The 55693-nt window shown below is 65.6% G+C and carries 56 protein-coding genes, 1 tRNA gene and 2 pseudogenes (1 of these 59 cut by a window edge); 34 read left to right on the plus strand and 25 right to left on the minus strand.

Annotated features, from left to right (window positions below):
• Positions 1-8: 8 nt before the first annotated feature.
• The gene (locus tag QRN25_RS25060; RefSeq protein WP_350224269.1) at positions 9-446 is read left to right on the plus strand and encodes a DoxX family protein; all 438 of its coding nucleotides are present in this window, start codon (positions 9-11) and stop codon (positions 444-446) included.
• Positions 447-464: 18 nt separating this feature from the next.
• Here the strand turns inward: QRN25_RS25060 and msrB are convergent, their stop codons facing one another.
• The 5 genes from msrB to msrA all read right to left on the minus strand — a co-directional run bounded on the left by msrB (position 465) and on the right by msrA (position 3719).
• Positions 465-956, minus strand: coding sequence for a peptide-methionine (R)-S-oxide reductase MsrB (gene msrB / locus QRN25_RS25065; RefSeq protein WP_285022131.1), 492 nt, complete (start codon positions 954-956; stop codon positions 465-467).
• 93 nt (positions 957-1049) lie between these two features.
• The gene (locus QRN25_RS25070) at positions 1050-1610 is read right to left on the minus strand and encodes a fasciclin domain-containing protein (RefSeq protein ID WP_285022133.1); all 561 of its coding nucleotides are present in this window, start codon (positions 1608-1610) and stop codon (positions 1050-1052) included.
• A gap of 82 nt (positions 1611-1692) precedes the next feature.
• Complete coding sequence (locus QRN25_RS25075; RefSeq protein ID WP_285022135.1) at positions 1693-2379, minus strand: anti-sigma factor; 687 nt, start codon at positions 2377-2379, stop codon at positions 1693-1695.
• Entirely contained in the window at positions 2372-2947 is a 576-nt protein-coding gene (locus tag QRN25_RS25080; RefSeq protein ID WP_285022137.1) for a sigma-70 family RNA polymerase sigma factor, read from the minus strand. The genes QRN25_RS25075 and QRN25_RS25080 overlap by 8 nt, the downstream gene beginning before the upstream one ends.
• A gap of 31 nt (positions 2948-2978) precedes the next feature.
• Positions 2979-3719 (minus strand): peptide-methionine (S)-S-oxide reductase MsrA, encoded by a 741-nt coding sequence (msrA, locus tag QRN25_RS25085; RefSeq protein ID WP_285022139.1) that lies wholly within the window; start codon positions 3717-3719, stop codon positions 2979-2981.
• A 182-nt stretch (positions 3720-3901) separates the two neighbouring features.
• Here msrA and QRN25_RS25090 point away from each other — a divergent pair, with 182 nt between their 5' ends.
• Together QRN25_RS25090 and QRN25_RS25095 are read left to right on the plus strand one after the other, a co-directional pair.
• On the plus strand, positions 3902-5638 hold the full coding sequence (locus QRN25_RS25090) for a cytochrome c biogenesis protein DipZ (RefSeq protein ID WP_285022141.1): 1737 nt from the start codon (positions 3902-3904) through the stop codon (positions 5636-5638).
• Positions 5639-5773: 135 nt separating this feature from the next.
• The gene (locus QRN25_RS25095) at positions 5774-6610 is read left to right on the plus strand and encodes an outer membrane protein (protein ID WP_285022143.1); all 837 of its coding nucleotides are present in this window, start codon (positions 5774-5776) and stop codon (positions 6608-6610) included.
• Between the two features lie 372 nt (positions 6611-6982).
• On the opposite strand, the gene QRN25_RS25100 is transcribed toward QRN25_RS25095, so the two are convergent.
• The gene (locus QRN25_RS25100; protein ID WP_271184325.1) at positions 6983-7714 is read right to left on the minus strand and encodes an SDR family oxidoreductase; all 732 of its coding nucleotides are present in this window, start codon (positions 7712-7714) and stop codon (positions 6983-6985) included.
• 189 nt (positions 7715-7903) lie between these two features.
• Between QRN25_RS25100 and QRN25_RS25105 the strand changes: the two genes are divergently transcribed.
• The gene (locus tag QRN25_RS25105) at positions 7904-8800 is read left to right on the plus strand and encodes an AraC family transcriptional regulator (RefSeq protein ID WP_285022145.1); all 897 of its coding nucleotides are present in this window, start codon (positions 7904-7906) and stop codon (positions 8798-8800) included.
• Between the two features lie 520 nt (positions 8801-9320).
• Here the strand turns inward: QRN25_RS25105 and QRN25_RS25110 are convergent.
• The gene (locus tag QRN25_RS25110) at positions 9321-10229 is read right to left on the minus strand and encodes a LysR family transcriptional regulator (protein WP_271184327.1); all 909 of its coding nucleotides are present in this window, start codon (positions 10227-10229) and stop codon (positions 9321-9323) included.
• A 115-nt stretch (positions 10230-10344) separates the two neighbouring features.
• On the opposite strand from QRN25_RS25110, the gene QRN25_RS25115 reads away from it, so the two are divergent.
• The 5 genes and pseudogenes from QRN25_RS25115 to QRN25_RS26415 all read left to right on the plus strand — a co-directional run.
• Positions 10345-11145: a type 1 glutamine amidotransferase domain-containing protein gene (locus QRN25_RS25115; RefSeq protein ID WP_285022148.1), complete on the plus strand. Its 801-nt coding sequence runs from the start codon at positions 10345-10347 to the stop codon at positions 11143-11145.
• Positions 11146-11216: 71 nt separating this feature from the next.
• Positions 11217-11510 carry a putative quinol monooxygenase gene (locus QRN25_RS25120; RefSeq protein ID WP_285022151.1) on the plus strand — a complete coding sequence of 98 codons (294 nt, stop codon included), beginning with the start codon at positions 11217-11219 and terminating at the stop codon, positions 11508-11510.
• A 10-nt stretch (positions 11511-11520) separates the two neighbouring features.
• A complete protein-coding gene (locus QRN25_RS25125; protein ID WP_271184330.1) occupies positions 11521-11655 on the plus strand; it encodes a hypothetical protein in 135 nt (44 codons plus the stop codon).
• Positions 11656-11893: 238 nt separating this feature from the next.
• The gene (locus QRN25_RS26470; protein WP_502910498.1) at positions 11894-12106 is read left to right on the plus strand and encodes a hypothetical protein; all 213 of its coding nucleotides are present in this window, start codon (positions 11894-11896) and stop codon (positions 12104-12106) included.
• Between the two features lie 179 nt (positions 12107-12285).
• Positions 12286-12432: pseudogene (locus QRN25_RS26415) on the plus strand (aldehyde dehydrogenase family protein); the annotation flags it as partial.
• A gap of 255 nt (positions 12433-12687) precedes the next feature.
• Here QRN25_RS26415 and QRN25_RS25135 read toward each other — a convergent pair.
• Complete coding sequence (locus tag QRN25_RS25135) at positions 12688-14136, minus strand: aminotransferase-like domain-containing protein (protein WP_285022154.1); 1449 nt, start codon at positions 14134-14136, stop codon at positions 12688-12690.
• 80 nt (positions 14137-14216) lie between these two features.
• Here QRN25_RS25135 and QRN25_RS25140 point away from each other — a divergent pair, with 80 nt between their 5' ends.
• Both QRN25_RS25140 and QRN25_RS25145 read left to right on the plus strand, forming a co-directional pair.
• A complete protein-coding gene (locus QRN25_RS25140; RefSeq protein WP_285022155.1) occupies positions 14217-15077 on the plus strand; it encodes a DMT family transporter in 861 nt (286 codons plus the stop codon).
• A gap of 35 nt (positions 15078-15112) precedes the next feature.
• Positions 15113-16296: pseudogene (locus QRN25_RS25145) on the plus strand (LL-diaminopimelate aminotransferase); the annotation flags it as partial.
• A 170-nt stretch (positions 16297-16466) separates the two neighbouring features.
• On the opposite strand, the gene QRN25_RS25150 reads toward QRN25_RS25145, so the two are convergent.
• From QRN25_RS25150 to QRN25_RS25160, 3 genes are all read right to left on the minus strand, one after another.
• Positions 16467-17117: a tyrosine-type recombinase/integrase gene (locus QRN25_RS25150; protein WP_285022156.1), complete on the minus strand. Its 651-nt coding sequence runs from the start codon at positions 17115-17117 to the stop codon at positions 16467-16469.
• 74 nt (positions 17118-17191) lie between these two features.
• Positions 17192-17611 (minus strand): Arm DNA-binding domain-containing protein, encoded by a 420-nt coding sequence (locus QRN25_RS25155; RefSeq protein WP_285022158.1) that lies wholly within the window; start codon positions 17609-17611, stop codon positions 17192-17194.
• A 143-nt stretch (positions 17612-17754) separates the two neighbouring features.
• A tRNA-Ser gene (locus QRN25_RS25160) sits at positions 17755-17846 on the minus strand.
• A gap of 279 nt (positions 17847-18125) precedes the next feature.
• Here QRN25_RS25160 and QRN25_RS25165 point away from each other — a divergent pair.
• The 4 genes from QRN25_RS25165 to QRN25_RS25180 all read left to right on the plus strand — a co-directional run bounded on the left by QRN25_RS25165 (position 18126) and on the right by QRN25_RS25180 (position 21837).
• The gene (locus QRN25_RS25165; protein WP_502910499.1) at positions 18126-18929 is read left to right on the plus strand and encodes a DUF1134 domain-containing protein; all 804 of its coding nucleotides are present in this window, start codon (positions 18126-18128) and stop codon (positions 18927-18929) included.
• Between the two features lie 80 nt (positions 18930-19009).
• Positions 19010-20185: an amino acid aminotransferase gene (locus QRN25_RS25170; protein ID WP_285022161.1), complete on the plus strand. Its 1176-nt coding sequence runs from the start codon at positions 19010-19012 to the stop codon at positions 20183-20185.
• Between the two features lie 2 nt (positions 20186-20187).
• A complete protein-coding gene (locus tag QRN25_RS25175) occupies positions 20188-20730 on the plus strand; it encodes a GNAT family N-acetyltransferase (protein ID WP_271184339.1) in 543 nt (180 codons plus the stop codon).
• Positions 20731-20835: 105 nt separating this feature from the next.
• Complete coding sequence (locus QRN25_RS25180; RefSeq protein WP_285022165.1) at positions 20836-21837, plus strand: Gfo/Idh/MocA family protein; 1002 nt, start codon at positions 20836-20838, stop codon at positions 21835-21837.
• A 128-nt stretch (positions 21838-21965) separates the two neighbouring features.
• On the opposite strand, the gene QRN25_RS25185 is transcribed toward QRN25_RS25180, so the two are convergent.
• The 7 genes from QRN25_RS25185 to QRN25_RS25215 all read right to left on the minus strand — a co-directional run bounded on the left by QRN25_RS25185 (position 21966) and on the right by QRN25_RS25215 (position 27413).
• Complete coding sequence (locus QRN25_RS25185) at positions 21966-23318, minus strand: MFS transporter (protein ID WP_285022167.1); 1353 nt, start codon at positions 23316-23318, stop codon at positions 21966-21968.
• Between the two features lie 115 nt (positions 23319-23433).
• On the minus strand, positions 23434-24051 hold the full coding sequence (locus tag QRN25_RS25190; RefSeq protein ID WP_285022168.1) for a riboflavin synthase: 618 nt from the start codon (positions 24049-24051) through the stop codon (positions 23434-23436).
• Between the two features lie 3 nt (positions 24052-24054).
• Positions 24055-25044, minus strand: coding sequence for a bifunctional diaminohydroxyphosphoribosylaminopyrimidine deaminase/5-amino-6-(5-phosphoribosylamino)uracil reductase RibD (gene ribD, locus QRN25_RS25195; protein ID WP_285022170.1), 990 nt, complete (start codon positions 25042-25044; stop codon positions 24055-24057).
• Positions 25041-25535, minus strand: coding sequence for a hypothetical protein (locus QRN25_RS25200; protein WP_285022172.1), 495 nt, complete (start codon positions 25533-25535; stop codon positions 25041-25043). The genes ribD and QRN25_RS25200 overlap by 4 nt, the downstream gene beginning before the upstream one ends.
• 23 nt (positions 25536-25558) lie before the next feature.
• Positions 25559-26284, minus strand: a complete 726-nt coding sequence (locus QRN25_RS25205; protein WP_285022232.1) for a M48 family metallopeptidase — start codon at positions 26282-26284, stop codon at positions 25559-25561.
• Positions 26285-26289: 5 nt separating this feature from the next.
• On the minus strand, positions 26290-26808 hold the full coding sequence (locus tag QRN25_RS25210; RefSeq protein ID WP_036527947.1) for a YcgN family cysteine cluster protein: 519 nt from the start codon (positions 26806-26808) through the stop codon (positions 26290-26292).
• Positions 26796-27413 carry an SCO family protein gene (locus tag QRN25_RS25215; protein ID WP_285022175.1) on the minus strand — a complete coding sequence of 206 codons (618 nt, stop codon included), beginning with the start codon at positions 27411-27413 and terminating at the stop codon, positions 26796-26798. Before QRN25_RS25215 ends, QRN25_RS25210 begins: the two co-directional genes overlap by 13 nt.
• A gap of 75 nt (positions 27414-27488) precedes the next feature.
• Here QRN25_RS25215 and QRN25_RS25220 point away from each other — a divergent pair, with 75 nt between their 5' ends.
• The 9 genes from QRN25_RS25220 to QRN25_RS25260 all read left to right on the plus strand — a co-directional run bounded on the left by QRN25_RS25220 (position 27489) and on the right by QRN25_RS25260 (position 36285).
• Entirely contained in the window at positions 27489-28130 is a 642-nt protein-coding gene (locus QRN25_RS25220; protein WP_285022177.1) for an ankyrin repeat domain-containing protein, read from the plus strand.
• A 12-nt stretch (positions 28131-28142) separates the two neighbouring features.
• A complete protein-coding gene (locus tag QRN25_RS25225) occupies positions 28143-28799 on the plus strand; it encodes a COQ9 family protein (RefSeq protein ID WP_036527940.1) in 657 nt (218 codons plus the stop codon).
• Between the two features lie 243 nt (positions 28800-29042).
• Entirely contained in the window at positions 29043-29282 is a 240-nt protein-coding gene (locus tag QRN25_RS25230; protein WP_008829840.1) for a FeoA family protein, read from the plus strand.
• Positions 29279-31138: a ferrous iron transporter B gene (gene feoB, locus QRN25_RS25235; RefSeq protein WP_285022181.1), complete on the plus strand. Its 1860-nt coding sequence runs from the start codon at positions 29279-29281 to the stop codon at positions 31136-31138. The genes QRN25_RS25230 and feoB overlap by 4 nt, the downstream gene beginning before the upstream one ends.
• Positions 31139-31367: 229 nt before the next feature.
• Positions 31368-31970 (plus strand): single-stranded DNA-binding protein, encoded by a 603-nt coding sequence (ssb, locus tag QRN25_RS25240; RefSeq protein WP_285022183.1) that lies wholly within the window; start codon positions 31368-31370, stop codon positions 31968-31970.
• A gap of 209 nt (positions 31971-32179) precedes the next feature.
• A complete protein-coding gene (locus QRN25_RS25245; RefSeq protein WP_285022184.1) occupies positions 32180-34171 on the plus strand; it encodes a TonB-dependent receptor plug domain-containing protein in 1992 nt (663 codons plus the stop codon).
• Between the two features lie 16 nt (positions 34172-34187).
• On the plus strand, positions 34188-34994 hold the full coding sequence (locus QRN25_RS25250; protein ID WP_285022185.1) for a TonB family protein: 807 nt from the start codon (positions 34188-34190) through the stop codon (positions 34992-34994).
• A gap of 17 nt (positions 34995-35011) precedes the next feature.
• Positions 35012-35803: a DUF4198 domain-containing protein gene (locus tag QRN25_RS25255; RefSeq protein WP_271184352.1), complete on the plus strand. Its 792-nt coding sequence runs from the start codon at positions 35012-35014 to the stop codon at positions 35801-35803.
• 29 nt (positions 35804-35832) lie between these two features.
• Positions 35833-36285, plus strand: a complete 453-nt coding sequence (locus QRN25_RS25260; RefSeq protein ID WP_008829846.1) for an EF-hand domain-containing protein — start codon at positions 35833-35835, stop codon at positions 36283-36285.
• A gap of 69 nt (positions 36286-36354) precedes the next feature.
• Here QRN25_RS25260 and QRN25_RS25265 read toward each other — a convergent pair whose 3' ends face one another.
• Positions 36355-37017, minus strand: coding sequence for a 5'-methylthioadenosine/S-adenosylhomocysteine nucleosidase (locus QRN25_RS25265; RefSeq protein WP_285022187.1), 663 nt, complete (start codon positions 37015-37017; stop codon positions 36355-36357).
• Between the two features lie 118 nt (positions 37018-37135).
• Between QRN25_RS25265 and QRN25_RS25270 the strand changes: the two genes are divergently transcribed.
• A complete protein-coding gene (locus QRN25_RS25270) occupies positions 37136-37534 on the plus strand; it encodes a hypothetical protein (RefSeq protein WP_285022190.1) in 399 nt (132 codons plus the stop codon).
• On the opposite strand, the gene QRN25_RS25275 is transcribed toward QRN25_RS25270, so the two are convergent.
• The 5 genes from QRN25_RS25275 to QRN25_RS25295 all read right to left on the minus strand — a co-directional run bounded on the left by QRN25_RS25275 (position 37531) and on the right by QRN25_RS25295 (position 41926).
• Positions 37531-37767: a hypothetical protein gene (locus QRN25_RS25275; protein ID WP_036527928.1), complete on the minus strand. Its 237-nt coding sequence runs from the start codon at positions 37765-37767 to the stop codon at positions 37531-37533. The genes QRN25_RS25270 and QRN25_RS25275 overlap by 4 nt on opposite strands.
• Positions 37768-37817: 50 nt before the next feature.
• Positions 37818-38888, minus strand: a complete 1071-nt coding sequence (locus QRN25_RS25280; protein ID WP_285022194.1) for an LLM class flavin-dependent oxidoreductase — start codon at positions 38886-38888, stop codon at positions 37818-37820.
• 13 nt (positions 38889-38901) lie between these two features.
• Positions 38902-39906, minus strand: coding sequence for an alpha/beta fold hydrolase (locus tag QRN25_RS25285; RefSeq protein ID WP_285022197.1), 1005 nt, complete (start codon positions 39904-39906; stop codon positions 38902-38904).
• Entirely contained in the window at positions 39903-40934 is a 1032-nt protein-coding gene (locus tag QRN25_RS25290) for an alpha/beta fold hydrolase (RefSeq protein ID WP_285022198.1), read from the minus strand. The genes QRN25_RS25285 and QRN25_RS25290 overlap by 4 nt, the downstream gene beginning before the upstream one ends.
• A gap of 107 nt (positions 40935-41041) precedes the next feature.
• Complete coding sequence (locus tag QRN25_RS25295; RefSeq protein WP_285022200.1) at positions 41042-41926, minus strand: LysR family transcriptional regulator; 885 nt, start codon at positions 41924-41926, stop codon at positions 41042-41044.
• Between the two features lie 131 nt (positions 41927-42057).
• Between QRN25_RS25295 and QRN25_RS25300 the strand changes: the two genes are divergently transcribed.
• The gene (locus QRN25_RS25300) at positions 42058-43449 is read left to right on the plus strand and encodes an MFS transporter (protein ID WP_285022201.1); all 1392 of its coding nucleotides are present in this window, start codon (positions 42058-42060) and stop codon (positions 43447-43449) included.
• Between the two features lie 6 nt (positions 43450-43455).
• The gene (locus tag QRN25_RS25305; RefSeq protein ID WP_285022203.1) at positions 43456-44520 is read left to right on the plus strand and encodes an LLM class flavin-dependent oxidoreductase; all 1065 of its coding nucleotides are present in this window, start codon (positions 43456-43458) and stop codon (positions 44518-44520) included.
• 16 nt (positions 44521-44536) lie between these two features.
• Here QRN25_RS25305 and QRN25_RS25310 read toward each other — a convergent pair whose 3' ends face one another.
• On the minus strand, positions 44537-45430 hold the full coding sequence (locus tag QRN25_RS25310; RefSeq protein WP_285022205.1) for a LysR family transcriptional regulator: 894 nt from the start codon (positions 45428-45430) through the stop codon (positions 44537-44539).
• 182 nt (positions 45431-45612) lie between these two features.
• Here QRN25_RS25310 and QRN25_RS25315 point away from each other — a divergent pair, with 182 nt between their 5' ends.
• From QRN25_RS25315 to QRN25_RS25345, 7 genes are all read left to right on the plus strand, one after another.
• Positions 45613-48015, plus strand: a complete 2403-nt coding sequence (locus QRN25_RS25315) for a TonB-dependent receptor (RefSeq protein WP_285022206.1) — start codon at positions 45613-45615, stop codon at positions 48013-48015.
• A gap of 309 nt (positions 48016-48324) precedes the next feature.
• Positions 48325-48414, plus strand: coding sequence for a potassium-transporting ATPase subunit F (locus tag QRN25_RS25320; protein ID WP_008829858.1), 90 nt, complete (start codon positions 48325-48327; stop codon positions 48412-48414).
• Between the two features lie 12 nt (positions 48415-48426).
• Positions 48427-50130: a potassium-transporting ATPase subunit KdpA gene (gene kdpA, locus QRN25_RS25325; RefSeq protein WP_285022209.1), complete on the plus strand. Its 1704-nt coding sequence runs from the start codon at positions 48427-48429 to the stop codon at positions 50128-50130.
• 10 nt (positions 50131-50140) lie between these two features.
• On the plus strand, positions 50141-52177 hold the full coding sequence (kdpB, locus tag QRN25_RS25330) for a potassium-transporting ATPase subunit KdpB (RefSeq protein WP_271184365.1): 2037 nt from the start codon (positions 50141-50143) through the stop codon (positions 52175-52177).
• Between the two features lie 205 nt (positions 52178-52382).
• Positions 52383-52985 carry a potassium-transporting ATPase subunit KdpC gene (gene kdpC / locus QRN25_RS25335; RefSeq protein ID WP_271184366.1) on the plus strand — a complete coding sequence of 201 codons (603 nt, stop codon included), beginning with the start codon at positions 52383-52385 and terminating at the stop codon, positions 52983-52985.
• Positions 52982-55672: a DUF4118 domain-containing protein gene (locus QRN25_RS25340; RefSeq protein WP_285022212.1), complete on the plus strand. Its 2691-nt coding sequence runs from the start codon at positions 52982-52984 to the stop codon at positions 55670-55672. Before kdpC ends, QRN25_RS25340 begins: the two co-directional genes overlap by 4 nt.
• Positions 55669-55693, plus strand: partial view of a response regulator gene (locus QRN25_RS25345; protein WP_285022214.1) — the beginning only. Its footprint extends 671 nt past the window's final position; only the first 25 of its 696 coding nucleotides appear in the window; the start codon lies at positions 55669-55671; the stop codon falls past the right edge of the window. Before QRN25_RS25340 ends, QRN25_RS25345 begins: the two co-directional genes overlap by 4 nt.

The raw sequence follows: 55693 nt of genomic DNA on the forward strand, positions 1-55693 counted from the left end.
CGGACGCAATCTACCCGTCGCCGAAACGAACATCGCATTGTTCACGGCCGACTAGATATTCCTGTGTAGTGCTGGCGATACTCTATGCCGTAGCTGGCACGCTACATTTGGCGATCTCGGCACCATTCGTCGCCATCGTCCCGGATTGGGTTCCTGCGCCTGCCTTAGTCGTCATGCTGACCGGTCTTGCCGAGATCGCCGGTGCCGCGGGAATCGGGCAGCCTTGGAAGCCTCGGCTTCGCGCTGCTGCGGCGTGGGGGCTCGCCGCTTACACCCTGTGCGTCTGGCCGGCGAATGTCCAGCACATGCTACTCGACCTTGCGAAGCCGGGCTACGGACTGGGACTGGCCTACCACTTACCACGCCTTGCCTTACAGCCGGTGCTTATCTGGTGGCCGTTATGGGCGACGAGCGTCACGACCTGGCCTTTCCGGCCACGCACCTGACCATCCCGGTGGCGCGCGTCAGGCGGACCGGAATGCCAGCGCAGCGCCATTCATGCAGTAACGCAGTCCGGTAGGGGGTGGCCCGTCGTCGAAGACGTGGCCGAGGTGCCCGTCGCAGCGGGCGCAACGCACCTCCCTGCGAACCATGCCCATGGAGCGATCGGTAACGATCTTCAGGGCGCTCGGGAAATGGTTCCAGAAACTGGGCCACCCCGTTCCGCTATCGAACTTGGTAGTGGACGAAAACAAGGGCAGGTCGCAGCCCGCGCACAGGAAGCGACCCTTGTGGTGTTCCTTGAGGAGCGGGCTCGAATAGGGACGCTCGGTACTCCCCTGTCGCAGCACCGCATAGGCCTGAGGGGATAGGCGTCGGCGCCATTCCGCGTCCGGCAGGCGGAGACTTGCCGCCGGAGCGCCGACAGATGGTCCAACTGTCAGTGCAATCGCGCCTGCAACGAACCCCGCCGACGTGAAGGCGCGGCGGTCCAAGGAAAAAAAGCTCGAAGTCATGGCCGCGAAAATCCTGTCGCTTGAAAGTATGCAGGAGATACATGGGGCGGCGGGCCAACGGCCCACAAGCCCCATGTGTCGTTGAAATCGTGGTCAGGGCATCAGCACGGTATCGACCACGTGGATGACACCGTTTGATTGCATGACGTTGGCGATGGTGATCTTCGCCTTGCCGCTCTTGGCATCGGTTAGCCACCAGGCTCCGGCCTTGTCCTTCCAGGCGGTCAGCTTCTCGCCCTCTACCGTCGTCAGCATGGCCTTGCCGCCATGGGCCTTGGCGTTGGCGGCGATGTCGGCGGCGGTCATGCGGCCCGCGACGACGTGGTAGGTCAGCACTTTCGTCAGCATCGCCTTGTTTTCAGGCTTGAGCAGCGAATCCACGGTGCCCTTGGGCAGCTTGGCGAAAGCGGCGTTGGTGGGCGCGAAGACGGTGAACGGACCGGGGCCCTTCAGCGTATCGACGAGCCCAGCAGCCTTAACCGCGGCGACGAGGGTGGTGTGGTCCCTGGAGTTGACGGCGTTGTCGACGATGTCCTTGGTCGAATACATCGCGGCGCCGCCCACCATCGGGTTCTTGGCCGCAATGGCTACGCCGCCGCTGAGCAACAGGGCGGCGGCCAGGCCGGAGGCGAACTTGCGGGATAATGCTTGCATGTCAGGGATCCTCTTTCGCGCACTCCTTTGGATGGAATGCCCCGAAGATACGGAGCGCATGCCGGTCCGGATGCAGGAGAAATCAGATCATCGAGATTTTTCCCGTCATCACCGGCAGGCTACTCGGCGCGGCATGGGGCGCGGTGGCGGGATCTTCCATAGTAACGGCCAGCGTCGCTCCCGCAGCAATAAGCGGGCGCATTGCGGGATCGACGGGAATGGCGCCTCCCTGGTGCGCCATCATTCCCAGCGAGCGCGGGACGCTGTCCTGCGGGATGACCCATAGCTCGGCGCGCTTGCCGTCGCCGGGCTCCGCCTGCGAGCCGACCTGCAGGATGCCTTTCCGAGGGTCGTAGCTGATGGCGAGAACTTGCGCCTCATCGGTCCCCTTTAGCTGCGAGACGGCCATTGGCATGCGTGCAGTCGGCTCGACCGGGCGCAGTACGATGAATAGGGCGAGCGCTGCCGCGACGGCTCCAGACATCAGCGCACCCGCTCGCCAGGCATGCAGTCGGTTCAGGCTTGGCGCCTCCGGGGCGGCTCCGATGCGCGCCGCTACCGTATGCCAGACCCGGGACGAAGGCAGGACGGGCGGGAGCGTATCGAGCAAAGGAGATAGCCTTGTGGTCCATCCTTCCACCTCGCGTGCAAAGACCGGATCGGATAGGCACAAGCGCAAGGCCTGCGCTCGCTCGGCTCCTTCCAGCAGCCCCAGCGCGAGTTCAGCGGCGAGAGCACCGCGATCCTGTTCCTCGGCTGCGTCAACCATGGCCCAGGCAATCCTTAAGCCTGAGCATGCCGCGCCGGATCCAGCTCTTGACCGTGCCGAGCGGCGTATCGCTGCGTTCCGCCAACTGCTGGTAGGTAAAGCCCTGAAGGAACGCGCTGCGGATGGCGCTGGACTGCTCGCTGGGAAGGCCTTCGATGCAGACAAGCAGCCTACGTCTTTCCTCATCGCCTTCCATCAGCGCATCGGCGAGCGGCGCATCGTCCGCGATTGCGGCCATCGCTTTATAGGGCATGGCGTCATGGCGATGTTCGGCCCGACGCCAGTCGACGGCGGCGTTGCGCGCGATCGTGGCGAGCCAACTTACGGGACTGGCCCGAGAGGCGTCGAACGACGCCGCCCGTCTCCAGACCTTCACGTAGACATCCTGTAGCACATCCTCCGCCGCTTCCCGGTCCGCGCAGATGCGAAGGCAAATACCGAATAGCTTGGCGGAGGTGAGGTCATAGACATTGCGCAATCCGGCCGCATCGCCGCTGGCGGCAAGATGGATCGCCGAGACCAAAAGTGCCCGGTTTTCCAACCGTGAGGCAGAACTCGCTTCAAGCATTTGCCGGTCTCGTCCCTGCTACGCCGAAGGATCAACGATCCTTTGCAGAACTTGTGCCCGGCCCGGACACGAGAACGGGATTGCTGCGATAGAGCGCCGGGAACGTCGCTTTAAGCGCAGTGACCTTCGGCAGGTCATTGCGGCGGATATAGGCCGAATCCGGGTGCAGGGTCAGGTAGTCCTGATGGTAGGCTTCCGCTGGGTAGAAGCTCTTAAACGGCTCCACGCGCGTGACGATGGGGCGCTTCCAGGCACCTGCCTTGCCGAGTTGGGCAATATATCGCTCCGCGGTCTCGCGCTGTCCCGGCGACTGGGGGAACAGCGCGCTGCGATACTGGGTGCCGCGATCCGGTCCCTGCGCATTGAGCATCGTGGGGTCCGCGATCACCGAGAAGAATACGTGCAGTAATTGTCCGTAGCTGACCTGCCGGGGGTCGTACGTCACCTTCACTGCCTCGGCATGGCCCGTGCTCCCGCGTGAAACTACGGCGTATTTCGCGTTTTCCCGATCGCCTCCCGCATAGCCCGATACCGCGCTGCTCACGCCCCGGACATGCTGATATACGCCCTGAACGCCCCAGAAGCATCCGCCCGCGAAGACGGCGGTTTCGCGCTTGCCTACCTCCGAGGCCTGGAATGCCGGTGCCTGGATGCGGAATACGGCCTGCGTCGGGGCGGCTTGAGCGCTGTTCTTGCGCATGAGCGCCGTCGCTCCCGCCATACCTGCAGTGACGGTAACAACGAGCATGGCGATGCTGGCGATACGCTTCATGAACAAGGCTTTCCGGCTTCGTGGTTCCTGCGTGAATATACGATGCAAGCTGGCGGAAGGATGCATGCCGCCGTCATTCATGGATCATTATGGTGCGCAAGCGTCTATGGACCGCAATACCGAATCCGCCGACGCATCAGAGCGCCGCGCGCTTCGGGACCTGCGGCAAGGCGGCGATACCAATGATCCTTTTTCTGCTGGCTTACCTGGGCGGTGTGCTGACGATCATCAGCCCATGCATCCTGCCTGTGCTGCCTTTCGTCTTCGCGCGCGCCGACAGGCCGTTCCTGCGTAGCGGCCTGCCGTTGCTGCTGGGCATGGCGATGACCTTTGCCGCCGTAGCGACGCTGGCGGCGGTCGGGGGAGGATGGGCGGTCCAGGCGAATGCCTATGGCCGGATCGCGGCGCTTGTCGTGCTTGCCGCCTTCGGGCTGCTGCTGCTGTATCCCGCGCTTGCCGACCGGGCGACGCGTCCGCTGGTGGCGTTGGGCGGAAGGCTATCCCAATCCGCTGACCGGGCGGATCACGGCGCATCGAGTTTCTTTGCCTCGCTCCTGCTGGGCGTCGCCACCGGCCTGCTGTGGGCGCCTTGCGCGGGGCCCGTGCTGGGGCTCGTCCTCACCGGAGCCGCGCTGCAGGGCGCAAGCGCGCATACGAGCCTGCTGCTGCTGGCTTACGCGGCGGGCGCCGCGACTTCGCTGGCGCTGGCCTTGCTAGTGGGCGGCAAGATCTTTGCCGCAATGAAGCGCTCGATCGGCGTGGGCGAGCGGATCCGCAAGGTTCTGGGCATCGCCGTTCTGATCGGCGTTGCCGCGATCGCGCTGGGGCTGGATACCGGACTGCTGACGCGGCTCTCGCTGTCAGGCACCGCGCATTTCGAGCAGGGTTTGCTAGACCGGTTCCATCCGGATGATGCCATGTCCTCTGCGGCGATGGGCAACAGCGGACGGCTGGCCGACGAAGGCCCCTTCCCCTCGCTCGCGGGGGCCGGTGAGTGGATCAACTCGCCGCCTCTGACCCCGCAGTCGCTGCGCGGGAAGGTCGTGCTGGTCGATTTCTGGACGTACAGTTGCATCAACTGCCTGCGCTCGCTGCCCTACGTGCGGGCCTGGGCGGAGAAGTACCGGGACCAGGGGCTGGTCGTCATCGGCGTCCACACGCCCGAGTTCGCGTTTGAGAAGGACCCCGCCAATGTCCGCACGGCGGTGCACGACCTCGACATCGCCTATCCGGTCGCGATCGATAACGACCATGCCGTCTGGCGCGCGTTCCGCAACCGCTACTGGCCCGCCCACTACTTCATCGATGGTAAGGGCCGCATCCGTTACCACCATTTCGGCGAAGGCGATTATGCGCAGTCGGAGAGGGTGATCCAGCGCTTGCTGGCAGAGAATGGAAACGCGGTGGGTAATTCCGGGACCGTCACCGTGTCGGCGACCGGAACCGGAGCCGCTGCGGGGCAGGGCAAGGCGCGATCGCCGGAAACCTATCTCGGCTATGGAAAGGCGCAACGGTTCGTCTCGCCGGGCGGTCTCGTGCGCGATACTCGTCACGACTACGCGGTCCCTGCATCACCGCGCAGGGACGACTGGGCACTCGGCGGCACATGGACGGTCGGGCGCGAACAGGCTTCGCTCGAGGCCGCCGGAGGCCGCATCGTCTATCGCTTTTATGCGCGCGACCTGCACCTTGTGCTCGGCCCGACCCGGTCGGGGCAGCGGGTACGGTTCCGCGTGACCATCGACGGCAAGGCCCCCGGAGCCGACCATGGCGCCGACGTCGATGCTAGCGGTAACGGAGTGGTCGAGAGCCAGCGGCTCTACCAGCTGGTCAGGATGCAAGGCGGCATGGCGGAGCGGACTTTCGCGATCGAGTTCCTCGACCCGGGCGTTCAGGCCTACGCATTCACGTTCGGCTGAGGCGTGCCATCGGCTGTGCACACAATGGCACATGGGCAACAAAACGTCATGGTAAGCCGGCGCAACCAAACTTTGGCCCTCGCAGTTTGCCCTTCCGACAGCGGCTGAGTTGGCCGTCTGATAAGGAGGATTTCGATGAGGGCACTGTACTTTGCGCCTTTGGGCGCGATGGCGCTCGCTCTTACCGCGCCAGCTTTTGCGCAGGACGGGGACGCGGTGGACTGGAGCGGCCCGTATGTCGGCGGCTCGATCGGCTACACGTTCCAGAAGAGCGACAACAACGAGCATCTTCGCTTCGACACCAATGCCGACGGCACCTTCAACGACACGGTCACGACGACCACCGGCGCAAACGCGTTCTCGCCAGGCACGTGCGGCGGCGCAGCGCGTGGTTCGACACCGGCCAGCGGCTGCCGGGGCGACAAGGATGCGCTGAGCTGGATGGGCCATGTCGGCTACGACCGGCAGTTCGGCAGCATCGTCGCGGGCGTGGTCGCCGAAGCGGGCAAGACGTACATCGACGATGCCGTGAGCGAATATTCGACGACGCCTGCCTACTACACCATGCACCGTCAGATCGACTGGAACGGCAATCTGCGTGCCCGGCTCGGCGTGACAACGCGCAGCGGCATCATGCCCTATGTGACGGGCGGCCTGTCATACGCCAAGGTGAGCAACAGCTTCACCACCAGCAACGGGGCGAACAGCTTTACGGAAGTGAACCGCAAGGAAGATGCCTGGGGCTGGAACGTCGGTGGCGGCGTTGAAGCCAAGGTCGCGCAGAACTTCTCGATCGGTGCGCGCTATCTCTATACCCGCTACAATGCCGGCGATTACCGTGTCGATGTCGGTGCCGGCACGGCGCCTGCGACCAATCCCTTCCGCATTACCCCTTCGGGCGGAGCCAGCATCAATCGTGGCGACAAGTTCGACACCCAGAGCGTCATGGTGACCAGCAGCTTCCGCTTCTGATCGCGCTGACCTGAGGGCAGTTGCGAACATCTTGCTCCACCTCGCAATTGCCCTCATTGGTCACACCGCCAAACGTCCGGGCTTTAAACTCGAAGGTCCTTACGGGCAGTCTTGGGCCTTCAGAAAAGGGGAAGCTGCACGTCCGCAACTGGATAACGAAAAGTGACCGCTGAGAGTCCGAGAAGGGGCGGTTCGGACAAGGGCGAGCGCCAGATCGAGCGCCATTTTGGGCAGTCAGCTTTGTATTAATAATTCGATAGGTTGCACCGTTTGGCCGCCTTTATCCTCTATAGGCTTCAAGAAATTCAGGAGCGCATAGGACCTTGGCTGCTGCCAGGTTATGGGGGCAATATGCGAATGCCCCCATCATCGTCAGATTGTTGAGCGAACCGGCCGGACGATCAACGTATTAACATCCACATCCGCCGGCTGCTCCACCGCATAGGCGATGGCGCGCGCGATCGCGTCCGGGGTGAGCGCGATGGAGCGGAAATCGACCATGGCCTGCGCCGCGACCGGATCGGTGATCGTGTGGGCCAGTTCCGATTCCACGACGCCCGGCGCGATGATGGTAACGCGAATGTCGTCATGCTCCATGCGCAGCGCCTCCGAGATGGCGCGCACTGCATATTTTGTCGCGCTGTAGACGCCGCAGGTCGGCCACACGGCATAGCCACCGATCGAAGAAATGTTGACGAACTGGCCGCTGCCCTGGCTTTTGAAGCGGGGGAGGGCGGCGGCTATGCCGTGCAGGACACCGCGGATGTTGACGTCGATCATACGGTCCCATTCGTCAACCTTCAGGCTGTCGAAGCGCGACAGCGGCATCAGCCCCGCATTGTTGACCAGCACATCAACGCGGCCATATTCGGCTTCGGTCGCGGCGATGAACGCCTCGAAATCGCCGCGGTCGGTGACATCGAGTGACCGGAAGGCGACTGTGCCTCCCGCTGCGTTCAACTCCTCCGCCAGCGCTGCGAGCCGGTCGGTGCGGCGTGCGCCCAGCATCAGCTTCGCGCCGCGCGCCGCCAGGAGCCGCGCCGTGCCTTCGCCGATGCCGCTGCTGGCGCCGGTAATCGCGATGACCTTGTCCTCTATGGCCATGATAGTCACTCCTGTTCAGACAGACCGAACCATCGATCCGATGCCCCTTAGATGGCGCTATCTGGTCGTGAGGAGGTAGAACGGTCATCCGGGATGATTGCACGATATTCCAGATTTATAGCGCCGCGCTGGATCGGTCTCTATTAGCCGTGTAGGCTGATCGTACCGACTGCTTTAGGCGAGGCACTGATGGCGCATCAAGAACTGGCTCAGCAGATTGCCCGATACGCCGAGCGAGACGGTATCATCGAGACGCCCATCGCTCGGCTCACGCTGGTCCGCTCGGGCCGGGGTGGCGAGCCGGTGCATATGGTGCAGCGTCCGGCGCTGTGCATCATCGCGCAGGGCAGCAAGCGCGTGCTGCTGGGCGATGCGGTGATCAACTATGGCCCTGCCAGCTATCTCGTCGCCTCACTCGACCTGCCCATCACAGGCGCTGTGACGCAGGCGAGCGCGGACGCGCCTTATCTCTGCTTCTGCCTCTATCTCGACCCCGCCCTGTTGTCGGAGATCGCGTTAACCCTGCCGCCTCTGCCGGCAGGCACGGAGGAGAGGGGCGGGATGACGCTGCACCCGATGACACCTGAACTGATTGATGCGGCGACGCGGTTGACGGCGCTGCTCGGCGATCCGGCGAACGCGCCGCTGCTCGCGCCGCTCATCGAGCGGGAATTGCTGGTGCGACTGATGACCGGGCCGGGCGCGGGCATCCTGCGCGCGATAGCGAGCGGCGAAAGCCGCACCAGCCAGCTGGCCAAAGCGATCGCCTGGCTCAAGGCCCATTTCCGCGAACCATTCAGCGGACCACATCTTGCCGCCCTTGCCGGCATGAGCCTGTCGAGCTTCCATGATCATTTTCGCCGGGCCACCGCCATGACTCCGCTGCAATATCAAAAGCAGTTGCGGTTGCAGGAAGCGCGGGCGCTGATGTTGGCCGACCGCCTTGATGCGGCAGAGGCGGGCTTCCGCGTCGGCTATGACAGCCCCTCCCAGTTCAGCCGCGAATATCGTCGCCTCTTCGGCGCCCCGCCTGTCCGCGACGTGGGGCGGTTAAGGGCAATGCCGCAGATGGCTATGGCGATTTGAGGGCGAGGCGTAGTTCGGTTCGATGCGGGGCGACGATACTTGCCCAGCTGTGATCCGCATCGTTACAGGGGCAATGACGCGCTTGGAGAGCGCCAAAGACTGGATCGACAGCACTCGCTGCTCGTCGTCGCTTGCAACATAGGTTCCGCTCTCCGAGCATTGCGAACCGTCCGCATCTTATGTCCCCCTTGGCGAGACATCGGGTGCGACATCGGGACAGAGAGAATGTTCGGGATCATACGCCAGAGAACAAAGCTCCGCTGCCCTCACAGCGAGCGGCTCCTGCCGATGGCGCCATTGCACAATTCCGAGCGACAGCCGCGAGATATAGCTGACGGTTGGCACTTTGGAGTTTCGAAATGAAAGCCTAGTATCTGCGTTGGGTCGATTGCGTAGGCGGCATCGTGGGGCAGTGCCGTCATTTTCGCCTTGGTCGGCGAGTGTCGGCTTCGGCGAAGAGCCGACACTCGCACGATCGGCGGTCCCTTTAAAAAGGTTGGAAGTGGCACGCTCGGCGCAATCAATCCGAAGCCGACAGTTCCCGCACGATCTCCGCGACCAGCCCCCGCAGCCAGCGGTGCGCCGGATCCTGTCGGTATCGCACATGCCAGGCCATTTCGACGGGAAACGTACCTAGATCCACCGGCGCGGTAAGAATTTTCAAGCGGGAATCCTGTCGTAGTCGCCGGCAAATCAGTGACGGCAGTGTCGCGCAATAGTCGGTGACGGCCACCATCTCAGCGACCGCGAAGAAGTTGGTCACCGAAATCGCCACCTCGCGCTTGAGCTGCTGCTGCGCGAGCGCCTGGAACAGGCCCGCGCGCATTCGCCCCGGCGGTATGATGTTGACGTGCTTGAGCGCCTCGAACTGCTCGCGCGTCATCGCGTCGCCCACGGTGGGATGGTCCGCCCGCACGGCACAGGCAAGGCTCTCGTCCATCAGATGCTGGACGACGAGATTGTCGGGAGGATCGACGATGCGGCCGAGCACCAGCGCAGTGGTGCCTGATACGACACCGGTCTCGACCAGATCGTTGCCATAGGGTGTCAGCCGCAGCTTGATGCAGGGCGCCACCTGCTGGAGCCGGGCGACGATGGCGGGGACAAGCACGAACTCGACATAACCATTGGGCGCTATCGTGAAAACCCGCTCGGCCTTGGCGGGATCGAAGCCCTGCTGGCCCAGTACAGCATCATCGAGCTTCGCCAGCGCATCGGCGATCGCGGGCGCGAGTTCCAGCGCGACGGCGGTGGGCTGGATCCCGTAACGCTCGCGGATGAAAAGCTGATCCTGCAGCATCAGGCGCAGCCGCGAGAGCGCGTTGGACAGCGCCGGCTGCGTCATCCCGACGCGCTCGGCCGCGCGCGTCACGCTCCGCTCTTCCATCAGGGCAACAAAGATCGGGAGCAGGTTGAGGTCGTATCGCATACAGACATGCTCTAGAGCGTATAACTGAAATCAGGACAATAAACTTCTGGAATATGTCGAATAGGGCCACCTTTCACTCGTCCGCAGCAAATGCGGTGAGACAATGGAGACTCAGATGACTAATGCGAAAGTGCTCTTCCTCGGATCCAACGCCACGCAGATCGAGCTGCGCGGCGGCGGCTCTGCCACGATTGGCCAGTACCTGAACGAGACAGTGGTGCCCGCGATGGCGCTGATCGAGGCCGGCTACGATGTCGTGCTCGCCACGCCCGACGGCACCAAGCCGCACATCGACGAAGCATCGGATACGGTGCAGCATTTCGGAGGCGACCAAGCCGCGTATGAGCGCGCACGGCACTTCTTTGCCGAGGACCCCGCCATGAACGAGGTCCACACCCTCGCCTCGGTCATCGGACAGGGTCTGGACGAATTTGCAGGCGTCTTTGTCCCGGGCGGCCATGCTCCGGCGGTCGATCTGATGCAGGACCGCGAGGCGGGCGCCATTCTGCGCCACTTCCATGCGGCGGCCAAGCCGACCGGGCTGCTCTGCCATGGTCCCGTCGCGGTGGTCGCCGCCCTGGCCGACCCGGCAGCGTACAGGGCCGCCCTGATCGAGGGCGATGACGCTAGGGCGACCGACCTCGCTAAGGGTTGGATCTATGCGGGTTATCGCATGACGGTTTTCTCGGCGAGCGAGGAGAAGATCGCCGAAGAGCACCTGCTGAAGGGCGAACTGTACTTCGACATGCCGAAGGCCCTGCGGCTGGCCAGCGGCGAGGTTTCGGCCGCTCCTGAAGATTTCGTTGCCAACGTGGTCGTGGATCGCGAACTGATCACCGGCCAGAACCCGGCCTCCGACCACGCAGTCGCGAAGGCCATGATCGAGGCGCTCGGCGGCCCGCAGACGGCCGCATGAGCACGCGCATGACAGGTGGCGCGCTGCGGATGCGCGCCACCACGCCCACCCATTCATCAAGGATTACCCATATGACCAACCCTGTGAAGATCGTCGCCGTCCTGACCGCTCGTCCCGGCGCTGCCGACCAGCTCCGTACCCTGCTCGAGGGCATGCTCGCGCCGAGCCGGGCCGAAGCCGGCAACTTGCGCTATGATCTCTGGCAGGATCAGAGCGAGCCCACGCGCTTCGTTCTGGACGAGCTCTACACCGGCTCGGACGCGGTTGCCGCGCATCGCGCGACCCCGCACTTCCAGGCCTATCTGGCCGCGATCGGCGATCTTGCCGAGCGGACCGCCTTCGTCCTCGATCCCGTTTCGGCCTGAGGAGGCCCCGATGCGCAACCTGAAGCACTGGATCGGCGCCGCGCTGCTCGCGCAGCCCTTCTACGCAGAGGAAATTCAGATGATCGGACTTCTGGCGCAGACATGGCGCTTCGGGTTGCCGCACCGCCTGCAACCAGGGCGCTAAACCCGCCACCATCCCACACGAGACGGCAGCAGACCGCCACCTTCGTTTCGCGCCGCCGGACCGGAAGGAGCCATGCCGCGCGCCTGCCAAAAGGCGCCGGCTGATCCACGCACTCCGAGGAGATCATGATGACCCGCCACCCCGCCCTGTTCACCCCCGTCCCGCTCGGCCAGCACACCTTGCGCAACCGCATCGTGCTGCCGCCCCAGACAGCCAGCGCGCCGCCCAGCCCGGAGACGTGCCGACCGCGTTGATGGCCCGCTACTATGCCCAGCGCGCCGGCGCGGGCTTCATGGTCAGCGAAGGCACGCAGATCGAGCCGCGCGGCCAGGGCTACCGGCAGGCGATCCCGGCCAGTTCGGTCGCGCGTGCCATTGCCTATGCGATCGAGCAACCCGCCGATGTCGACATCAACGCCATCGTCATCCGCCCCACTCGCCAGAATTTCTGACAGCCGTCGCAGCCCCGCTTCCGTTCTTAGGAGCCCACGATGTTAGACACACTGACCAACCCCGCCCAGATCTTTGCATCCGAAGCCGTATCGCGCGACCCCGCCACCGATGCGCTGATCGCGCTCTGCCCCTACCAGAACCCTGAAGAGGTCGAGGCTGGAGGCGGCGATCCCGCTTCCAGAACACGGGTCAGGTCTGTCTCGCGGCCAAGCGCTTCATCCTCGAGCGGCTCATAGCGGAAGCCTTCACGGCGAAGTTCGTGGGCGCCGCGCGCGACCTGAAAATCGCGATCCGCAAGATCCCGCCACGAAGATCGGCCCCATGACGCCGGCCATCCTGAGGCGCCTGCGTCGAGGTCGATTGACGTGGCGGAAAGTACGGGAAGCGACAAAACCCTTTCAGGATGACCTTTATTGGTCGCGAGCTGCCAGAAGAGCGGAAGGTCTGCACCTGGGGAGCCGAACTCTGGCTCTGAGCGTCTCCTAAGGGGCAGCAGCGATGGGCTGGGCTTGGGATGAACCTGCCGTTCGCGATAAGAATGCGAATGGCAGGTTCCAACGACCGAGCCGCTCACGCGGTTTCATTCCCGTCGGACTGATTGATCTAATGCTTGAATGAGAGCGTGCTCGACCCGGTGGTCGTCCGATTGCGCTACGTTGAAGCGCATGAACGGCGCCGCAGACTGAGACACGCTGAACACGTTGCCAGGTGCTAGCACAACGCCAGCCTCCAGACAGTGTCTGGCGATGTCCGCGGAATCGAGACCATCTGGTAGGCGGCACCATAGATAGAAACCACCTCGCGGCATGATCCATGGCATGATTCCCAACTTCGCCAAACGTGCGGCAGTATGGTCCCGCGCCTGCGCCAAACGTTGGCGCAGTTCGGCCATATGCTTTCGATAGCTACCCCCCGCCAGCACATCGGCGATCAATTCTGTTGCCACTGGGCTAGGTCCACCGAAGCTCGTCGCAACCTGAAGATCAATCAATCCCTCGATCCAGTCGCGACGCGCCGCGATATAACCACAGCGCACGGCCGCGGAGAGGGTCTTGGAGAAGCTCCCTATGCGGATCACCCGGTCGAGTCCGTCGAGGACCGCGAGACGCGGCGACGGCGATGGTTCGAAATCGGCGAAGATATCGTCTTCCACGATCGTGAGGTCATGGGCTCCGGCAGCGCTCAGCAGGCGGTGCGCCGTTTGATACGAAATGCTTGCCCCCGTTGGATTGTGGAGCGCGGAGTTGGTAATGTAGAGCCTTGGCTTATGCGCAATCAGCGCCGCTTCGAATGCCGCGGTGTCCGGACCGGTGGACGTGAATGGAATACCGACCAGCTTCACACGGTGCGCGCGCAGCAGCGCCTGGAAATTGAAATAGCCGGGGTCGTCGACCAGCACGGTGTCGCCGGGATGCAGCAGAAAGCGGCAGATCAGATCGATGGCCTGCGTGCCGGATCCGGTCAGCAGAACCTGGTCAGCGCTCACGTCGATGCCCTCTTCGGCGAAACGACCGAGAAGCAGGCGGCGCAGCGCCAGCGAACCATGTGTGCTGCCATATTCGGTCAGCAGTGCATCCTCACCGCGTGCCAGTGATCGTAATGCCTTGCGGAGTGCGGCATGGGGCATCCAGTCCGTTGGCAGCCAGCCACAGCCTGGCTTGGCCATGGAAGCATCGGCGTCGAGAGATTGGCGGGAAATCCAGAACGGATCGACGGCCCGCTCGCGGCGTGGCCCCATTTCGCTAACCGACATCGGCGAGATGCTGCTTCCCGTCACATAGAAGCCCGAACCTCGGCGTGCACTGATCACCCCTTCGGCCGCCAGTCGATCATAGGCCTCGACCACGGTGGATGGAGACACGGACATGGTCTCAGCAAATCCTCGGACGGAGGGCAGCCGATCCCCCGGACCGATTGCACGGCTTGCGATCTTCGCACGGATTGCGTCCATGAGTTCTTCGGTTCTGGTTCCGCTGCGCAACCGACCCATCGCTATGCCCTTTTTGATTGTATGGTATAAAATATCCATACAGTTACCAATTTTTGTATTGTATTGTCTCTGTCTTGGCCAGACCTCTCCGAATAGTCGGATCGCGAAAGCGAGGAGTTATGGAACGGAATACAGCCGGTTGGGGCAGCGGCCTCCTGGGCGTCATCATCTTTAGCGGGTCTCTGCCGGCGACACGTCTCGCAGTCGCGGACTTCACGCCGCTGTTCGTAACGTCGGGGCGTGCTGTCATCGCAGCGATGCTTGGCGCGGTCTTCCTCATGGCACTCCGGCAAGCACGGCCCGCGCGCTCCGACCTGCTGCCGCTCGGCATCGTCTCGATCGGCGTAGTGCTCGGCTTCCCGCTTCTGACCGGTTTTGCTCTCCAGCACATCACAGCGGCACACTCGGTTGTCTTCGTGGGATTGCTTCCGCTGTCCACCGCCATCTTCGGCGTATTGCGCGGTGGCGAACGCCCCAAACCTGCCTTCTGGTTTTTCTCGACAATCGGGGCTGCTGCGGTGGCCGGTTTCGCCTTGTACAACAGTGGAGCCGGTTCGTTGACCGGCGACCTGCTGATGGTGGCGTCCATTGTGCTGTGCGGACTGGGCTATGCTGAAGGTGCGGCGCTGTCCCGCCGGCTTGGCGGATGGCAGGTTATCAGTTGGGCTCTGCTCCTCTCGCTACCGGTCATGATCGTCTTCGCCATGACGACAGTGCCGGCGAACTGGGCCGACATCGGGTGGCGCGCCTGGTCCGGCTTCGCTTATGTTTCGGTCTTCTCGATGATGCTGGGTTTCGTGTTCTGGTATCGCGGCCTTGCCGTTGGCGGCATCGCCGGCGTCGGACAACTCCAGCTCCTTCAGCCCTTCCTTGGTCTGCTCCTCGCAGGCGTGGTTCTCGGAGAGCCTGTCGCATGGACGATGATCGCATCGACCGTGATCGTCATCCTCTGCGTGGCCGGTGCGAAGCGCTTCTCCTGATCCATACCTGATCTGTCCATTCACGAGACATAGCCATGACCGAAGAGTTCTATCGCATGAAGCGCCTGCCTCCCTACGTAATCGCGGAAACCAACGCGATGCGGGCAGCCGCGCGCGCTGCCGGGCAAGATGTCATCGATCTCGGCATGGGCAATCCAGACCTGCCTCCGCCCGATCATGTCATTGAGAAGCTGATCGAGGCGACGCGCAAGCCCGATGCCCATGGCTATTCCCAGTCAAAGGGCATTCTTGGCCTGCGTCGGGCACAAGCCGATTATTACGGCCTGCGCTTCGGCGTCGAACTTGATCCTGAGACGGAGGTGATCGTCACGATGGGATCGAAAGAGGGGGTGGCCAGCCTGGCCACTGCGATCACCGAGCCGGGCGATGTGGTGCTTGCTCCCAACCCCTCCTATCCGATCCACACCTTCGGCTTCATCATCGCCGGCGCGACGATCAGGAGCGTGCCGACCACGCCGGACGAGCGCTATTTCGAGAGCCTCGAGCGCGCGATGCGTTTCACCGTGCCCCGCCCGAAGCTGCTGGTGACGAACTATCCCGCCAACCCGACGGCGGAGACTGTTGACCTCGCTTTCTACGAACGCCTGGTGGCATTCGCGAAGGAGAACGACTGTGGGTTCTAAGCGACCTTGCCTATTCGGAGCTGTACTATGACGGCAAGCCAACGGTATCGATCCTGCAGGCGAAGGGCGCGAAGGATGTCGCCGTCGAGTTCACCAGTCTGTCCAAGACCTACAGCATGGCAGGATGGCGGATCGGCTTCGCTGTCGGGAACCCAAGGCTGATTGCGGCTATGGCGCGGGTGAAGTCCTATCTCGACTATGGCGCGTTCACACCGATCCAGGCTGCCGCCGTCGCGGCGCTCAATGGACCGCAAGACATCGTCGAGAAGAACCGCCGGCTCTATCACCGGCGGCGCGACGTGCTCGTCGACAGCTTCGCCCGCTGCGGATGGGAGATACCAAGCCCAAGCGCATCGATGTTCGCATGGGCGCCGCTACCGCCCGCCCTTCGGCACATGGGCAGCCTCGAATTCTCGAAGGAGTTGTTGACCCAGGCGAAAGTGGCTGTCGCAGCGGGGGTCGGCTATGGCGAACAGGGTGAAGGATATGTCCGCATCGCACTTGTCGAGAACGAGCAGCGAATTCGACAGGCCGCGCGCAGCATCAAGCGCTATCTTCTGTCCAAAGGCGTGAATGTGCTTCTGACAAGGCAGACTGAAATGGCGCTCTTCAGAGGCATCGGCGGACGGACCGCACTGGGGAGCGTGGATTTGGCTGCTGGAGAACGGGGAAAGTTCGCTGCCGGCGAGGTCAGGCCGCTCGCTGCAAGCGACGGTTCGCTACATCGACTTCGCGGCAAGGTGCGTCAGCGCGGCTCGCAAAAGGCTGACCAGCCATTCATCAGCAATCGGCGCTTTTCGAGCAAGTTTCCGCGTCGATACGCAGCTTCAGTTTTGTCTTTTACAACGTGAGCAAGTGCTGCCTCGGCCACTTCGCCGTGATGCTCAGTCTCTTCGCTCACCCAATCGCGAAATGCCGACCTGAAACCATGTGCCGTGTAGGGTTCCTTCATTTCACGCAGAAGCTTCGCCAACGTCATGTCGGACAGCGGCATGTTCCGTTTCGCTCCAGGGAAGACGAGGGGGCAATCACCCAGTTTGAGGGCGGCTGCTCTTTCTATGATCCGAATTGCGCTCGGCGTGAGGGGAATGACATGCTCGCGGTTGGCCTTCATTCGCTTCTTCGGCACCGTCCAGAGGCAGTTCTCCAGATCAAATTCCTCCCACCGCGCGCCGCCAACCTCCCCCGATCGTGAAGCGCACAGGATTGCAAACTCGAGTGCCATCCGGCTGAATGACTTTCGTGTCCTGAGGCTGGCAACAAAAGCGGGTACCTTATTATAGGGCATCGCTGCGAAACGGCCCTCATTCTTCGGCTGCTTAGGCAGACTTTTGGTCACCGGATGCATCGGTGCCTCTGATTCTCGGAAGCCGGAGGCAAAGGCCCAGTCGAGCACTGCTCCAATACGCTGTCAGACCCGCCGTACGGTCTCAGGCTTGGATAGCCAGATTTCGGCCAGGACATTGCGGATCATGGGCTGGTGATTTCCGAGACTTGGACATTGCCTAGTTTGGGGAAGACATATGTCTCCAGCGTACGAAGCCACTGACCTTCATGCTTCTCATTGCGCCAAGTCTTGCGCTGGGCTGCTAGGACTTCCGCAGTGGCCTCCTTGAAGGTAGGCACGCCTTCGGCCTTACGCCGTTCGAAAACGGGGTCGAGGCCCAGCTCCACCCAGCTCCGAATCTCCCGAGCGCGCTCCCTTGGCTGGGCGATCGACACCTTCGCCGCGCTGCCCACGCCAAAGTCGCGGCGGCTACCAGCCTTCTGAACCCGGCACATCCAACTCTTGGTATCACTGGGTTGAATGATGAGAAAAAGTCCATCACCATCCCTCAGGCGTCCTGGATTGGTGGCGTTTCTTACAACGGTTGCGGGCAGCTTACCCATGCCACAAATCTTCCCACATTTTTTCCCACACGACGAATCGGTTGCAGGCGAACAGGGATGAATGCGGGTGGACACGAAGCACCCGAAAGACCTGATTTCTCAGGGCTTTATCGGATGGTCGCGAATGTGGCTATACAAGCCGGTGGCGGAGACGCCGGGATTCGAACCCGGGGTGCCCCCTTAAGGGCACGACGGTTTAGCAAACCGCTGGTTTCAGCCACTCACCCACGTCTCCGAGTGCGGCTTGGAGCGGTGCCTATAACGGGAGCATTCGGGGGCGGCAAGGGGGCAAGAGTGCCAGAATGCAGATTTATTCGGCACTCGCTTCGGCGCATGTTTCAAGTTCAATCCGCCGCAAAACCGACTCGGGTCGTCGTCCGTTCATTGCTAGGTCATGCGCGGTGGATTCTTGTGGGATGATACCAGTTTTGACCGTGCATGGGGCGCGGGGAACGTGGAAGCGCCAGTATCGGCGTGGAGAACGCAAGGTAATCACGCCATGAAGGGTCATTCTATGCAAGATCGCACGCACACTGTTCGGGGGGCGCGTCGCAGGTCGGTCATCGGGCTGGCGACGGCGTTTATGGCGCTCGCCATGCCTGTTGCGCCGGCCTTAGCGCAAGTCACCACCGTCGATCCCGACGCTGCGATCGATAGCGACCTCAACCGGGGGACGACCTATTCGCCGGTGCCGCCTGCAACTGATCCTGGTAACGGCACGCCTGTTGAAGGGCCCCCCGCCACCGACTGGAACGGCGGGCAGCCGGCCTATCCTGCTCCCACGCCCGCGCCGACTTATCCCGCCGCACCTGCTGTCGCGACGCAGGACAATGGTTCGACCTACCGCGAGGACGACCTGATCGGCGCAGCGGAAGGCGTGTTCGGCAAAGGCGCCAAGGGCCTCGCGGATATCATCAAGGACCTGCTCGCCAAGCAAGGCGAGCCCAACGCCTACATCATCGGCCGTGAGGCTGGCGGCGCGATTGCCGTGGGCCTGCGCTACGGTTCGGGCACACTCCACCACAAGGTGGAAGGAGAGCGGCCGGTGTACTGGACCGGCCCTTCGATCGGCTTCGATGCCGGAGCCAATGCAGGCAATGCCTTCGTCCTCGTCTACAACCTCTACGACAGCCAGGACCTGTTCCACAGGTTCGGCGCGGGCGAAGGCCAGGCCTATCTCGTGGGCGGCTTCACCGTCAGCTACCTGCGCCGCGGAAACACCGTGCTGATTCCCGTGCGCGCGGGCGCGGGACTGCGTCTGGGCGCCAACATCGGCTATATGAAGTTCTCCGAAAAGCAGAGCTGGCTGCCCTTCTGACGCAACGATATTGCGCATTGACGCGACCCTCCAACTAGGTGGTTGCGTCAAGCGGCGGGCGGGGTTAAGGGCCGCCCGCCATGCTCAACGATCTCAAGCAACAGCCCGCTGACGCGCTCCTTGCGCTGATCAAGCTCCACAACAACGATCCGCGTGCGGACAAGATCGACCTCGGTGTCGGCGTCTACAAGACGGCCGACGGCGACACGCCGGTCTTCGCCGCGATCAAGGCGGCCGAGCAGAAGCTGGTCGAGGAGCAGGACTCCAAGGCCTACCTCGGCCCCGAGGGCGACATGGGCTTCGTCGAGAAGCTGATGCCTTACGTCTTCGGCAAGGCCAACCCGACCATGGACGGCCGGATCGAGGGCATGCAGACCCCCGGCGGCACCGGTTCGCTGCGTCTCGCGCTCGCGATGGTGAAGCGTGCGGGCTACAAGCGCGTCATCGTCGGCAAGCCCAGCTGGCCGAACCATAACCAGATCTGCGCCGATCTCGGCCTCGAAGTCCTTGAATTCAACCACGCGACCGGGGCCGGTGCCGACATGGACGCCCTGCGCGGCGCGATCGCCACGGCGCAGGAAGGCGATGCCATCCTGCTGCACGGCTGCTGCCACAACCCGACAGGGATTGACTACACCCGTGCAGAGTGGGACGAGATCGCCGGACTGCTGGCCGCTTCGACCATCCTGCCGGTTCTCGACCTTGCCTACCAGGGCCTCGGCCAGGGCATGGAAGAAGATGCCTACGGCCTGCGCCGCGTTCTGGCATCGGTGCCCGAAGCGCTGATCTGCTATTCGTGCGACAAGAACTTCGGCCTCTATCGTGACCGCGTCGGTGCGCTCTACGCAATGGTCGCCGATCCGGCCGATCTTGCCAAGGTGATGTCGAACGGTCACTCGCTGGCGCGCGCCAACTGGTCGCAGCCGCCAGATCACGGCGGCGCGGCGGTTCGCGTGATCCTCGAAGACGAGGCGCTGACCGCGCAGTGGCTGGCCGAACTCGACGAAATGCGCGAGCGCATGCGCGGCGTGCGCGCCAAGCTGCAGGCTGCCGGCAAGACCGGCGGCGTCGATCTGACCCCAGTGGGTTTGCAGAACGGCCTGTTCTCGATCATCCCCTTCACCCCGGAGCAGGTGCAGGCGATGCGTTCGGAATACGGTATCTACTTTGCCGCTTCGGGCCGCATCAACGTTGCGGGTCTGACCGACGGCAACATCGACCAGTTCATCGCCGCCGTCGCGGCCGTGACGGCCTGATCATGAACCGTGAGCCGGTTCTCGAAGGGGACCGGCTGACGCTCCGGCCCTTGGTCGAGGCGGATTGGGATGCGCTGTTCGCAGTCGCGTCCGATCCCGACATCTGGGCCGTGCATCCCTCGCACGATCGCTGGCAGGAGCCGGTGTTCCGCGCCTTCTTCGACGAGGCGTTGGCGGGTGGCGGCGCCCTTGCGATCCTCGATCGGGAGAACGGCGCAATCGTCGGCTCCTCCCGCTACGGAGCGCCCGAAGTCGAGCAACCCGGCGAAATCGAGATCGGCTGGACGTTCCTGGCACGCCGCTACTGGGGCGGCGGGTACAACGCCGAATTCAAGCGCATGATGCTTGCGCACGCACTCCAGCATTTCGAGCGTGTCATCTTCCAAGTGGGCGCGGACAATGTCATCTCGCGCAAGGCGATGGCGAATATCGGCGGCCGTCTGGTCGAGGGCCGTTCGCGCAGCTACGAGCGCTGCGGCGTGATGGTCGAGCACGTCATCTTCGAAATCACGCGCGAGAGTTTCACGGCAGGCCCGCTGGCCTGACCGGGTATCGTTCGCCTGTCGATCAACCGCCCAGGCGGTGATGGACGGCGGGTGAAGATATGGGCCTCGTCAGGCCTTTCCCGCCTGACGTTACGTGGAGCCTGCATGACAATCGATCGACCCATCGGGATCGCCCTCGTCGGCTGCGGCCGGATTGCGCCGCTGCATCTCAAGGCGATCGCCCGCAGTCCGGAGCATGCCCGACTGGTCGCCGTGGTCGATCCCGATCCCGCCCGCGCCGCCGAGTTCGCGCAAGAGTATGGCGCCGAACACGCCTGCACTTCGCTGGAAGAGGCGCTGGCGCTGGATGCTGTCGAAGCAGTGGTGCTGTGCACGCCTAACGCATTGCACGCGGATCAGGTGGAGCAGGTGCTGCGCGCCGGGCGCAACGTGCTGGTCGAGAAGCCGTTCTCCGAAACCCTCGCCGATGCCGAGCGGATCGCTGCACTGGCGGACGAAACCGGGCTGGTCCTTGCTGCCGGGCACACCTTTCGCCATGTCGAGGCGGTGCGTACCCTGCAGGACCGCCGCGCCGGGTTCGGCCGTCTGCGAGCGGTCAGCATCTCGATGTGCGTGTTTTGGGACGGCCCGCAGGCGCCCTGGTGGGCGACCCGCACGCGCGAGGAAGGACTGGTCCTTACCCTGTTCGCCCCGCATGCGATCGATTTCCTGCAACTCGTCGTCGGCGAGATCGATCCGCTGCGCATCCATGTCGAGGCGGCGCGCTTCCAGCCCGACTGGGCGGCAGAGGACGAGGCGATGATCCTGCTGCGCTATCCTGACGACGTGCTCGCCTCTATCCACGTTTCGTACAACCAGAAGCGCACGATGAACCGCAAGGTCGCGCACTTCGAGAACGCCACCGTGCGCGTCGAGAACGGCGATGAACTCTGGATCGACGACGAGCCCGTCGTCATGCCCGAGCGGGCACCGGTGGATGACGATGCGCTCTTCAACGACGGGATCACGCACTATTTCGCGACGCAGCTTCGCGAGTTCGCTCTGGCGGTGAGGGGGCTGCCGAACCGCAGCGTGCTGCACCCCTCCGCCCTGCGCCAGACCCGCCTCAACCGTGCGATCGTGGCGGCGGCGCAGCACGATAGCTAGAGCCCGATGATTTAACCTGAATCGTCATTGCGAGCGCAGCGAAGCAATCCAGGGCAGCATCACCCCGCCCTGGATTGCTTCGCTGCGCTCGCAATGACGAAGGATGGTTCAATCCAATATCATCAGCTCTAGTGTGCCAGCGCTGCGCCTCCGCGTGCGGGGACGCAGCGCCAGATGATCAGCGCGGCAATGCACATCAGCGCGGCCGGGACGATTCCGAAGGCGTAGCGGATCGCATCGATGGCCTCGGCGCTCTGGGCGATGCCGCGCTTGGCGGCGGCTGAATCGAAGCCGCCGATCGCCAGGATCGAACTCGCGATCAGCGTGCCGCCGAGCGCGATTCCGGCCTTCTCGATGATCGACCAGATCGCGGCGAACGAGCCGGCGGTATCGCGCCCGGTCTCTTCTCTCGCCTGCGCCATGGCGTCGGTGAGGAGCGAGAGCGCGATCAGGCCCCAGCCCGAGTTGAACAGCCCGACGCAGCCCGAGCACACATAGGTCACCCAGATCGGCCCGGCGCCGGCATTGGACCAGACGATCAGCGTGATCACATGACCGAGCGCGCCAACGAGGTACGCGTTGCGCTTGCCCAGCACTTTCGCCGCCGCCACCCAGAGCGGCGAGACGGCCATGACGACGCAGCCCGCAATGGCGACGAGGATGCCGAGCTGCACCAGCGCGTCGGTCCGCCCCATGTTGTAGGTGATGAAGAACGCCATCGCCGCCGAGCAGGTGCCTGCCGCCACTGTCATGGCGGCGGCGGAAAGGCACAGGACGCGGAACGGGCGGAAGGTCAGCGTGGCCAGCAGGCCGCGCAGCGACAGGTCGCGCTCGAGAGGCGCGACGACCTTCACCTTGCGCACCGCGTTCCAGGCGGTGACGAGGCTGATCGCGGTGATCCCGCCCAGCAGCGCCGCGCCGGTGACGTAGGCGCCGCGATCGGCACCCAGTTCGTGGATGAGCCATGGCACCAGCGCCGAGCCGAGCAGCAGCCCCGCGCCGGTCCAGGCGTGCTTCCACGCCATCAGCACCGTACGCTCCTGCGGATCGCTGCTGATTTCCGAGAAATGCGCAAGGAACGGCACGGAGAAGCTGGCGAAGGTCACCATGTAGAAGCTGAAGGCGACGACGACGTAGCCGACTTGCGTGCTCACCCCGGCGTTGGGCACGAAGAACGTGGCGATCATCGCGAAGGGGGCCAGCACTGCGCCGACCAGCAGCCAGTTGCGCCGTGCGAAGCGATGGAGATTGCGGTCGGAAACGACGCCGACGGTGAAGTCGCTGAGCGCGCCGACGATGACCTTGGGCACGAAGATCGCCGCGCCCGCGATCGCTGGCGGAATGCCGACGATGCTGGTGAGGTAGTAAAGCAGGAGGATCATCGGCGCGTCGCGGAACAACTGGTTCCCGACGTTGCCAAAGCTGTAGAGCGCCTTGGTCCGGGTCCGAAGCAAGCCGCCTTGCGGCGCGGCTCCATGCATGCCGTTGTCTCCAAATGATCCTGTAGCCGCCAGCCTAGTGGCAGGGCGCCGGATCATCGGGAGAAACCCGCAGAGTCACCGACACGCGGTGACTCTGCCGTGCCTTTCAGGCCGATCAGCTCCGCAGCGACTGCATGCGCTGGAGATAGCGGGCCAGCACGTCGATCTCCAGATTTACGCCGTCCCCTGCTTGCATCGCGCCGATGGTGGTCACTTCCGCCGTGTGGGGGATGATGTTCAGGGCGAAGTGGCAGGTGCCGTCCGGTTCGTCACTCACTTCGTTGACGGTGAGGGAGATGCCATCGACGGTGATCGAACCCTTGGGGGCGAGGTAGGGGGCCAGTTCCCTGGGCGCGGCGATGACGAAGCGGCGCGAATCGCCGACCGGCTCGATGCTGACCACGGTCCCGACGCCGTCGACGTGGCCGGTGACGATGTGGCCGCCCAGTTCGTCACCCAGCTTCAGTGCCGGCTCAAGGTTCAGGTGGCGGCCTTCCTGCCAGCGGCCGGACACGGTGCGGGCCACGGATTCGGCCGAAATATCCACCGCGAACCAGGCGTCGCCGGCCACGCCGCCCTTGTCCACCACGGTCAGGCATACGCCCGAGCAGGCGATCGAGGCGCCCATCGCGATGCCCGCGGGATCAAAGGGGCAGGCGATGACGGCGCGCAGGTCGCCGGTCTTGCGGGCTTCGCGGATGGTGCCGACGGCAGTGACGATTCCGGTGAACATGAGCTAGCCTTCGTGAGAATTTCGCGCGTCGTAGACTTCCAGCGTGTCGCTGCCAAGCTGCCGTCGCGCCGCCATTCGCCAGCGGCCATGCGCTTGCGCCAGCGAGGGCAGGCCGAAATCGCCGAGGCCCGGCTTGCCGCCAAGCAGCACCGGGGCGCGGTAGATGAGCAGGCGGTCGACGAGCCCTGCCGCAAGGAAAGCTGTGGCCGCATGGGCGCCGCCCTCGACGAAGAGGTGCAGGACGCCTTCCATCCCGGCGATGGCCTCGGGTGAGGGCAGCGCATGCCAGCCTTCGGGAGCGGAGCCGCGTGTCAGCACCCAGCGTTGCGGGCTGCGGTCCTCCAATCCCGGCAGGCGCACGTCGAGGCGGGGGGTGTCGGCCCGCAATGTGCCGCCGCCGACGAGAATCGCATCGGCGCGGGCGCGCATGGCGTGGGTGTGGGCGCGCGCGTCAGGCCCGGTGATCCACTGGCTCTCGCCGCTCGCCAGCGCGATACAGCCGTCGAGCGACATCGCGAGCTTGAGCGTCACCTCGGGGCGACCGAGGCGCTTGGTGGTTAGATAGCCGGAAAGGCTCTGCTCGCAGGCTGCGGACTGCAGGTATTCGGCCTCGATCCCGGCGGCGCGGATGCGGGCGATTCCGGCGCCCGAGGTGCGCGGATCGGGGTCCATGCAGCCGATCACCACGCGGGCGAGGCCGGACTGCGAGACGAGGTCGGCGCAGGCCGGGCCGCGCTCGGACTTGTGGGCGCAGGGTTCGAGGGTGACGTAGATGGTGCCCCCGTGCGCGGCCTCTCCGGCGGCGGCGAGCGCCATGGCTTCGGCGTGAGGGCGGCCGCCGGCTTGCGTCCAGCCGCGCGCAATCACGCGGCCGGCCTTCACGATGATCGCGCCGACGCCCGGATTCGGCCTGCTCAGCGGACGGGCGCGCGCGGCGAGAGCCGCGGCGGCGGCGAGCCAGCGCGCGTCTTCGCTCCCCCCCCTGTCGTTCACTGCTGGGCCGCGTCCGGTGCCAGCTTGGGGTTGGCGATGCCGCCTGCCTTCAGATTTTGTTCGACGCGTTCGCGATCGGCCTTGGCCTTGGCGGCTTCCTCGGCGTCGGCTTCGCGCGCGATCTTGTCGACGTCCATGCCGGAATAGCGGCCGATCGTCTTGTAGAGTTCGCGTACGTCCTTGTCGCGGCGCGCTATTTCGCGGGCGTAAGCTTCCTTGGCCTTCTGGTTGGCGAGGTTCTCCGCCTCGATCTCGGCGTCGGTGCGGTGTTCCTTGAGGACGGAGATCCAGGTCACCTTCGGCGGCGGGTGCGGGGCGCTGCCTTCCTGCGTAAACATCAGATAAAACACGCCAAAAGTGCAGGCGGCCGACACCGCCGCGATGCGCCAGCGGTTGTGTCCGGCCTGCTTCCAGACCAGCTTGAAATCCGCGACCATCCCGGTCGGGTTTGCGTCTTTCCAGATTCCACTGCGCTTCAACATGGCACCCATGTAGGCCCTAACGGCACTCAACGCTACCCAAACGGTACATAGAGCGACCGGCCATGCGCCTTCAGCCACCGATTGGCCTCATGAATCGACCCCTCGAAGATCGTCTTGAGGACATGATGGAACGCGGGCGAGTGATCGAAGTGGACGAGGTGGGCAACCTCGTGTGCGACTACTGAGCGGCGCACCGGATCGGGCGCCATGATCAGCCGCCAGTTGATCCGGATCGTCCCGTCATGCGCGCAGGAACCCCAGCGCCGTTGCGCGCTCGACAGGCCGAGGGCGGGGCAGGGCTGGGCGGCGCGCTCGCAATATTCGGCGAGGTCGGTGGCGAGGAGGTCCTTCGCTTCCGTCTGCAGCCAGCGCAGGACGCGCGGGGCAAGCGAATCGGCAGGGCCGCCGAGGCGCAGTTCGCCGTCGTCGACGACCGGGCGTCGCGGCGCGGTGATGTCGTGGACCACGGCGAGGGCGTCGCCCCGGAAGGTGATCGTGGTTCCGTCCGCCATCGGCGCGGCGGCGGGGAGGGCGGCGAGCTGCTTCGCCAGCCAGTCGCGGCGGCTCCGGGCGAAGGCGACCGCCTCGGCCGTGCGGGTCCAGCGGGGGACGGAGATGCGCACCTCGCTGCCGTCGGGCGCAAGGCGCATGGTCATCCGGCGGGCGCGGTCGAGGTGGCGGACCACCACGGGAAGGGCGCGGTCGCCGACCTCGACGACCAGCTCTTCGCGCGGATCGCGCCTCAGCCAGTCGAGCATCGCATTCAGCGCTTTTGCTCCGGCAGGACGTCCCACGGCGCGCTGCCGTCCTCGACCTCCCACTCCTCCTCATCCTCATCGCCGTAGGGCCAGACGATGTGCTGTTCGAGCGGCCCGGCCACCGTCTCCGAGATCACCTTGCCCGCGACCGAGATGCCCGCCTCGTGCACCGTGTCGCGGCTGCCGCTGACGAGGTAGTGCCATTCGGGCAGCGGGTCGCCGTCGGCACGCAGGCGGTAGGCGCAGCTCGGCGGCAGCCATGCGTAGCGGCCCGCGCTCTCGGGCGTCAGCTTCAGGCAGTCGGGCACGAAGCTGCGGCGGTTGGCATAGTCGCTGCACTGCGCGGTCTTGAGGTTGAGCAGCTTGCAGGCGACATTGGTGTGGTAGATCTCGCCGGTGTCCTCGTCCTCGACCTTGTGCAGGCAGCATTGGCCGCAGCCGTCGCACAGGGCCTCCCACTCATCGCGGGTCAGGCGGTCGAGGGGCAGTTCCCAGAAGGGCTTCTGGCCGCTCACTTCACCCACTTTTCAAGCTCGGCCTCGACCGCCTTGCGGCCCTGGTCGGAGGGCAGCATGGCAATCGGCTTGCCGTCGGGGGCGAACAGGTAGGTGATGCGAACGTGATCCATCAGGTAGCCGCCGGGCGTGTCGGAGCCCTTCTTGTAGTAGATCGCGAAGGCCTTGGCAGCACTTTCGATCTGCTGCGGGGTGCCGGTCAGGCCGAGCAGCCTGGGGCCGAACGCCGAGGTCCACTGGCCGACGATCTCGGGCGTGTCGCGCTGCGGATCGACGGTGATGAAGATCGGCTGCACTTTCGCCGCCTTGGCCGGTTCGCGCTTCGCGAATTCGGCGAAGCCGCGCATCGTTTCCTGCATGTCGAGCGGGCAGACGTCGGGGCAGAAGGTGTAGCCGAAGTAGACGATTCGCCAGCGGCCCTTGAAGCTGTCCCAGGTGACCGGCTTGTTGTCCTTGTCCACCAGCGTGAACGGCCCGCCGATGGCCGCGCCTTCGAGCGGCGGACGCTCGACCGCAGGCTGCTTTGAGCAGGCGGAAAGCGGCAGCCCCGCCAGCAATACGAGTGCAAGGGGAGCGAGACGACGTGCAAGGTATGTCATGGCGCCCACGCTCATGACCTGCTAGACGCCTCCATGCAAGGCGCGGATGGCGGGGCGCGCGTAAAGACCTGTGGTGGAAGGACGTTAGAAGTGCTGAAGATGACGATACGCCGCGTTGTGGGCCTTTCTCGCATGGTCCTCAAGGTGGCTGTTCCCGTGTTCGCGATGAGCCTGCTGATGACCTCGCCCGCCCGCGCCGACTTCTCGGAAGGTTACAAGTTCCTCGAAGCGGTGAAGAAGAAGGAAGGCGACAAGGTCGAGGAGGCGATCATGAAGTCCTCCCAGATCATCAACGCCAAGGACATCACCACCGGCGAGGGCGCGCTGCACATCGTCACCGCGCGCCGCGACCTGACCTGGCTCAACTACCTCATCGCCAAGGGCGCCAACGTCAACGCCACCGACGATCGCGGGCGCAGCGCACTGGAACTGGCGGTGAACCTCGGCTGGCGCGAGGGCGCGCAGCTTTTGCTCGACCAGAAGGCCAGCCCCGACACCTCGAACGACGCGGGCGAGACGCCGCTGATCTTCGCTGTCCACCGCAAGGACCTGCAACTGACCAAGGCGCTGCTCGAAGCGGGCGCCAATCCCGACCGCTCCGACAATTCGGGCCGCAGCGCGCGGGACTATGCCAAGATCGAGGGCGGCAGCGCGCAGCTGATGTCGGTCATCGAGACTTATGGCAAGAAGGGCGCGAAGAGTGCCAAGCCGGTCTACGGCCCGACGTTCTGAGGACTCCGTAAGATGACGCAAGAAGCCGCCTCGCTCGACGAACTGCGCCTGCAACTGGCTCCGCTGGTGGCCGATGCCGCGGTGTTCGACGGCTGGACTGCCGATGCGGTCGCCTCGGCCGCGGCTTCGGCGGGTGTCGATCCGGCGCTGGCGGCCTATGCCTTCCGCGACGGGGCGATGGCGATGATCTCGGCGTGGATCGGGCATGTCGACGCGACGATGACCGCGTCCGTCGGAGGGGGCGCCTTGTCGAACCTCTCGATCCGCGAGCGTATCCGCCGCCTCGTCTGGGCGCGGCTGGAGGCCGTGGCGGGGCGCGAGGAAGCGCTGCTGCGGGCGCTGACGATCATGGCGATGCCGCAGAACATCGCCGCATCCACGCGGCTGGGCTGGCGCAGCGCCGATGCCATGTGGCGGCTCGCGGGCGATACCGCGACCGACTACAACCATTACACCAAGCGCGCGATCCTGGGCGGCATCTATGCGGCCACGCTCCACGCCTTCGCGCGTGACACCAGCGAGGACAAGGCCGAGACGCGCGCCTTCCTCGACCGCCGCATCGCCGGGATCATGCGCTTCGAGAAGGCCAAGTCGCAGCTGCTGCGCAAGCCCGACGAGCGGTTCAGCATGACCCGCCTGCTCGGCCGCATGCGGTATCCGGCACGGTAAAAGGGAGTGGAGCGCAGTCTGCGCTCCACCTTCCGTACCACTAGTCTACACAACCATCCGTCATTGCGAGCGCAGCGAAGCAATCTAGGGCGGCTCAAGACTGCCCTGGATTGCTTCGCTGCGCTCGCAATGACGAACGGTGCTTGGGTTGGCTTCGTTTCAAATCCTTGCCCCCGCTAAAACCCATACTTTCGCTATTGCGATCCGGTTGCAATTAAGGGTGTTATCTGGCACCGCGCCAGCATGACTCTCGATATGCTTCCTATCGGCCGGTCCGCGCGCATCGTCGCCGTGCACTGGCCCGCGCTCGTCCAGGAAGAGGCGCGCAGGCTCCGCGCCCTGGGCTTGGAGGAGGGCGCCAGGATCGCGGTGTCGCATCGCGGCATCCTGGGCGGGCGCGACCCTATCGCCATTACCGTGGGCCGCATGACCGTGGCCGTGCGCCGCGCCCATGCCGCCGCGATGGAGGTCGAGGAACTGTGAGCCGTCAACGCCCTGAAGGTAACAGGCGGGTCGCGCTCGTCGGCAACCCCAATGCGGGCAAGAGCGCGCTGTTCAACGCGCTGACCGGCGCGCGCCAGAAGATCGCCAATTATCCCGGCGTCACCGTGGAGCGCAAGTCGGGCCGCTTCGTGCTGCCCACCGGGGAGCCGGTGGAGATGACCGACCTTCCCGGCGCCTACGGCCTCGACCCGACCAGCCCGGACGAGGAAGTGACCGCCAAGGTCATCGCCGGGCACTTCCCCGGCGAGGCCGCGCCCGACGTGCTGGTGGTGGTGCTCGACGCATCGAACCTCGAGCAGCACCTCGTCTTCGCGCAGGAACTGCTGGCGTTGGGCAAGCCCACCGTCGTCGCGCTCAACATGGTCGATCTGGCGGAGCGTGACGGGCTGGTGCTCGACGCCGCCGTGCTGGCCGAGGAACTGGGCGTCCCCGTCATCCCGACCGTCGCCGTGCGCCGCCGCGGCCTTGCCGAACTGGGCGAGGCGATCGCGAACGCCGGCGAGCGGCATCCGGGGCCGGGCCTGACCGCCCTCGGACAGACCGAACGCCGCGTCGCCGCGCATGCCATGGCGGATGCGGCGATCCTCTCGGAATCGAAGCGTCATCGCCTGCATGCGAAGCTGGACCAGCTGCTGCTGAACCCGTGGGTCGGCCCGGTGATCCTGCTGGCGATCCTCTTCGTGGTGTTTCAGGCGGTCTTCGCCTGGGCGACGCCGTTCGCCGATGCGCTCGATGCGGGCGTCAGTGCGCTGCACGACGGCGTCAAGGCCGCGCTTCCGCCAAGCCTGCTGCGCGATCTGCTGACGGACGGCGTGATCGCGGGCGTGGGCTCGGTGATCGTGTTCCTGCCGCAGATCGTCATCCTCTTCGCCTTCATCCTCGCCATGGAGGCATCGGGCTACATGGCCCGCGCCGCGTTCCTGATGGACCGCATGATGGCGAGCGTCGGCCTTTCGGGGCGCAGCTTCATCCCGCTGCTCTCCAGCTTTGCCTGCGCCATTCCGGGCATCATGGCGACGCGCTCGATCACCGACCCCAAGGACCGGTTGACGACGATCCTGATCGCGCCGCTGATGACCTGCTCGGCGCGCCTGCCGGTCTATGCGGTGATCATCGCCGCGTTCATCCCGCATACCAGCGTGTGGGGCGGGATCGGCCTGCAGGGGTTGGTGCTGTTCACGCTCTATGTCGTGGGCGTGGTCGGGGCCATGGCGGTGGCGCTGGCGCTGCGCAGTTCGATGACCAAGGGCGCCGCTTCGGGCTTCATCATGGAACTGCCCAAGTACCAGATGCCGCGCCTCAAGGACATGGCGATCGGCCTGTGGCAGCGCGCGTGGATCTTCCTGCGCCGCGCGGGCACGATCATCTTCATGGTCACGGTCGTGCTGTGGGTCATGCTCAACTTCCCCAAGGCCGGCCCGGGCGAGAGCCAGGTCGACGCCTCGATCGCGGGCAAGGTGGCGAACGGTCTCGCCTTCGTGGTCGAGCCGATCGGCTTCAACCGCGACATGGCGCTCGCGCTGATCCCGGCGATGGCCGCGCGCGAAGTTGCGGTGTCCTCGCTGGCGACGACCTACGCGGTCGATGCGGGCGATAACGAGGACGAGCAGGCGCTCGAACTCGGCGACCAGCTCAAGCGGCGCTGGACGCTGCCGATGGCGCTGGCGTTCCTGGCATGGTTCGTGTTCGCGCCGCAGTGCATGTCGACGATCGCGGTGACCCGGCGCGAGACCAACGGCTGGAAGTGGCCGACGTTCATGCTCGCGTACCTGTTCGGCCTCGCCTACATTGCGTCGGGCGCGACGTACTGGGTCGCGGTGGCGGCGGGGTTGTAGCGTTTCAAGGCCCACCCCCGGCCCCTCCCGCAACCGGGAGGGGAGAAAAATAGGCCTTACCCTCCCGCTTGCGGGAGGGTCGGCAGGCTTGGCGATTTATCGCCTAGCCGAACGGGGTGGGCACTCTCCGGAACATTACAATTGTAGAAAAGGCGGTCCGCCGGACTCGCATCGGTGCCCCGGCTTGGGCTAACCCATCCGCCAGATTTCGAAGGAAAGCGATTCCCGCATGGCAGGCAGCGTCAACAAGGTCATCATCGTCGGCAACCTCGGGGCCGACCCCGAGATCAAGTCGTTCCAGAACGGCGGCCGCATCGCCAATCTGCGCATCGCGACCTCCGAAAGCTGGAAGGACCGCGCCACCGGCGAGCGCAAGGAGCGTACCGAATGGCACTCGGTCGTGCTCCAGTCCGACGGCCTCGTCGGCGTGGCCGAGCGGTTCCTGCGCAAGGGCTCGAAGGTCTACATCGAAGGCCAGCTGCGCACCCGCAAGTGGCAGGACCAGAACGGCAATGACCGCTACACCACCGAAGTCTCGGTCGGCGGCGTCGGCGGCGTGCTGACCATGCTCGACGGTGCGCCGGGCGGCGGCAGCGGTGGCCAGCGCAGCGGCGGTGGCGGCTGGAGCGAGGGTGGTTCCTCGGGCGGCGGCTTCGGCGGCGGCCAGCGCTCGGGCGGAGCATCGCGCGGCGGTGACGAATGGGGCGGCGGTTCCTCCGGTGGCTCTGCGGGCGGCAGCGAATGGGGCCGCACCGGCGGTTCCTCGGGCGGCTCGTCCGGCGGTTCCGGCGGCGGCTTCGGCGACGACCTCGACGACGACATCCCGTTCTGACCGTCTTTCGCCGCACGCGGCGAGAAGCTGACAGTTCTTACAGACCGCCTCGGAAGCACACCGCTTCCGGGGCGGTTTCGTCATGCCCTTCGCGATCTTTCCGGGGCCACCGGACGAAATCCGCAAAAAGTCCTTTACGTAACAGTCAAGCTGCGCAATTGGCCTTTCTGCTAATGCATACGATTCGCATTAGCGAAGGGGAAACAATTATGCTTCGTAGTTTTGCCGCCCGCGCGCTTGGCGGGGTGTCCGCCATTGCCTTCTTCGTCGCCGCTCCGGCCCATGCGCAGGACGCTGCCGCCACCGACAAGAACACGCAGGCCGGTGAATTCCTCGGCACTATCGATATCGGCGAGAGCACCCGCGCCATCCAGACCGACACCGCGACGCCGATCACCGTGATCGACCGCAAGGAGATCGAGGACCGCCAGGCCTCCACCATCGCCGAACTGCTGGATTCCGTGCCGGGCGTCACGCTCATCAACGGATCGACCCCGATCGGCTCGGGCATCAACATCCGCGGCTTCGGCGCCAACGGCACCTATGGCACCGACCAGAAGGTCGCTTTCGTCGTCGACGGCGCCACCACGGGCTCGGAAGAGATCTACCGCGTCGGCACGCAGCTGTTCACCGACCCGCTGCTCTACAAGCGCGCGCAGGTGATCCGCGGCACCGTGGGCAGCTTCGAGTGGGGCTCGGGCATCATCGGCGGTGTCGTCCTGCTGGAAACCAACGATGCGGCCACCGTCCTCCACGGCAAGACCGGCATCACCGCCAGCCAGACGGTTTCGGGCCAGACCAACGGTAACGGCTTCGCGACCTCCACCACCGTCGCGGCAATGCCGACCGAGCAGTTCGAGTTCCTGGCAAACTACACCTGGCGCACGCAGAGCACGCAGCAGGACGGCCACGGCGACGACATCGGCAACAGCAGCTTCAAGCTGCCCAGCTTCCTGGTGAAAGGCGCATTCCACTTCGGCGCCGACAACGCCCATACCATCGCCGCCAGCTTCAACCAGACCACCACCAGCGACCGGGACGTCCCCTACGACAGCTTCGGCACCACGGCGGGCGTGTTCGGCAACGTCGATCGCGACACCAAGAGCCAGGTGCTGACGGTGTCCTACGCCTACAAGCCGGTCGACAACGACGCGGTCAATCTCCAGCTGCTGTACACGTACGCCAATCAGGAGATCGACCAGAGCGCCGTGGGCGTCGCGATCTCGCCGGTGCTCAATGCCGACCACCGCTACGAGACCTCGAAGATCACGCTCAAGAACGCTGCGCTGTTCTCGACCGGGCCGATCCATCACAACCTGCACTTCGGCGTCGAGTACATCCACAAGAAGCGCGCCGACGCCAGCAGCGCGCCGGGCGGCACCGACAACCGCATGGCCGCCTTCGCGGTGGACGAGATCGGCCTGTTCAAGGGCTTTACGCTGAGCCCGGCGATCCGCTGGGAGACCTCGAACGTCAAGTCCAACCGCACCGGCACGTGGGTCTCCTACAACAACGAGGCATGGATGGGCGGCGTCTCGGCCCGCTACGAGCTGCCTTTCGGTCTCGCCGCGTTCGGCAGCTGGGCGCGCACGCGCAACCTGCCGATCATCGACGACCTCGACAACGCCACGTACATGAATCAGCCGGAAAAGAGCCGGACCTGGGAAGCGGGCGGTTCGTTCGACCGCACCGATCTGCTCGGCAAGGGCGATCACCTTGCGGTCAAGGTCAACTACTACGACACCGAGCTGACCGACAACACCGCCTACTCGGGTGTGCGCGAGGTCTATCTCGACGGCTTCGAGATCGAGGCTTCCTACGCCACCGCCAGCGGGATCTACTTCGACTTCAACGCCACGATCCCGGACGGTCAGCGCCTGCGCACCACCGGCGTGATCGACGACTGGACCAACCTGCCGCAGAAGACCTACATGCTCTCGGCGGGCAAGCGCTTTGGCAAGCTGCTGGACGTGCGCTGGGAGACGACCCTCGCCGAAGACCTCGACATCAACGGCACCGAGCACAAGGGCTTCGACGTCCACAACCTGCGCGCCACGATCACGCCGAGCGGCGGCATCTTCGAGAACGTCGCGCTGCGCCTGAGCGTCGAGAACATCTTCGACACTTATTACCAGTCGGCGCTGTCCACGCGCCCGGCGGTGGGGCGCAACTTCAAGGCCGCCCTCTCGAAAATGTTCTAAGGGGGGCGAGGCGGACATGGCTTCCTGGATGGGCAGATCCGAGTTCGGGACAGGTCCGTTTGCGCGGATCGACCTGAACGCCATGGCCGCCTCGGTCACCGCGCATGCCCTGGTGGCGGCGCTGCTGGTCTTCACCTGGGGTGAGACGGTGCTGGTGGAAGGGGGCACCCGCTCCCGCCTCGTCAGCATCGATCTGTCCATGCGCGAGGGCGGACCAGGCCCGAAGATGCAGCCGCTGGCCGAGGCACAACAGCCTCGGGAACGCGCGGTGACGCCGCCTGCCGAAGTTCCGGCGCCGGCGATAGTCGCAGAGGCTCGGCCCGCTGCGCAGCCCCTGCCGCAACCGGCGGCGCAGGCAGGCGGCGGCGGGCAGGGGCGCACGGGTGAAGGTACGGCCGCGACGACGACGCGGCAGTTGCCTGTGGCCAAGCTGATCCCCGCAGCCGCGTTCGTCACTCCGGCCGCCACTGCACCGGGTCCGCAGGCGCGGGCGGCGGAAAGCGCGGCGGAGGCTCAGGGGAAGGGCGGCAGCGGCGGAGGCAATACCGACCAGGCGGGCAACTCTGCCGTCAGCAATTTCAGCGGCCGCGTCTACCAGCACCTGAAACGCTACCAGCGCGGCAACACCATAGGCGCGGGCGAGGCACTGATCGCCTTCACCGTCGAGCCCGGCGGCGCCGCGCGCGCGATCCGCGTGGCGCGCACATCAGGCTCCTCGCGCTTCGATCACGAGGCGATGGCTCTGGTCCGCCGGGCATCGCCTTTCCCGCGCCCGCCGGACGGCGAGGCGCACAGCTTCACTTTCGAGATCACCGGACAATGATGAGGACCGCTTCGACCATGACCAGACTTCCCGTAAGGCTCGCCGCGCTGTTGTGCGCCGTCAGCATCGCTCCCGGCGCCGCGCTCGCCCACACCTCCTACCTCCTGCCCAAGTTCTTCGCGGGCAATACCGAGAAGATGGTGACGGTGGAATCGGCTTTCGGCGAGAAGTTCTTCCGTCCCGAAGTGCCGGTCGATGCCAGCGACTATCACGTCATCCTGCCGGACGGATCGCGCGGCAGCTTCCAGTCGATCACCCCGCTCAAGCAGATGGTGGTGCTGGAAAGTGCGCTCGATGCCGAGGGGACTTATCGCTTCACCACGGGCGTGCGTCTCGGCCGGGTGGGCAAGAGCGCGCTGGTCGGCGGCAAGTGGCAGCCGGTCCACGGCGAAGTGCCCAAGGAAGCCACGCAAGTCCGCACCAGCCAGACCGAGACCGTCGCCGACGCCTATGTCTCCAAGAAGCAGCCGACCCGTGCGCCCGTCGACGTCGCGATCGGGCGCCTGCGCATCCAGCCGGTGACGCATCCCAGCGAACTCTATCTCGACACCCCGTTCACGCTCAATGTACTGTTCGACGGCAAGCCGATGGCCGCTCAGGAACTGGAGCTGGACCGGGGCGGCGCGGACTATGAGGAGGCGGTCAGCCACCGTCAGGTCAGGACCGACGCGCAGGGCAAGGCCGTCATCACGTTCGACCGCCCCGGCACATACGTCCTGATGACGCGTCACCGCGCCGAGGCGCCCGCCGGCTCCGGCACCGACGAGCGCAGCTACACGACCTCGCTTACGTTCCAGGTCGAAGAGTGATCCCGATTTCCAGTTCAACGGAGAAGACCATGACCAAGACTCACTTTATCGCAGGGCTCGTTCTCGCCCTCACAGCCAGCCAGGGCGCGCTTGCCCAGTCTACCGAAGAGCGCCGCGCCGCGCCCGGCCACGGCAAGGAAGCCTTCCTGCGCGAGAACGACGCCGATCACGACGGCCGCGTCACCGCCGCCGAGTTCGCCGCTGCCCGTGCCGCCAAGTACCGCACTTTCGACCTCGATGGCGACGGCAAGGTGAGCGAGGCGGACTACGTCGGCGAGTTCACCGGCCGCTTCAGCAAGGACAAACCGGCACCGGACGGCCAAGTCAAGCAGGCCCACGTGCGCTTCGGCGTGCTCGATACCGACAAGGACGGCAACCTGACGCTGGAAGAGTTCAATGCCTCGGGCGAGCGGATGTTCGAGCGGCTCGACACCAACGGCGACGGCGTCGTCGATGCGACCGACACTTCGGGTTCGTATTGATACTGAGCGTATAAAACACTTTCGTCATCCCCGCGAAGGCGGGAATGACGAAGGTAAGTTCGGCGACGATCAGGCGTTGGCGGTAAGGCTATCCGCCAATCCGCGCTCAAGCACCTCCGTCAGCTTGTCGAGCGCGATCGCCAGCCGCTCGTCCAGCAGCGCGAGCAGTTCGGTCCAGCCCGACATGCCCTCCAGTTCGTCCGCGCCGTCCGAGACACCGCGCAGGCCGATCATCGGCACGCCGAACCGCTGGCATGCGCGCAGCACTGCGTAAGTCTCCATGTCGACGAGGTCGGCGTCGACCCGCGCATAGTCTTCGCCGCCTATGACATCGCCGCCGGTCGAGAGCGAGGCGCGGGGCAGGTCGGGGAGCAGCACGGGCAACTGCAAAACTGCCGGATGGTCGGCGAACGGTGTGACGCCCCTTGCGAAGCCGAGGCGCGATGCGTCCATGTCGCGCCATGACACGTTTTCGATCTGGTAGACTTCCCCCATCCGGCAGCGCCGCGATCCGGCAGAGCCCAGGGTCACGACCAGATCGGGCAATTGCCCCGAGGCCTCCAGACGCTGCAGGCACGCGGTCGCCGCGATGGCGGCCTCGACGGGACCTACGCCGGTCATCAGCGGCGTCATCCGCGCCCTGAGATGCGGGCCGTACTCATGGTCGATGGCCATGACGAACAGCACCTGCATTCCCGCTATCGACGTCGGCTTCACAACTTGCTCCTGCATCGCCCGGCCCTGGTTCCTGCCGTAGCGGCGCGATCTTTCGCAAAGGTGACGCCGGCGCGCAATCGGCTTGTCGCAGGCCACCTTGATTTCAGTAGCCGCGACGTGTCAGGCATTCATCATGCTAGCACATACCCGTTCGATGATCGCTGCGATCGCCTTCGCCGCCCTGACCGGCAAGAAGGTCGCCGGACTCTACGACCATTCTCTTGGCCGCGACCTGCAGATCGCCGCCGAGTTCCGCGACGGCCGTTTACAGGGGTTCGACGGTGCCCGGAGTGTAAAATTCGGCGGTACGCTGCCGGAAATCCACGACGCCGGGGACAAGAATTTCGTGTCGGTCGAGATCGATGGCGCGCAAGTCAAAGGCTACGATCGCGCCTCATCCACGTTCTTCGCAGCCCGGGTCGAGGATGGGCTGGTGCAGGTCTATGACTACGGGCAGAAGGCGTGGTTCGCCTATGACGTGCAGGACCCGCAGGCGGCGAGCGAGTACCACCGCGCGGCCGGCCCGGCCTAGGATTTTCCGGGTGCGGCCTTGGGTGCGACCGGTGCTTTCCTGGCTTCCCGCTTTTCCATGTGCTTCTTGAGCGCGTAGCCGCCCACCGCCGCGGCAACGAGTCCGACTGGCCCCAGTCGTCGCAGCACGCTCGTCGCGGCTACGCCGAGGACCGCACCGCCGGTGCCGTCGATACCGCGCACGTGCTGTGCTACCTGACTGCCTGCGACTGCACCCAAAATCTTGCCGAGCATATTTCTGTCTCCTTTGCAGGAGGAAGGGACGGGATCGGCCTTTGTTCCGGCTATCGCGCCTTTGCGCGTGCGCAAACCCGGGGGATCAGTTCTGCGCCGAACAGGCGGGCGTCGGGGATCGGGTCATAGCCGCTGACGATGAACCGGGAGAACCCGGCTTCCCGGTATTCCATCAGCGCATCCGCGACCTGATCGTGGCTGCCCACCAGGCATCCCAACGCCGGCCGACCGATGGGAACGCGGGTGATGCCTGCCCAGAGCAAACCCTCCAGCGCATTCTCGTTGGCGGCTTGCCTGGCCCGGTCGATTGCCGCCCGGCGGCCTTCACCCGGATTGGTCGGGAAGCGGCCGTTATCGACGACTTCCTCGATCAACCGGTCCTGAATGGCATGGGCGCGTTCCCACGCCTGCGCCGGAGTGTCGGCGACGAGGACGCGCAGGGAGGTGAGCAGGGCCGGTGAACGGCCGATCGCGCGGGCGCGGGACAGCACGTCGCGCGCGGGCTCCTTCAGGGCGGCGGCAGGGAAGCCGGGGAACGCATAGACGTCCGCCGCGCGCGTCCCGTACTCGATCGAGGCTGGCGAGCTGCCACCCCAGAAGACCGGGATGCCCTTTTCCGGCCGAACGTGGGAGAAGGCGCCCTCCACCTGGTAGAATTCCCCCTCGTGATCGAAAGGCGCCTCGCTCGACCAGACCTTGCGCATGACTTCGACGTATTCGTGGCTGCGACGATAGCGGTCGTCCTTGGTACTGTAATCGCCGTCCGCGTGGAGTTCTTGATCGTCGGCACCGGTGATGATGTGGACACCGCAGCGCCCGCCGCTCATCCGGTCGAGGATGGCGAACATGCGCGCGGCCATTGTCGGCGCGATGAAGCCGGGTCGGTGCGCGATCATGAAGCCGAGCCTGCAGGTCGCCGCCGCTGCCCATGTCGCGATGGGCAGGCTGTCAGGCCGATGGGCCGAGTTGGCGATGAGCACGCGATCGAACCCTGCGTCCTCATGAGCGCGGGCGCAGGCTGCGATGAACTCGGAATCCACTTCGTCGAAGGGCCTCGGCCTGGCTTCGGAATAGTCGTTCCAGTGCAGGATGCCGAAGAATTCGGTCGTGTCGTCGGTCATGGATGTGCGCGCCTCACCGCTTGGCAGGGTCCGGCGCGACTGGCCGGTAGGGGGTAACGTCGAAGAGGAAGCTGTCGAGGATGTCGGCGAAGCGACCCGGCACTTCCAGCGGCGGATAATGTCCTACGTCCGGCAGGATCAGCGTCGATACCTGAGCATGGACCAGAGCATCGCGGAGGACCGCTGCACTCTCGACCGGCAGGACCGGATCGCGGGCGCCCCAGACAAGCAGCACCGGCGCAGTCACCTTCGCCAACGCGTCGGCGGTCAGCGCCGGATCGTCGAGCGCTGCGACGATGGCCAGCCTGTCGGGCGCGGCGGGGCGGCGGTTCATGTCGTAGTATTCGTCGATGAGCCGGTCGTCCGCGCGGCCGGGCTCTCCGGTGTAGAAATCGAAGTAGGCCCGCCAGTAGGAGCGCGGGCGGAAGATCTTGCTCTTGCGTCCGGTGGCCGGAGTGGAGGCGGCGATTTCCATCGCCAGCGCGGCGCTGAGCGCCATGCCTTTGCCGTCCGCGCGGCCAGTGGGCGTGTTGGACAGGATCAGCCGCTCGACCCGCGCCGGATTGCGCGCCGCGTAGTAGAACGAGATTGCACCGCCGCTCGATACCCCGGCAAGGTTGGCGCGTTCGACCTTGAGGGTGTCGAGCAGCGCCTCCAGCACCAGTACGGGATAGAGCGGGCGGTCGTAGAGTACACGTGGCGGGGCGCCCGACAGGCCCATGTTCGGCTCATCCCACGCGATCACGCGGTAGCGGCGGCTGAGACGCTCGATCATGGGCGCGAACGTGCGCAGCGACGAACTCGACCCATGCGTGAGGACCAGTACGGGGCCGGAGCCGACATCGACATAGTGGATGCGCGTGCCGAGCAGGTCGATGAACTTCGATTGCGGAAGGCGGTAGCGGCTTTCCAGTTCGGCGACCGGGATCGGGTCGGGGCTGGCGATGGTTTCCTGCGCGCAGACGGGGGCGATCGTGAGCGAGAGCGCGCAGAACGCGCCGAGCACGGCGTGTTTCATCGTGTGCAGTCCTGTACTGTGCCGGCAGGCGGACGGGCGGACTGACCGCTCCCGGTGCCGAGGAACCAGGCGATGTCCTCGGCGGCGTCAGGCGCCTCGATCGGCAGGAAATGGCCTGCGCCGGGAAAACTGACCATTAGCCGACGGGAGGCGCCGACCGTGCGTGTCACCTCGCAGCCCACCGAAACCGGGAGCATGGACCCGGCCCCGCCCCAAAGCACGAGCGTCGGTACGCGGACCGAGCCCAGCTGCTGCGCGGTCGTCTGCGATCGCTTGCCGTAATCGCTCGCTTCAAAGCGCAGGGCGCTGGTGAACTGGTCCAGCGTCGCCCCATTGCCGGGCTTGCGGTGCATGTCGTAGGTCTGCTGCACCAGATCGTCGGTGAGGACGGACTTGTTGGCGATCAGGCGGTTCAGGAGGTAGCGGTAGAACGCCTTGGGCCGGTAGATCGGCCGGAACAGGGTGTTCTCCAGAAAGCCCAGCATGGCCGAGGTCTTCGGCTGCAAGCCGGGTGGGATCGGCACCAGCGGCGCGTTCACCAGGATAAGGCTTTCAACCTGATCGGGATGCGCCAGCGTATAGCGCATGGCGATGGCGCTGCCGGTGGAGATACCGCCGATACTGAAGCGCTTCAGGCGCTCCTGCCGTGCGAGGAGGGCAATGAGCTGCTCGACCCGGCGGGGGCTGTACTCGCCTGTGCGGTCGGGGCCGGAGAGGCCGTAAGGCGGCATGTCGATGCGGATCACGCGGTGGTCGCGGGCGAGCTGCTGCGCCCATGCGTCCCAGATGCGCAGCGATTGATAGTGCCCGTGGATGAGCATGATGACAGGCCCGGCGCCCCGGTCGTCGATGTGAAGTTGCACCCCGCCCAGCGTCACATAGCGCGAATGCGCGGTCTGGTAGCGGTGGCGCAAATCCTCCAGCGAAATGGCGAATGCGTCCGTCCGCGCAGCGAGGGCGAAGGCGCCGAACCCCACTGCAAGCAGTGCCAGCGCCGCGATCCCGGCCATGACCGGACGTTTCAGCATGTCCCGTGTTTCCCCGCCTTCATCGCCCGGACTATGCGAGGTGCGCGCGCTTCGGCCCAATCGAAAGCGCGCATGCAGTCATGCCCAAATCGTATGGGAGATGGCCCTCACAGCGCCTCGTGCAGCCGCTTGATCACCACGCGTAGGGCGCCGCTCATGTAGGTCCGCCGCCGGGTGATGACGCAAAGCGTCGCCTCGACGCGGCGCATGTCGGCGGAGACTTCCTGCAATCGCCCGTCGGCTAGGCAGTCGGCGATCTCGGTACGGGCCATCAGGCCGATGAGGTCGGCGTGGAGCAGTAGCTGGCGCAGCATCGCGGGCGAGGAACTACGCACGCGGATGTTATGGTCCTCGTCCTCCAGCCCCAGAAGTCCGCGGTAGAATGCCTCGGCATTGGGCTGGTTGAAGATCGCCCAGGGCCAGCGGGCCAGTTCTCGCGCAGGCGTCACGCCGCACTCGAGGATCGGGTGCCCCCGCCGCGCGACCAGCATCAGGTCGAGCCGGGTGAGCGGCCGGAAGTTGAGGTCGCCGCTGTCGAGGTCGGGGCGCAAAGTGTCGATGATCGCATCGAGTTCCCCGCGCCGCAGCCGCGCGAACTGCGTCTCGGGCACGTCGAAGTCCAGCGAAAGCGTGATGTTTTCCGCCGAAACCGCCATTTCCGCGCAGGCCTGCGCAATGCGCGGGTCGGTCGCGGTGGAGCCGATGCCGAGGCGGACATGGCCCAAACCGCCCGCCCGCATGGCGCCGACATCCTCGATCGCCTGGTCGAAGCCGTGGAGGATCGAGCGGGCATGGGCCGCCAGCAATTCCCCGTATCGGGTGGGCAGGACGCCGCGGTGGCCGCGCTCGAACAGATCGACGCCGAGCTGCTCCTCCAGCGTGCGGATACTGCGCGAAAGCGTGGGTTGCGTGATGTTCTGCGCGGTCGAGGCGAGGGTCATCGAGCCCGTCTCCACCGCCGCCAGGAAGTGTCGCAATTGCCGGATCTGCATGGTCTTCCGATTCCCCGAGCATACGTTTTGTGCATGGAAGAAGCCGTGCTTTCGATTTCCCGGGCCAGCGCCGTATCCGTAGTCTCCGGCTGGTAGGCAGTCCGTGGCGGACCTGCGAGGCGGGGGTGCTCTTGACCGAAATAGCGGCACTCAACGGCACTCAAGGTGTACCTGGCGGCACCAGGCGCATACCGATCACGACCAAAGTGGGCTGGGCGTTCGGTTCGGCGGGCAGCACGACCGTGCTCTACGTCGTCAACGTCATCCTGATGTATTACCTGGTGACCGCGACCGGGATGGACCCCGCCCTCGCGGGCTCGTTCATGCTGGCCGGGCGCATCTACGACGGCATCGCCGACCTGCTGATCGGACAGGGCAGCGATCGTACCCGCAGCCGCTGGGGACGGCGGCGACCGTGGATGGCGGCGGGTGCGCTGCTGAGCGGCCTCGGCATGGCCTGGCTGTTCTCGGGCAGCGGGGCGGGCGGTTCGCAGGCGGTCATGGTGATGGGCGCGCTGCTGCTGACCTTCACCGGCTATTCTGCTTTCGCGATTCCCTCTTCCGCGATGCCCGCCGAGATCACCGACAGCCCGCAGGAGCGGACCTCGCTGATGGCCTGGCGGACGTTCTTCATCCAGCTTGCCGCGCTGGCGGGGGGAGCGTTGGCCCCGGCGATGATCGCGTGGGGCGGCAGTTCCGCCGATGCCTTCGCGCGGATGGGCTATTGCATGGCCGCCTTCATCTTCGTGAGCATGGCCGTCGCGGTCGTCGCGACGGGTGGCCTGCGCGAGCACCCTGTCGAGCATGAGCGCGGCTCCGCACTCGCCGGGTTCGCGCAGCTTTTCGCCAACCGCCCGTTCATCGTCCTGCTGGGCGTCAAGTTCTGCGGCTTCATCGCCTCGGCGGCGGTGGGCGCGACCGGGCTGTTCTTCATGCGCGACGTGCTTGCACGCGGAGAGACCGGCATGGCGCAGTTCGCGCTGGCGAGCGGCGTGGTCGGCACCATGAGCGTGCCCGTCTGGCGCCAGATCGCCCGCTTCGCGCCCAAGCCGGTGATCTGCGCGGCGGCACTGGTGCTTTCGGCCGCGATCAGCCTGAGCTGGCTCGCCGCCTCCCCGGCCGAGGGCGATGCCCTGTTCCTGCTGCGCGGCGGCTTTGCCGGTTTCGCGACGACGGGAACGCTGCTGATGACGCTGTCCATGTTGCCGGACACCATCGCCTTCGGGGTGCGCCGCAGCGGGCTGCGCAAAGAGGGGCTCTACGCCGCTTTCTTCGAGTTCTTCCAGAAGGCCGCCTTCGCCCTCGCGCCCTTCCTGGTCGGACTGTTCCTGCAGGCGAGCGGCTACCGTTCCGGGACCGGCGCCGCGCTGGTGCAGAGCGAGGCCGCGCGCGAGGCGGTGCGCCTGTCGATGGCGCTGATCCCGGCGGTCGCGCAAGTGGCCGGTATCGTCCTGCTCCTGTTCTACCGGATGCCTGCCGAGAATTTGGCTGAACCGGCGCCCGCACCGCACGAGGAGAACTGACGCGTCATGTCGATCGAGATCATCGGGACCTTCAACCATCGCGAATCCTCGGAGGCGAGCCCGCGTCCGATGGGCATCGTCGAGCCCGACTTCATCGCCCGCCTCGCCGCCGCGTTCGAGGCGGCGGACTTCGACCGCGTGCTGATCGCGCAGGCGGCGACGTGGCCCGACGGCGTGGTCTTCGCCACGCACCTTGCCGGGATCACCAAGCGGCTCAGGTTCATGATCGCGCACCGCCCCGGCTTCGTCGCGCCGACGCTGGCCGCGCGCCAGTTCGCCACGCTCGACCGGCTGAGCGAGGGGCGGGTGGGCGTCCATGTCATCTCCGCCCCCAGCGACACCGAGACGCAGGCCGACGGCGATTTCCTAACCCGCGACGAACGTCACGCCCGCAGTGCTGAATATATTCCGCTGCTGCGCAGGACATGGAGCGGCGAGCGGTTCGATCACGACGGCACGTTCTATACCTTGCGCGGCGCGCGCTCCGAAGTGGTGCCGGTGCAGGCGGGCGGCATCCCGGTGTTCTTCGGCGGCCAGTCCCCGCGCGCACTGGAAGTCGCGGGGCAGCACGCCGACGTTTACGCCTTCGGCATCGACCGGCTGGAACCCAGCGCCGCACTGATCGCATCGGTACGTCAAGAGGCGCGTAAGGCCGGTCGGACAGTCGATTTCTGCATTTCCACCCGGATCATCGTCGGCCGTACCGAGGGCGAGGCATGGGACAAGGCGCAGGCGGTGCTGGAGGACGTGCGCCGGGGCGTCGAGGACATGGCGCAAAAGGGCGGTCAGCCCGGCGTCCTCGGCAAGAACGAACTGGCCGAAGCGCGCGCCCGCGAAGGCGACGTGCTGGATGAGCGGCTCTGGGTGGGCATCGCCCGCGCCACCGGGTTCCAGAAGGCCGCCAGCACGATCGTCGGCACGCCGGACTCGGTCGCCGCCAGCCTGCTCGCCTATCACCGGCTTGGCGTGAACCGCTTCCTGATCAGCGGCTTCGATCCGATCGCCGACGTCCTGCACCTTGGCGAGCACCTGGTGCCGCGCCTGCGCGCTTTCGCCGCGCTGGCCGCCTGAGCCGGTGCGCGCGCACTCATCCCGGAGGTTTGGAAAGTTCGCGGCGCAGCAGGTTGGCGAATTCCATGACGATCGGACGCAGCGGAATATCGGGGCGGTAGAGCAGCCCGGTCGCGCGCGGGACGGGCATGCCCTCTACTCGCAGCGCCTGCGCCCGGGCGCCGCTCATGTAGTCGTCCGGCATGATGCCGAGGCAGCCTTCGTCCTCGATCATTGCGCGCATCATCCTTGGGGAATCGGTGCGGAAAACCTGATCGGGAAAGCCCATGCCGCCATTGGCGAAGAAGCGATTCATGTCGAGATCCGCGTGGAGGCAGTTTAAATAAACCCAGCGCTCGCGCGTCAATTGTTCAAAAGTAATAACATCATCTATGGTGCGTAGGTGGTGTCTTTGTGCTGCGTATAGCTGAGTTGTAGAAGTAAAAAGTCGCTCGTAGGCGATGCCTGCCTGCATGCGGTCCGTCGGGACCATGCTGGCGATCAGTTCGACCCTGCCCTCCAGCACCATCGGCACCAGATCCTCGATCATCCCGATCTTCAGATTGATCGACAGGTGGGGATAGCGCCGCGCGAACTCCGAGAGGATTTTCGGCAGTGCGAGGTCGGCCAGATGGGTGCCGATTCCGACGTTCAGCGCACCCCCCAGACCCTTCGCCAGCCGAGCGATGTCGGCCCTGGCATTGTCCGCTGTGGCGGTCAGCAGGTTGGCGTATTCGTAAAGCACGGAACCTGCCGAAGTCGGCTCAATTCCGTTGTTTCTGCGCACCAGAAGCGGCGTTCCAACGCTCGCTTCGAGGGCGTTCATGCTGCGCGTCAGGGCAGGCTGGGTGAGGTGCACCGCCTTGGCCGCGGCCGAGAACGAACGCTCCTCGATGATGGCGATCAGGTGGCGCAGCTGGCGAAGGTCCATCGTGCTCTCCGGGCGGCGGGACTCAGGGGACCGGCCTCTGCAGTTTCATAACTGATGGTTATGGGCGGACAACCCAAATTCAATTGAATATCCGATTTTATCCTGAAAACTTCCGTTCCGAAGTCGTGCGATGAATCGAAGTTCATTGACACACAAATTCCGAAAACAGGGAGAATACCAAGATGCGTTCGAAATCGAAATGCTATGACTTTGGTGCATGCTGCACCGCGCTCATGCTCGTCATGGCCGCCGCGCCTGCCGCGCAGGCCCAGGAAACCCCGGTTGCGCCGTCCGCTCCGCAGGCCGAAGCGGGCACCGACGGCGGGGTGATCATGGTCACCGCCCGTCGCCGCGAGGAGTCGCTGCTGGAGACCCCGGTGACGCTGTCGGTCATGACGGCGGCCAACCTCGCCAAGCTCAACGTCAACAACGTGCTGGACCTGCAGGCCTTCACGCCGGGCCTCTATGCGCAGCAGACCAGTTCGGGCCGCGTCGACCGCAGCTACAGCCAGATCGTCATCCGCGGCATCGCCGATCCGCTGAACCCGACCGTCTCGGTGTTTCTCGACGGTACGCCGGTCAACTTCGACGTCATCAACAACCTCGGCAACGAAGTGTCGCGTGTCGAAGTGCTCAAAGGTCCGCAGAGCGCCGCCTTCGGCCGCCAGTCCTTCGCGGGCGCGATCAACGTGGTGACGCGTGATCCGGGCGATGCGTTCCGGTGGAACTTCGACGGCACTGCGGGCAGCTATTCGCTCTATGACATCAAGGCGAGCGTCGAGTTGCCGATCGTCAAGGACGCCATCGGCCTGCGCATCGGCGGGCGCCGCTACGGCTTCGACGGGCAGTACACCAACCCCTACGACGGCAGCCGCCTCGGTGCGCAGCAGACCGAGACGATCAACGGCACGCTGGTGATCAAGCCGTTCGACGGCCTGCGCCTCAAGGCTTTTGGCATGTATCTGGAGGACCATGACGGCGCGGGCGCGGCGGGCTTCTCCAGCCGTCTGCCGGTCAACACCTTCAACTGCAACGCGGGCGCCGCGCCGACCAACGTGAACAACTTCTACTGCGGCAAGATCCCGCAGTTCCCAACCAGCCAGATGGGCCAGAACCCGGCGACGCCAGCGTTCATCGACCAGGTCGTCAACAACTCGCTGGGACGCCTGAACCCGACCTACAAGGCGATCAACGACCACGCGGGTCTGGAGCGCCGCGAGATCGTGACGAACCTTGCGGCGGACTTCACGATCCCCGGCACCGACATCGTGCTCTCGTCGCTGACCGGCTACAACAAGACCCGTTTCCAGAGCAATCAGGACCTCGACGGGCGCGATACCAGCGGCATTCCCAACACCACGGTATCGACGATCCCCGGTTTCGTGGGCGATCCGTTCATCAACTACCCGACCATGGCGATGTACAAGGAGCGCGCCCTCAGCCAGGAATTCCGGGTCACTTCCGGCGCGAACCAGCCGCTGCGCTGGATGGTGGGCGCCAACTACTTCAAGGTCAGCAACCGCAGCTATACGGTCGCGCTCTATCCCAATACGATCCAGGTGTTCGGCGACGGCTCGCTCAATACGCTCGTCGACAAGAGCGTGTTCGGCAGCGTGTCCTACGACTTCTCGCCGCGCTTCACGCTGAACGCCGAAGGACGCTACATCGAGGAGGAGCTGAAGGTCTACTTCCGCGATCCGCAGACCCTGCGCACCAGCGGCAAGTACAAGCGCTTCGTGCCCCGCGTTTCCGCGCAGTACAAATTCACGCCCGACCTCATGGGCTACGCGACCTATTCGCGCGGGATGAACAAGGGCGGCTTCAACCTCTCGGTCCTGCCGCTGACCGCCGCTCAGCGCGCTTATCTGGAAGAGCGCGCCTCGGTCACCAACATCTACAAGCCGGCCGTCATCGACAACTATGAACTGGGCCTGAAGGGCACCGTGGCGGATGTGTTCTCCTTCAGCGCGGCGGTCTTCTACGCCAAGTGGAAGGACCAGGCGATCACCAACAGCATCCAGGTCCCCAACGCCACCCCGGGCGCCAGCGACATCGGCGTCGGCGTGACCCAGAACACCGGCAGGAGCACGGTGAAGGGCGCCGAGATCGAGGGTAACCTCAAGGTGACCCATGCGCTGTCGCTCAACTTCAACGCCGGGTACAACAAGGTCGAGCTGGACACTTCGATCCCCTGCGCCTCGTGCGTGGCGATCACCGGCAACTCAACGGTGGCGGCGGGCGCGCAGAACCCTGCGGCTCCGGTGTTCACCAGCAACGTCGGCGCGGAATACGGCGTCGACATCGGCGACGGCTACCGCTGGTTCCTGCGCGGCGACTATGCACACCGCAGCCGCATCTACACGACGTATGAGAACATCTCGTGGATCGGCGATGCCAACAAGGTGAACGTGCGCACCGGTATTAGCAGCGAGCATCTCGACGTGCAGTTCTTCGTCAACAACGTGTTCAACGACAAGAGCTACACCGGCGTCCAGACGACGACGAGCCTGCTCGGCGGCAATGCGGTGGTGCTGTCGATGCCGGTCAAGCGCAACGGCGGCATCCGCGTGCGCTTCGGGTTCTGATCCTTCGAACATGGCATGGTCGAAAGGCGTCCGGGAGCGAGCTATCGCTTCCGGACGTCGCTTTTTCAGCGAAAATCCGCAGATCATACGCAAATACTATGCGGCTGCGGATTTGCTCGTCTCGAATTCCAACGCCGCACCATCCTAATGGCTCTGCTGCATTCGACTCGTCCCGCACCCTTTGCGAGGCGAGCTTGCAGGAGCATTACCCATGCAGGACATCCTCTGGATCGGCCTGACCCTCGCGTTGCTGGCGGCCAGTCTCGGCTACGTCGGCCTGTGCAACAAGGCGTGAGGGGCGCGACCGACATGACCATCGATCTGTGGCTGGCGGGTTTCACCGCACTCGGCCTTCTCGTCTATCTCGTTGCCGTGCTCGCACGGCCCGAGCGGTTCTGAGGGGGCGCCGTCATGACCTTCCAGGGATGGCTGTATATCGCAGCTTTCGTCGGCGTTCTGCTGGCGCTCACCAAACCTATGGGGCTGTGGCTCCACGCGCTGTACGAGGGCCGCCGCACGCCGCTTCATCGTGTGCTCGGACCCGTAGAGCGCGGCTTCTACAAGCTGTCAGGCATTAACCCGGACGAGGACCAGCCGTGGCATCGCTACGCGGTGCACATGCTGGTGTTCAACGCCGTGCTGCTGCTCCTGACTTATGCGGTGCTGCGCCTGCAAGGCGTGTTGCCGCTCAACGGCCTCGGCTATGCGGGCATCGGCGCGGACGGGGCATTCAACACCGCCGTCAGCTTCACCACCAACACCAACTGGCAGTGGTACGTGGGCGAGGCGGTGATGAGCAACCTGTCGCAGATGTTCGCGCTGACGATCCATAACTTCCTCTCGGCGGCCACCGGGATCGCGCTGGCCTTCGCGCTGTTCCGTGGGTTCGCGCGCCGCAGCGCTACCGGAATCGGCAACTTCTGGGCCGACATTACGCGCGTGACGCTCTACCTGCTGCTGCCCGCCTGCGTGGTCTACACGCTGTACCTGATTGCGGCGGGCGTGCCGCAGACGCTGGCGGCATCGGTCGACGTCTCGACGCTGGAAGGCGTGAAGCAGACGCTCGCGCTCGGCCCCGTCGCCTCGCAGGAGGCGATCAAGATGCTGGGCACCAACGGCGGCGGCTTCTTCAACGCCAATTCCGCTCACCCCTTCGAGAACCCGGACGCGCTGACCAACTTCGTCCAGATGCTGTCGATTTTCGTGATCGGCACCGGCATGACCTGGTGCTTCGGCAAGGCGGTGGGCAATACCCGCCAGGGCTGGGCGATCCTGGCGGCGATGATGACGATCTTCCTGATCGGCACCGCCGTGGTCTACTGGCAGGAAGCGGTGGGCAATCCGGTGCTCCATCACCTCGGCATCGCCGGAGGCAACATGGAAGGCAAGGAAGTCCGCTTCGGCGTGGTCGCCTCGGCGCTGTTCTCGGTCGTCACCACGGCGGCCAGCTGCGGCGCGGTCAATGCCATGCATGACAGCTTCACGGCGCTGGGCGGCATGATCCCGCTGTTCAACATGCAGCTTGGCGAAGTCGTCGTCGGCGGCGTCGGCGCAGGCATCTATGGCTTCCTGCTGTTCGCCATCCTTGCCGTCTTCGTTGCGGGTCTGATGGTGGGCCGAACGCCCGAGTACGTCGGCAAGAAGATCGAGAGCCGCGAGGTCAAGCTGGCGGTGCTGGCGATCGCGGTGCTGCCGCTGGTGATCCTGGGCATGACCGCCGTGGCCTCGGTGCTGCCTGCGGGCCTTGCCGGGCCGCTCAACAAGGGGCCGCACGGGTTCTCCGAGATCCTCTACGCCTTCACCAGCGCCGTAGGCAACAACGGCTCGGCCTTCGCGGGGCTGAGTGCGGGCACGCCGTTCTACAACGGCATGCTGGGCGTCGCCATGTGGCTCGGCCGGTTCTTCGTCATCGTGCCGATGCTGGCGATCGCGGGCAGCCTCGCCGCCAAAAGGTACACCCCCGAGACGGCGGGCAGCTTCCCCACCACCGGGCTGCTGTGGGCGGGCCTGCTGATCGGCATCGTCCTGATCGTGGGCGGCCTGACCTTTCTTCCCAGCCTCGCCCTTGGCCCTGTCGCCGATCATCTCGCGGTGATCCGTGGCCAGCTTTTCTGAGGACCTGACGATGTCCCGATCGCAAACCAAATCCCTCTTCACCGCAGACCTGATCGTTCCGGCGATCGGCGATGCCTTCCGCAAGCTCAATCCGAAGGAACTGATCCGCAACCCGGTGATGTTCACCACCGCCGTCGTCGCGGTGCTGCTGACGGTGCTGCTCATCGTCGGCCGCGACGGCCTCGACGCCGGGTTCAAGATCCAGCTGGTGCTGTGGCTCTGGTTGACCGTCCTGTTCGGCACGTTCGCCGAGGCGCTGGCCGAAGGGCGCGGCAAGGCGCAGGCCGCCAGCTTGCGCGCCACCAAGGCGGAACTCACTGCCAAGCGGCTGAAGGGTGACGGTAGCCGCTACGACTCCGTCCCCGCCAGCCTGCTGAAAAAGGACGACGTCGTCCTCGTCCAGACCGGCGACCTCATCCCCTCGGACGGCGAAGTCGTCGCCGGTGTCGCCTCGGTCAACGAGGCCGCGATCACCGGCGAGAGCGCGCCCGTCATCCGCGAGGCGGGCGGTGACCGCTCGGCTGTGACGGCGGGCACCCGCGTCATCTCAGACGAGATCCGCGTGCGCGTCACCGTCAATCCGGGACAGGGCTTCCTCGACCGCATGATCGCGCTGGTCGAAGGCGCCGAGCGCCAGAAGACCCCCAACGAGATCGCCCTGACCCTGCTGCTGGTGGGCCTGACCATCATCTTCCTGATCGCCGTCGCCACCATCCCCGGCTTTGCCAGCTATGCGGGCGGCGCGGTGCCGGTGGCGATCCTCGCGGCGCTGCTCATCACGCTGATCCCGACGACGATCGCGGCGCTACTCTCGGCCATCGGCATCGCGGGCATGGACCGGCTGGTGCGCTTCAACGTGCTGGCGAAGTCCGGCCGCGCGGTGGAGGCAGCGGGCGACATCGACGTGCTGTTGCTCGACAAGACCGGCACCATCACCGTCGGCGACCGTCAGGCCAGCGAGTTCCGCACGGTGGGCGGCGTGGGCATGAGCGAACTTGCCGAAGCCGCGCTGGTCGCCAGCCTTGCCGACGAGACGCCCGAGGGCCGCTCGATCGTCGTGCTGGCGCGCGAGAAGTTCGGCCAGACCGCGACGGTGCTTCCCGAGGGCGCCGAGGTCATCCCCTTCACCGCGCAGACCCGCATCTCCGGCGTGAACACCGGCGGGAGGATCATCCAGAAGGGCGCGGTTCAGGCGATCCTTGCCGCCAATCCCGGCGCGGGCGCGACTGCCGCCGCCACCGAACTGCGCCGCATCGCCGACGAGATCGGCCGCGCGGGCGGCACGCCGCTGGCGGTTGCGGTCGATGGCAGGCTGCTGGGCGCGATCTTCCTCAAGGATATCGTCAAGGCGGGCATCCGCGAGCGCTTCGGCGAATTGCGCGCGATGGGCATCCGCACCGTCATGATAACCGGCGACAACCCGCTGACGGCCGCCTCGATCGCGGCGGAATCGGGGGTGGACGACTTCCTCGCCGAAGCCACGCCGGAGGACAAGCTGGCGCTGATCCGCAAGGAACAGCAGGGCGGCCGCCTCGTCGCCATGTGCGGCGACGGCACCAACGACGCCCCCGCGCTGGCGCAGGCGGACGTCGGCGTCGCCATGAACACCGGCACCCAGGCCGCGCGCGAGGCGGGCAACATGGTCGACCTCGACAGCGACCCGACCAAGCTGATCGAGGTCGTCGGCCTCGGCAAGCAACTGCTGATGACGCGCGGCGCGCTGACGACGTTCTCGGTGGCGAACGACGTGGCCAAGTACTTCGCGATCATCCCGGCAATGTTCGTGGCGCTCTACCCCGGCCTCGGCGTGCTCAACGTGATGGGCCTGTCGAGCCCGCAGAGCGCGATCCTTTCGGCGATCATCTTCAACGCGCTCATCATCCCCTGCCTCGTGCCGCTGGCGCTGCGCGGCGTCACGTACAAGCCGATGGGCGCGGGACCGCTGCTGGCGCGCAACCTCGCGGTCTACGGCCTTGGCGGGCTGATCGCGCCGTTCGTCGGCATCAAGCTCATCGATCTCGCGGTCGGCGGGCTGGGACTGGCGTGAGGATGACGGCGAACTGAACCTTCTCTTTCCCGTCATTCCCGCGAAGGCGGGAACCCATCTCCTGAAGTAGCCGATCGCACGGCCATCAGATGGGTCCCCGCCTTCGCGGGAATGACGGGGAAAAAAGGGTAAACCTCTCAACACCGCTCAGGCTGAGCTTGTCGAAGCCCCCGAGGCGAAGCGCAGGCTCACAGGAGACAGACAAATGACCAACGATATTTCAAGCTCGCTGCGCCCCGCGCTCGTGATGACCGGGCTTTTCGCCATTCTGCTCGGCCTTGCCTATCCGCTGGCGATGACCGGGATCGGGCAAGCGCTGTTCCCGCGTCAGGCGAATGGCAGCCTCGTCACCGAAAGCGGCAGGGTGATCGGCTCCACCGTGGTCGGGCAGGCCTTCACTTCGGAGCGCTACTTCAACACCCGGCCTTCGGCGGCGGGCGCTTCCGATCAGGGGGGCTACGACGGCCTTGCCTCCTCCGGGTCCAACCTCGGCCCCGCCTCACAGGCGCTGCACGACCGGGTGCAGGCCGATCTCCAACGCATGCAGGCTGCGACACCAGGGCGTCCCGTTCCGTCCGACCTGGTGACCACCTCCGCCTCGGGGCTCGACCCCGATATCAGCCCCGAGGCGGCCTTGTATCAGGTGGACCGCGTGGCCCGCGCGCGCGGGTTCGAACCCGACGCGCTGCGCCGCCTCGTCGCGGGCAGCATCGAGGAGCCAGTGCTCGGCTTCATCGGCGAACGCCGCGTCAACGTGTTCGAACTCAATCGACGACTGGATGCATTGCGCGCTAAGCCGGTCCGGTGAACGAGCCTGAACGCCCATCGCCCGAAGCCCTCCTGCGCGCCGCCGCGCGGGAGGGTCGCGGCCGTCTCAAGATCTTTCTCGGCGCCGCGCCCGGCGTCGGCAAGACCTGGGAGATGTTGACCGAAGGCCACCAGCGCCGCGCGGCGGGGGTGGACGTGGTCGTCGGTGTCGTGGAAACGCACGGGCGGCGAGAGACCGGGGCGCTGGTCGAGGGCCACGAGATCGTCGCCCGCCGCACGGTGGACCACGTCGGTCACACGCTGGGCGAGATGGACATCGACGCCATCCTCGCCCGAGCGCCGGCCTTGGTGCTGGTCGATGAACTCGCGCACACCAACGCACCCGGCAGCCGCCATCCCAAGCGCTATCAGGACGTCGAGGAATTGCTCGACGCCGGGATCGACGTCTGTTCCACGCTCAACATCCAGCACGTCGAGAGCCTGAACGATGTGGTCGCCTCGTTCACCCGCGTCCGCGTGCGCGAGACGGTGCCCGATTCGATACTCGAACAGGCCGAGATCGAAGTCGTCGACATTCCGCCCGACGAACTGATCGAGCGGCTCAGGGACGGCAAGGTCTACGTGCCGCACGAGGCGACGCGCGCGCTGGGGCACTTCTTCTCCAAGTCCAACCTCACCGCGCTGCGCGAACTGGCGCTGCGCCGTGCGGCGCAGGCGGTGGACGCGCAGATGCTGGAGCACGTGCGCGCCCATGCGCTGGCGGGCAGCTTCGCGGTGGGCGAACGCATCGTCGTCGCCGTCAGCGAGCACCCTCATGCCGCCGGACTGGTGCGGGCGGGCAAGCGCATGGCCGACGCCTTGCGCGCGCCTTGGACCGCCGTGCACATCGAGACCCGGCGCGACCAGCACTTCTCCGATGGCGAGCGCCGACAGCTGGCCGATACCCTCGCGCTGGCCTCGCGCCTCGGTGCTTCCACCGCCAGCATTCCGGCGGTGGGCGTGGTCGAGGGGCTGGGCGGCTTCGCGAAGGATGCCCGCGCAACGCAGATCGTCATCGGCAAGTCGCACCGCTCATGGTGGTTCGAGGCGCGGCACGGCTCGGTGGTGGACCGGCTGGTGCGCACGATCGGCGACGTCGCCGTGCACGTCCTGCCTTCGGGCGAGCCGGTTGCCAGTGGCCGCAAGCCCGAAAGGAGGCGAGGTCAACGATGGGGGCAATGGGGCCATCCGGGGCATTACCTGGGGGCGCTGCTGATGGTCGCGGCAATGACCGTGCTCGGCCGTCTGCTGGTCGAGGTGATCGACCTTGGCAACATCGCGCTGCTCTACCTGATCCCGGTGATGTTCGCGGCGGCCTCGTTCTCGCTGCGGGCGGGGCTGTTCGCGGGGCTGGCCTCCAGCCTCGCCTACAATTTCTTCTTCCTGCCGCCGACCGGCACGCTGACCGTTGCCAATCCCGAGAACGTGATCTCGATCCTGGTGCTGCTGGGCGTGGCGGTGGTCACCAGCCAGTTCGCCGCGCGGGTCCGCGCGCAGGCCGACCTCGCAGGCGCCAGCGCACGCCAGAACGCCGCGCTTGCCAGCTTCTCGCGCCAGTTGACGGCGGCGGCCACGCAGGACGAGCTGATGCAGGCGATCTGCGCCGAAGTCGCCCGTCTGCTCGACGTGCGCGCGGTGCTGCTGCTGCCCTCGCTGGCAGGCCCGGACCTCGCCGCCGCCTATCCGCCCGAGGACCGGATGGATCAGATCGAACTGGCCGCCGCACAATGGGCGATCGATAATGAGCAGCCCGCCGGGCGCGGCTCGGCGACGCTGACCGCCTCCGACTGGCTATTTCACCCGCTGCGTGCGTCCGCCGCATCCGGCCGGGGCGTGATGGCGGTCCTCGGCATCGCGCGCGCAGATGCCGGCGACCCGGTGCGATCGGACGAAGTGCCGCTGCTGATGAGCCTGCTCGATCAGGCCTCGATCGCCTTCGACCGCATGGCGCTGGAGGAGGAGAACCTCAAGGCGCAAGCCGTGGGCGAGCGCGACCGGCTACGCGCGGCGTTGCTCTCGTCGGTCAGCCATGACTTGCGCACGCCGCTCACCACGATCCTGACGGCGGCGCGGGAGTTCAGGACGCACCCGTCGCCGGACCTCGTCGAGACCATCGATGCCGAGGCGCAGCGCCTCAACCGCTTCGTCGCCAACCTGCTCGACATGGCCCGCGTCGAGGCGGGCGCGCTGCCGATGAAGCCCGAAGCGACCGACCTGTTCGACGCGGTTGCCAGTGCCGTCCACGATACCCGGGGTGCGCTGCAAGGGAGGCAGATCGACCTCGACATTGCGCCGGACATACCATTGGTGCGGCTTGATCCGGTGCTGCTGCACCACTGCCTCATCAACCTGCTCGACAACGCCGGGCGCTATGGCGAACCCGGGACGCCGATCCTGGTGCGCTGCCGTCGTTCGCCGGGCGCCTTGCGGTTGTCGGTGATCGATCGGGGGCCGGGCATTCCGCCGGGTCAGGAAAAGCGCGTGTTCGAGACGTTCACCCGGCTCGAAGGCTCCGACCGGGTGCGCCATGGCACCGGGCTCGGCCTCGCCATCGTCAAGGGTTTCGCCGAGGCCATGGGCCTGTCGGTCGAGGCCGCCAACGCCGAGGACCCCTTCGGCGCCTGCTTCACCATCCGTATTCCCGAGGCGCTGATCATCCGGCACCTCGACAATGAGGACATGCCATGAAGACCCGCCACAAGGTGCTCA

It is taken from the genome of Novosphingobium sp. fls2-241-R2A-195 (assembly GCF_030209485.1).
Lineage (GTDB): Bacteria > Pseudomonadota > Alphaproteobacteria > Sphingomonadales > Sphingomonadaceae > Novosphingobium > Novosphingobium resinovorum.

Coding starts and splice junctions, on each gene's coding strand:
- msrB (WP_285022131.1), bottom strand. CDS start 956: ATGACTTCGAGCTTTTTTTCCTTGGACCGCCGCGCCTTCACGTCGGCG.
- QRN25_RS25070 (WP_285022133.1), bottom strand. CDS start 1,610: ATGCAAGCATTATCCCGCAAGTTCGCCTCCGGCCTGGCCGCCGCCCTG.
- QRN25_RS25075 (WP_285022135.1), bottom strand. CDS start 2,379: ATGGTTGACGCAGCCGAGGAACAGGATCGCGGTGCTCTCGCCGCTGAA.
- QRN25_RS25080 (WP_285022137.1), bottom strand. CDS start 2,947: ATGCTTGAAGCGAGTTCTGCCTCACGGTTGGAAAACCGGGCACTTTTG.
- msrA (WP_285022139.1), bottom strand. CDS start 3,719: ATGAAGCGTATCGCCAGCATCGCCATGCTCGTTGTTACCGTCACTGCA.
- QRN25_RS25090 (WP_285022141.1), top strand. CDS start 3,902: ATGATCCTTTTTCTGCTGGCTTACCTGGGCGGTGTGCTGACGATCATC.
- QRN25_RS25095 (WP_285022143.1), top strand. CDS start 5,774: ATGAGGGCACTGTACTTTGCGCCTTTGGGCGCGATGGCGCTCGCTCTT.
- QRN25_RS25100 (WP_271184325.1), bottom strand. CDS start 7,714: ATGGCCATAGAGGACAAGGTCATCGCGATTACCGGCGCCAGCAGCGGC.
- QRN25_RS25105 (WP_285022145.1), top strand. CDS start 7,904: ATGGCGCATCAAGAACTGGCTCAGCAGATTGCCCGATACGCCGAGCGA.
- QRN25_RS25110 (WP_271184327.1), bottom strand. CDS start 10,229: ATGCGATACGACCTCAACCTGCTCCCGATCTTTGTTGCCCTGATGGAA.
- QRN25_RS25115 (WP_285022148.1), top strand. CDS start 10,345: ATGACTAATGCGAAAGTGCTCTTCCTCGGATCCAACGCCACGCAGATC.
- QRN25_RS25120 (WP_285022151.1), top strand. CDS start 11,217: ATGACCAACCCTGTGAAGATCGTCGCCGTCCTGACCGCTCGTCCCGGC.
- QRN25_RS25125 (WP_271184330.1), top strand. CDS start 11,521: ATGCGCAACCTGAAGCACTGGATCGGCGCCGCGCTGCTCGCGCAGCCC.
- QRN25_RS25135 (WP_285022154.1), bottom strand. CDS start 14,136: ATGGATATTTTATACCATACAATCAAAAAGGGCATAGCGATGGGTCGG.
- QRN25_RS25140 (WP_285022155.1), top strand. CDS start 14,217: ATGGAACGGAATACAGCCGGTTGGGGCAGCGGCCTCCTGGGCGTCATC.
- QRN25_RS25155 (WP_285022158.1), bottom strand. CDS start 17,611: ATGGGTAAGCTGCCCGCAACCGTTGTAAGAAACGCCACCAATCCAGGA.
- QRN25_RS25165 (WP_502910499.1), top strand. CDS start 18,126: ATGCAAGATCGCACGCACACTGTTCGGGGGGCGCGTCGCAGGTCGGTC.
- QRN25_RS25170 (WP_285022161.1), top strand. CDS start 19,010: ATGCTCAACGATCTCAAGCAACAGCCCGCTGACGCGCTCCTTGCGCTG.
- QRN25_RS25175 (WP_271184339.1), top strand. CDS start 20,188: ATGAACCGTGAGCCGGTTCTCGAAGGGGACCGGCTGACGCTCCGGCCC.
- QRN25_RS25180 (WP_285022165.1), top strand. CDS start 20,836: ATGACAATCGATCGACCCATCGGGATCGCCCTCGTCGGCTGCGGCCGG.
- QRN25_RS25185 (WP_285022167.1), bottom strand. CDS start 23,318: ATGCATGGAGCCGCGCCGCAAGGCGGCTTGCTTCGGACCCGGACCAAG.
- QRN25_RS25190 (WP_285022168.1), bottom strand. CDS start 24,051: ATGTTCACCGGAATCGTCACTGCCGTCGGCACCATCCGCGAAGCCCGC.
- QRN25_RS25200 (WP_285022172.1), bottom strand. CDS start 25,535: ATGGGTGCCATGTTGAAGCGCAGTGGAATCTGGAAAGACGCAAACCCG.
- QRN25_RS25205 (WP_285022232.1), bottom strand. CDS start 26,284: ATGCTCGACTGGCTGAGGCGCGATCCGCGCGAAGAGCTGGTCGTCGAG.
- QRN25_RS25215 (WP_285022175.1), bottom strand. CDS start 27,413: ATGAGCGTGGGCGCCATGACATACCTTGCACGTCGTCTCGCTCCCCTT.
- QRN25_RS25225 (WP_036527940.1), top strand. CDS start 28,143: ATGACGCAAGAAGCCGCCTCGCTCGACGAACTGCGCCTGCAACTGGCT.
- QRN25_RS25230 (WP_008829840.1), top strand. CDS start 29,043: ATGACTCTCGATATGCTTCCTATCGGCCGGTCCGCGCGCATCGTCGCC.
- ssb (WP_285022183.1), top strand. CDS start 31,368: ATGGCAGGCAGCGTCAACAAGGTCATCATCGTCGGCAACCTCGGGGCC.
- QRN25_RS25245 (WP_285022184.1), top strand. CDS start 32,180: ATGCTTCGTAGTTTTGCCGCCCGCGCGCTTGGCGGGGTGTCCGCCATT.
- QRN25_RS25250 (WP_285022185.1), top strand. CDS start 34,188: ATGGCTTCCTGGATGGGCAGATCCGAGTTCGGGACAGGTCCGTTTGCG.
- QRN25_RS25255 (WP_271184352.1), top strand. CDS start 35,012: ATGACCAGACTTCCCGTAAGGCTCGCCGCGCTGTTGTGCGCCGTCAGC.
- QRN25_RS25260 (WP_008829846.1), top strand. CDS start 35,833: ATGACCAAGACTCACTTTATCGCAGGGCTCGTTCTCGCCCTCACAGCC.
- QRN25_RS25265 (WP_285022187.1), bottom strand. CDS start 37,017: ATGCAGGAGCAAGTTGTGAAGCCGACGTCGATAGCGGGAATGCAGGTG.
- QRN25_RS25270 (WP_285022190.1), top strand. CDS start 37,136: ATGCTAGCACATACCCGTTCGATGATCGCTGCGATCGCCTTCGCCGCC.
- QRN25_RS25275 (WP_036527928.1), bottom strand. CDS start 37,767: ATGCTCGGCAAGATTTTGGGTGCAGTCGCAGGCAGTCAGGTAGCACAG.
- QRN25_RS25280 (WP_285022194.1), bottom strand. CDS start 38,888: ATGACCGACGACACGACCGAATTCTTCGGCATCCTGCACTGGAACGAC.
- QRN25_RS25285 (WP_285022197.1), bottom strand. CDS start 39,906: ATGAAACACGCCGTGCTCGGCGCGTTCTGCGCGCTCTCGCTCACGATC.
- QRN25_RS25290 (WP_285022198.1), bottom strand. CDS start 40,934: ATGCTGAAACGTCCGGTCATGGCCGGGATCGCGGCGCTGGCACTGCTT.
- QRN25_RS25295 (WP_285022200.1), bottom strand. CDS start 41,926: ATGCAGATCCGGCAATTGCGACACTTCCTGGCGGCGGTGGAGACGGGC.
- QRN25_RS25305 (WP_285022203.1), top strand. CDS start 43,456: ATGTCGATCGAGATCATCGGGACCTTCAACCATCGCGAATCCTCGGAG.
- QRN25_RS25310 (WP_285022205.1), bottom strand. CDS start 45,430: ATGGACCTTCGCCAGCTGCGCCACCTGATCGCCATCATCGAGGAGCGT.
- QRN25_RS25315 (WP_285022206.1), top strand. CDS start 45,613: ATGCGTTCGAAATCGAAATGCTATGACTTTGGTGCATGCTGCACCGCG.
- QRN25_RS25320 (WP_008829858.1), top strand. CDS start 48,325: ATGACCATCGATCTGTGGCTGGCGGGTTTCACCGCACTCGGCCTTCTC.
- kdpA (WP_285022209.1), top strand. CDS start 48,427: ATGACCTTCCAGGGATGGCTGTATATCGCAGCTTTCGTCGGCGTTCTG.
- kdpB (WP_271184365.1), top strand. CDS start 50,141: ATGTCCCGATCGCAAACCAAATCCCTCTTCACCGCAGACCTGATCGTT.
- kdpC (WP_271184366.1), top strand. CDS start 52,383: ATGACCAACGATATTTCAAGCTCGCTGCGCCCCGCGCTCGTGATGACC.